General features: G+C 74.1%; 35 protein-coding genes and 1 pseudogene (1 of these 36 running past the window's edge). 20 read left to right on the top strand and 16 right to left on the bottom strand.

All coding sequences use genetic code 11. The features are described from left to right. The 3 genes from ACH4OW_RS05685 to ptsP form a co-directional block, all read left to right on the top strand. Nucleotides 1-190 (top strand): hypothetical protein (locus ACH4OW_RS05685; protein WP_360138357.1); only part of this gene is annotated, 190 nt, incomplete at its 5' end. A 240-nt stretch (nt 191-430) separates the two neighbouring features. Continuing rightward, nucleotides 431-880, top strand: coding sequence for a PTS glucose transporter subunit IIA (locus ACH4OW_RS05680; RefSeq protein ID WP_398025209.1), 450 nt, complete (start codon nt 431-433; stop codon nt 878-880). 77 nt (nt 881-957) lie between these two features. After that, complete coding sequence (gene ptsP / locus ACH4OW_RS05675; protein ID WP_360138351.1) at nt 958-2,628, top strand: phosphoenolpyruvate--protein phosphotransferase; 1,671 nt, start codon at nt 958-960, stop codon at nt 2,626-2,628. Nucleotides 2,629-2,763: 135 nt separating this feature from the next. Here the strand turns inward: ptsP and ACH4OW_RS05670 are convergent, their stop codons facing one another. Both ACH4OW_RS05670 and ACH4OW_RS05665 read right to left on the bottom strand, forming a co-directional pair. After that, nucleotides 2,764-3,693 carry a hypothetical protein gene (locus ACH4OW_RS05670; protein ID WP_398025206.1) on the bottom strand — a complete coding sequence of 310 codons (930 nt, stop codon included), beginning with the start codon at nt 3,691-3,693 and terminating at the stop codon, nt 2,764-2,766. A 102-nt stretch (nt 3,694-3,795) separates the two neighbouring features. After that, nucleotides 3,796-5,820: an acetoacetate--CoA ligase gene (locus ACH4OW_RS05665; RefSeq protein WP_398025204.1), complete on the bottom strand. Its 2,025-nt coding sequence runs from the start codon at nt 5,818-5,820 to the stop codon at nt 3,796-3,798. A gap of 342 nt (nt 5,821-6,162) precedes the next feature. On the opposite strand from ACH4OW_RS05665, the gene ACH4OW_RS05660 reads away from it, so the two are divergent. The 7 genes from ACH4OW_RS05660 (at nt 6,163) to glpK (ending at nt 15,771) form a co-directional block, all read left to right on the top strand. Beyond that, complete coding sequence (locus ACH4OW_RS05660; protein ID WP_398025202.1) at nt 6,163-8,607, top strand: TIM-barrel domain-containing protein; 2,445 nt, start codon at nt 6,163-6,165, stop codon at nt 8,605-8,607. Nucleotides 8,608-8,666: 59 nt separating this feature from the next. Continuing rightward, nucleotides 8,667-9,479, top strand: coding sequence for a M15 family metallopeptidase (locus tag ACH4OW_RS05655; protein WP_398025199.1), 813 nt, complete (start codon nt 8,667-8,669; stop codon nt 9,477-9,479). Nucleotides 9,480-9,669: 190 nt separating this feature from the next. After that, nucleotides 9,670-10,170, top strand: coding sequence for a Zn-ribbon domain-containing OB-fold protein (locus ACH4OW_RS05650; RefSeq protein ID WP_398025196.1), 501 nt, complete (start codon nt 9,670-9,672; stop codon nt 10,168-10,170). After that, a complete protein-coding gene (locus ACH4OW_RS05645) occupies nt 10,160-11,347 on the top strand; it encodes a lipid-transfer protein (RefSeq protein ID WP_398025194.1) in 1,188 nt (395 codons plus the stop codon). Before ACH4OW_RS05650 ends, ACH4OW_RS05645 begins: the two co-directional genes overlap by 11 nt. A gap of 122 nt (nt 11,348-11,469) precedes the next feature. Continuing rightward, nucleotides 11,470-13,143 carry an EAL domain-containing protein gene (locus tag ACH4OW_RS05640; protein WP_398025192.1) on the top strand — a complete coding sequence of 558 codons (1,674 nt, stop codon included), beginning with the start codon at nt 11,470-11,472 and terminating at the stop codon, nt 13,141-13,143. 273 nt (nt 13,144-13,416) lie between these two features. Next, nucleotides 13,417-14,184: an MIP/aquaporin family protein gene (locus ACH4OW_RS05635; RefSeq protein ID WP_360138328.1), complete on the top strand. Its 768-nt coding sequence runs from the start codon at nt 13,417-13,419 to the stop codon at nt 14,182-14,184. A gap of 57 nt (nt 14,185-14,241) precedes the next feature. Continuing rightward, nucleotides 14,242-15,771, top strand: a complete 1,530-nt coding sequence (glpK, locus tag ACH4OW_RS05630; RefSeq protein ID WP_398025190.1) for a glycerol kinase GlpK — start codon at nt 14,242-14,244, stop codon at nt 15,769-15,771. A gap of 93 nt (nt 15,772-15,864) precedes the next feature. Here glpK and ACH4OW_RS05625 read toward each other — a convergent pair whose 3' ends face one another. The 6 genes from ACH4OW_RS05625 to ACH4OW_RS05600 all read right to left on the bottom strand — a co-directional run bounded on the left by ACH4OW_RS05625 (nt 15,865) and on the right by ACH4OW_RS05600 (nt 22,435). Next, complete coding sequence (locus tag ACH4OW_RS05625; RefSeq protein WP_360138322.1) at nt 15,865-16,473, bottom strand: ATP/GTP-binding protein; 609 nt, start codon at nt 16,471-16,473, stop codon at nt 15,865-15,867. Between the two features lie 81 nt (nt 16,474-16,554). Continuing rightward, a complete protein-coding gene (locus ACH4OW_RS05620; protein WP_360138319.1) occupies nt 16,555-16,965 on the bottom strand; it encodes a DUF742 domain-containing protein in 411 nt (136 codons plus the stop codon). A gap of 26 nt (nt 16,966-16,991) precedes the next feature. Continuing rightward, nucleotides 16,992-17,441, bottom strand: coding sequence for a roadblock/LC7 domain-containing protein (locus ACH4OW_RS05615; protein ID WP_398025188.1), 450 nt, complete (start codon nt 17,439-17,441; stop codon nt 16,992-16,994). After that, entirely contained in the window at nt 17,438-20,161 is a 2,724-nt protein-coding gene (locus ACH4OW_RS05610) for a nitrate- and nitrite sensing domain-containing protein (protein ID WP_398025186.1), read from the bottom strand. The genes ACH4OW_RS05615 and ACH4OW_RS05610 overlap by 4 nt, the downstream gene beginning before the upstream one ends. Nucleotides 20,162-20,801: 640 nt before the next feature. Further along, a complete protein-coding gene (locus tag ACH4OW_RS05605) occupies nt 20,802-22,094 on the bottom strand; it encodes an NAD(P)/FAD-dependent oxidoreductase (RefSeq protein ID WP_398025183.1) in 1,293 nt (430 codons plus the stop codon). Continuing rightward, entirely contained in the window at nt 22,091-22,435 is a 345-nt protein-coding gene (locus tag ACH4OW_RS05600) for a bifunctional 3-phenylpropionate/cinnamic acid dioxygenase ferredoxin subunit (protein WP_398025180.1), read from the bottom strand. The genes ACH4OW_RS05605 and ACH4OW_RS05600 overlap by 4 nt, the downstream gene beginning before the upstream one ends. A 173-nt stretch (nt 22,436-22,608) precedes the next feature. Between ACH4OW_RS05600 and ACH4OW_RS05595 the strand changes: the two genes are divergently transcribed. From ACH4OW_RS05595 to ACH4OW_RS05575, 5 genes and pseudogenes are all read left to right on the top strand, one after another. Further along, on the top strand, nt 22,609-23,415 hold the full coding sequence (locus ACH4OW_RS05595; RefSeq protein WP_398025178.1) for an IclR family transcriptional regulator: 807 nt from the start codon (nt 22,609-22,611) through the stop codon (nt 23,413-23,415). Between the two features lie 272 nt (nt 23,416-23,687). Then, a complete protein-coding gene (locus ACH4OW_RS05590; protein WP_360138301.1) occupies nt 23,688-24,773 on the top strand; it encodes an S-(hydroxymethyl)mycothiol dehydrogenase in 1,086 nt (361 codons plus the stop codon). Then, nucleotides 24,770-27,238 (top strand): FAD-dependent oxidoreductase, encoded by a 2,469-nt coding sequence (locus ACH4OW_RS05585; protein ID WP_398025176.1) that lies wholly within the window; start codon nt 24,770-24,772, stop codon nt 27,236-27,238. The genes ACH4OW_RS05590 and ACH4OW_RS05585 overlap by 4 nt, the downstream gene beginning before the upstream one ends. Before the next feature lie 22 nt (nt 27,239-27,260). Further along, nucleotides 27,261-28,457, top strand: a complete 1,197-nt coding sequence (gene solA / locus ACH4OW_RS05580; protein WP_360138295.1) for an N-methyl-L-tryptophan oxidase — start codon at nt 27,261-27,263, stop codon at nt 28,455-28,457. Beyond that, nucleotides 28,454-29,590, top strand: a pseudogene (locus ACH4OW_RS05575) (aromatic ring-hydroxylating dioxygenase subunit alpha); the annotation flags it as partial. The gene solA and the pseudogene ACH4OW_RS05575, both read left to right, overlap by 4 nt. Here ACH4OW_RS05575 and ACH4OW_RS05570 read toward each other — a convergent pair. The 7 genes from ACH4OW_RS05570 to ACH4OW_RS05540 all read right to left on the bottom strand — a co-directional run bounded on the left by ACH4OW_RS05570 (nt 29,571) and on the right by ACH4OW_RS05540 (nt 40,285). Beyond that, nucleotides 29,571-34,334, bottom strand: coding sequence for a hypothetical protein (locus ACH4OW_RS05570; RefSeq protein ID WP_398025173.1), 4,764 nt, complete (start codon nt 34,332-34,334; stop codon nt 29,571-29,573). The pseudogene ACH4OW_RS05575 and the gene ACH4OW_RS05570 overlap by 20 nt on opposite strands. 91 nt (nt 34,335-34,425) lie before the next feature. Beyond that, nucleotides 34,426-35,307 carry a hypothetical protein gene (locus ACH4OW_RS05565; protein WP_360138363.1) on the bottom strand — a complete coding sequence of 294 codons (882 nt, stop codon included), beginning with the start codon at nt 35,305-35,307 and terminating at the stop codon, nt 34,426-34,428. A 130-nt stretch (nt 35,308-35,437) separates the two neighbouring features. Next, the gene (locus ACH4OW_RS05560) at nt 35,438-36,979 is read right to left on the bottom strand and encodes a hypothetical protein (protein WP_360138289.1); all 1,542 of its coding nucleotides are present in this window, start codon (nt 36,977-36,979) and stop codon (nt 35,438-35,440) included. 55 nt (nt 36,980-37,034) lie between these two features. Then, a complete protein-coding gene (pcp, locus tag ACH4OW_RS05555) occupies nt 37,035-37,688 on the bottom strand; it encodes a pyroglutamyl-peptidase I (RefSeq protein ID WP_398025170.1) in 654 nt (217 codons plus the stop codon). 75 nt (nt 37,689-37,763) lie between these two features. Beyond that, entirely contained in the window at nt 37,764-38,732 is a 969-nt protein-coding gene (locus tag ACH4OW_RS05550; protein WP_360138283.1) for a DUF979 domain-containing protein, read from the bottom strand. Further along, complete coding sequence (locus ACH4OW_RS05545) at nt 38,729-39,436, bottom strand: DUF969 domain-containing protein (RefSeq protein ID WP_360138280.1); 708 nt, start codon at nt 39,434-39,436, stop codon at nt 38,729-38,731. The genes ACH4OW_RS05550 and ACH4OW_RS05545 overlap by 4 nt, the downstream gene beginning before the upstream one ends. Nucleotides 39,437-39,559: 123 nt before the next feature. Next, a complete protein-coding gene (locus ACH4OW_RS05540) occupies nt 39,560-40,285 on the bottom strand; it encodes a GntR family transcriptional regulator (protein ID WP_360138277.1) in 726 nt (241 codons plus the stop codon). 251 nt (nt 40,286-40,536) lie between these two features. On the opposite strand from ACH4OW_RS05540, the gene ACH4OW_RS05535 reads away from it, so the two are divergent. From ACH4OW_RS05535 to ACH4OW_RS05525, 3 genes are read left to right on the top strand one after another with little or no spacing between them, the layout of a single operon-like run. Then, a complete protein-coding gene (locus ACH4OW_RS05535) occupies nt 40,537-41,313 on the top strand; it encodes a LamB/YcsF family protein (protein WP_398025166.1) in 777 nt (258 codons plus the stop codon). Between the two features lie 50 nt (nt 41,314-41,363). After that, nucleotides 41,364-41,999, top strand: a complete 636-nt coding sequence (gene pxpB / locus ACH4OW_RS05530; protein ID WP_398025244.1) for a 5-oxoprolinase subunit PxpB — start codon at nt 41,364-41,366, stop codon at nt 41,997-41,999. Continuing rightward, nucleotides 41,996-42,877 (top strand): biotin-dependent carboxyltransferase family protein, encoded by an 882-nt coding sequence (locus tag ACH4OW_RS05525; RefSeq protein WP_398025164.1) that lies wholly within the window; start codon nt 41,996-41,998, stop codon nt 42,875-42,877. Before pxpB ends, ACH4OW_RS05525 begins: the two co-directional genes overlap by 4 nt. On the opposite strand, the gene ACH4OW_RS05520 is transcribed toward ACH4OW_RS05525, so the two are convergent. Then, nucleotides 42,860-46,498, bottom strand: a complete 3,639-nt coding sequence (locus ACH4OW_RS05520; protein WP_398025161.1) for a hydantoinase B/oxoprolinase family protein — start codon at nt 46,496-46,498, stop codon at nt 42,860-42,862. The two genes, ACH4OW_RS05525 and ACH4OW_RS05520, sit on opposite strands and share 18 nt — an antisense overlap. A 282-nt stretch (nt 46,499-46,780) precedes the next feature. On the opposite strand from ACH4OW_RS05520, the gene ACH4OW_RS05515 reads away from it, so the two are divergent. Then, entirely contained in the window at nt 46,781-47,644 is an 864-nt protein-coding gene (locus ACH4OW_RS05515; RefSeq protein WP_398025159.1) for an oxaloacetate decarboxylase, read from the top strand. 15 nt (nt 47,645-47,659) lie between these two features. Then, nucleotides 47,660-48,074: the 5' portion of a hypothetical protein gene (locus ACH4OW_RS05510; protein WP_360138262.1), read on the top strand. It continues 26 nt past the right edge of the window; the window shows 415 of its 441 coding nt (coding positions 1-415); it begins with the start codon at nt 47,660-47,662; its stop codon lies off the right edge, out of view.

Here is a 48,074-nt window from a genome sequence, read left to right as displayed (position 1 = left end):
TCTGGCGTTGACTTTTGGCACGCTGTTGAGTTCTCAAGGAACGGACGCTTCCTTTGTGCCTGTTTCACCAGGCTCTCCGGGCGCTTCCCTTCGGTGTTCCACCACTCTATCAGGCCGTTTCGGGCTTCCGGACCACCGTGTTTTCCGCAGGCATGCAGAAACAGCGGTCGAAAATCTCGATCAGTTCTGAAGGAGTGCCACCCGCCGTCCGATCTCCGCGATGTGATCGCGCTCTGTCGAACCGGGGCAGGTGTCAGACAGTACAGGGCTGCGGTGGGCGGGGCAAATCGAATGCCCCGGGACGGGTGCTCCGGAGGCGGTGTCGCGCGTGCGGAACCCTCACTTCTTATGACTTACGCTCTGATCGGTGCGCCGTCCAGGACAGGTAGTGACGGCGGCCTGATACATCTCCACCCCTGGGAGGACTCCCATGACCACCGTGACGTCCCCGCTTGCCGGACGCGCCATCGGACTCGCGGCAGTGCCCGACCCGGTGTTCTCCGGCGCGATGGTGGGTCCCGGTACCGCCATCGACCCGATCCGCGAGCCTTCCGAGGCCGTCTCGCCCGTTGACGGTGTCGTCGTCTCGCTGCACCCGCACGCGTTCGTCGTCGTCGACGGCGAGGGCCACGGCGTGCTGACGCACCTGGGTATCGACACCGTCCAGCTCAACGGCGCGGGCTTCGAACTGCTCGTCAACAAGGGCGACACCGTCACCCGCGGCCAGGCCGTCGTGCGCTGGAACCCCGCCGCCGTCGAGGAGGCCGGCAAGTCGCCGGTCTGCCCGATCGTCGCGCTGGAGGCGACCGCCGACTCTCTCGGCGACGTCGTCGAGGACGGCGAAGTGAAGGCCGGCGAGCAGCTCTTCAGCTGGCAGTAGCCCGCCGCCGTCCCTGACGGCACGTACGACATCCACCGCGGCGGCAGTGACCGCCGCACCAACCGGAGACGGGTGAAATGGAGACAACGCTGCGAGGCGTCGGCGTGAGCCACGGTGTGGCGATCGGCGAGGTGCGGCACATGGGCACGGCGGTCCTGGAACCGCCGGCCAAGCAGATTCCGGCGGAGGAAGCGGAGCGCGAACAGGGGCGTGCCCGCAAGGCCGTGGAAGCTGTGGCCGCCGACCTGATCGCGCGGGGCAACCTGGCGGGCGGCGAGGCCCAGGCGGTGCTGGAGGCCCAGGCCATGATGGCCCAGGACCCCGAGCTGATGGCCGACGTCGAGCGGCGCATCGCCGTGGGCAGCACCGCCGAGCGCGGTGTGTACGACGCCTTCGCCTCCTACCGGGCGCTGCTGGCGGGTGCCGGCGAGTACCTGGCCGGGCGGGTCGCGGACCTCGACGACGTGCGGAACCGTATCGTCGCGCGGCTGCTGGGCGTGCCGATGCCGGGCGTGCCGGACAGCGACGAGCCGTACGTGCTCATCGCGCGGGACCTGGCGCCGGCCGACACGGCGCTGCTGGACCCGGCGCTGGTGCTCGGGTTCGTGACCGAGGAAGGCGGGCCGACCAGCCACAGCGCGATTCTCGCGCGGGCGCTGGGGGTGCCGGCCGTGGTGGCGCTGCCGGGCGCGGGCGAGCTGGTCGAGGGCACCGTCGTCGCCGTCGACGGCAGCACGGGCGAGATCTTCGTGAACCCGAGTGCGGACAAGCGCGCGGAGCTGGAGCAGGCCGCGCGGGCCCGTAAGGCGGCGCTCGCCGCTTCGACCGGTCCCGGTGCCACGTCGGACGGTCACAAGGTGCCGCTGCTGGCGAACGTGGGCGGTCCTTCGGACGTGCCGGCGGCCGTGGAGGCGGGCGCCGAGGGCGTCGGCCTGTTCCGTACCGAGTTCCTCTTCCTCGACGACAGCGAGAAGGCGCCGTCGGAGGAGAAGCAGACCGAGGCGTACCGCAAGGTGCTGGAGGCCTTCCCCGAGGGCCGGGTCGTGGTCCGGGTGCTGGACGCCGGCGCGGACAAGCCGCTGGACTTCCTGACGCCGGGCGACGAGCCGAACCCGGCGCTGGGCGTGCGGGGCCTGCGGACGCTGCTGGACCACCCCGAGGTGCTCCGTACCCAGCTGACCGCGCTGGCCAAGGCCGCCGAGGGGCTGCCGGTCTACCTTGAGGTCATGGCGCCGATGGTGGCCGACCGTACGGACGCCAAGGCGTTCGCCGACGCGTGCCGGGCGGCCGGTCTGCAGGCCAAGTTCGGTGCGATGGTGGAGATTCCGTCCGCGGCGCTGCGCGCCCGGTCGATCCTCCAGGAGGTCGAGTTCCTTTCGCTGGGGACCAACGACCTGGCGCAGTACACCTTCGCCGCCGACCGGCAGGTCGGTGCCGTCTCGCGTCTCCAGGACCCGTGGCAGCCGGCGCTGCTCGACCTCGTGGCGCTGTCGGCCGAGTCCGCGAAGGCCGAGGGCAAGAGCTGTGGCGTCTGTGGCGAGGCGGCCTCCGATCCGCTGCTGGCCTGTGTGCTGACGGGGCTCGGCGTGACGAGCCTTTCCATGGGTGCGGCGTCGATTCCGTACGTGCGCGCGACGCTGGCGAAGCACACGCTGGCGCAGTGCGAGCGTGCCGCCTCCGCTGCGCGGGCCGCGGACACCGCCGAGGACGCGCGCGCCGCCGCGCAGGCGGTGCTCTCCGGGGAGTGATCCCCGGCGGGGTCCGGCCGGTGAGCCACCTGCCGGGCACTGCCGGAATGTGAGTACGGACGGCCGTCCCGCCCTTTGCGGCGGGGCGGCCGTCCGGCGTTCGGGGCCCTTACGGATTGCCGTGGGGGCCCTTCGTCAGTCGTGGGGGTGGTCGTGGTCCTCGGTGGGCGGGTCGGGGACGGGCAGGCCCGAGTGGTAGTCGACGCCGGGCTCGGGTGGGACGGGCTCGCCGGTGGCGGAGTCCGTGCAGTACGCCGTGAAGACCTCGGCGGCGCTCAGCGGGTGCAGCCAGGTGTTGCGCAGGGTCCAGCCGCGTACCGTGTCGCGGCCTGCGGGCTCGGCCGTCCGCGACACGATGCCGCCGGGGCTGCGCAGGGCGAAGCCGGCGGCCAGGACCGTGCAGAAGACGAGGGTCGCGGCCTCGGACAGCTCCAGCCGCCCGCGGTCGCGGGACTCGGCGTGCAGCACGGCCAGGAGCGGGGCGCCGCTCGCGGGGACGCTGCACACCAGGTGGTGGGTGCCGTCACCGAGAGCGTCCAGCAGGCCGGTGACCGCGCGGGAGGCGCGGGCGAACGCGGCTCTGGCGAGGTCCTGGCCGCAGTCCGGGCAGGAGCCGGTGCGCGCGAGCAGGGCCGTGGCGCGGTCCCAGGTCGTCTGGCGTTCCGCCTCGTCGACGAGGGCGGGCAGCAGCCGGGCCAGTGGCTCGCCCGTATACGGCAGGGTGGCGCCGGTGCAGGCCAGTTCGGCGGTGTAGCGGGAGCGGCTGTCGGGCCGGTCCGGGTCCAGGCCGGCGTCCAGGCAGAACGTCTCGTACGCGACGGGGTCGAAGAGGGTGACGGTGGCGTGGATGCCCTGGGCGGTCAGCGAGCGCAGCAGGGCTTCCATCTGCCGGAGGTAGGTGGTGTGGTCGTCGAACGGGAAGGTGCGGTAGCGGCACATGGCTGCGAAGTCCTGCGCGTCCGCCAGGACGGCGGCGGTGCTGGGGATTTCGCGGCGCAGCTTGCGGCGCGCGGCGGCGAGTCCGGTCGGGTCGGTGGGCGTGGTGCGTCGGAACGGTGGTGCCATGACTCCCCCTCGGTCGGTGCGTGCTGCCCGCTGCGCGAGCCTCACTTGTCACGGAGAGTAACCGAGGGGTCTGACAACGGCCGTGCGCGCCGGTCTTCGCCGCTACTGCGTGCGGTCGGCGGCGGCGCGGTCGGCGGCGATGCGCTCGTAGAACCGCAGGATTTCGAGGTTGTCGACCGAGCCCGGGTTGACGGCCTTTTCCAGCGGAGTGCCCTGGAGGAGCCGCTTGACGGGGACCTCGATGCGCTTGCCGGTGAGGGTGTGCGGCACTCCGGGTGCTTCGATGATCTCGTCGGGTACGTGGCGCGGGGAGCACTGTTCCCGGATGGTGCGCTTGATGCGGTCGCGCAGCGCGTCGTCGAGCGCGGCGCCGGGCGCGAGGTGGACGAAGAGCGGCATCCAGTAGCCGCCGTCGGGCAGTTCGAGGCCGATGACGAGGGATTCGCGGATCTCGGGGAGGCGTTCGACGGCTTCGTAGATGTCGGCGGAGCCCATCCGTACGCCCTGGCGGTTGAGGGTGGAGTCGGAGCGGCCGTGGATGACGACGGTGCCGCGCGAGGTGCGGGTGATCCAGTCGCCGTGCCGCCAGACGCCGGGGTAGGTGTCGAAGTAGCTGTCGTGGTAGCGGGTGCCGTCGGGGTCGTTCCAGAAGCGGATCGGCATGGAGGGCATGGGGTTGGTGACGACGAGTTCGCCGACCTCGTCGGTCAGCGGCTTGCCGTGCGGGTCCCATGCCTGGAGGTCCGTGCCGAGGCAGGGGGCCTGGAGTTCGCCGATGTGGACGGGCAGGGTGGGTGAGGCGCCGGCGAAGCAGCTGCACACGTCCGTGCCGCCGCTGACGGAGGCGATCCACAGGTCGTCGGCGACCTCGTCGTGCAGCCAGCGGAAGCCGTCGGGCGGCAGCGGGGAGCCGGTGGTGGCGACGCACTTGACGGCGGAGAGGTCGAGGTCGCGTCCCGGGTGGACGCCGGCCTTGCGGCAGGCCATGACGTACGCGGCGGAGGTGCCGAAGAGGGTGGTGCCGGTGCGTTCGGCGATCCGCCACTGGGCGTCGGTGCCCGGGTGTCCCGGGCTGCCGTCGTAGAGGACGATCGTGGAGCCCGCGAGGAGGCCGGCGACGAGGAAGTTCCACATCATCCAGCCGGTGGAGGTGTACCAGAAGAAGCGGTCGTCGGGGCCGAGGTCGCAGTGCAGGCCGGTCTGCTTGAGGTGTTCGAGGAGGATGCCGCCCTGTGACTGGACGATGGCCTTGGGCAGGCCGGTCGTGCCGGAGGAGTACAGGACCCACAGGGGGTGGTCGAAGGGGACCTGTTCGAAGACCGGTTCGGTGGCGGCGGAGGTCAGGTCCGCCCATTCCACGGCGCCTTCGGGGGCGGGGGTGCCCAGGAGGGGGATGTGCACGACGGCCCTGAGGGTGGGCAGTTCGCGGCGGAGTTCGGCGACGGTGTCGCGGCGGTCGTGCTCCTTGCCGCCGTAGCGGTAGCCGTCGACCGTGAACAGCACGACCGGTTCGACCTGCTGGAAGCGGTCCAGGACGCTGCGGGCGCCGAAGTCGGGGGCGCAGGAGGTCCACACGGCGCCGACGGCGGCGGTGGCCAGGAGGGCGACGACGGCCTGCGGGACGTTGGGGACGTAGCCGCTGACGCGGTCGCCGGGGCGTACGCCGAGGCGGCGCAGCTCCGCGGCGAGCGAGCCGACCTGGGCGCGCAGCTCGGCCCAGGTGACGGGGGCGGGGTCGTGGGTCTCGTCGACGTGCAGCAGCGCGGGCGTGCCGGCGCGGGCCGGGTCCTCGGCGGCGCGCAGGGCGTGTTCCGCGTAGTTGAGGGTGGCGCCGGGGAACCAGCGGGCGCCAGGCATGGCGGGGTCGGCGAGGACGGTTTCGTACGGGGTGGAGAAGCGGACGTCGAACCACTCGGCGACGGCTTGCCAGAAGCGGGTCAGTTCGGTCACGGACCAGTGGTGCAGTGCGGCGTAGTCGGCCGCCGGGTCGCCGGATACGCGGGCGGGGGCGCCGTGGTGGATGGCGGCCCAGTCGTGGAAGCGGGTGATCCGGGCGCCGTCGATGCGGTCCTGGCCGGGCTGCCACAGGGGTTCGGGCTGCGGGACGGACGGCGGTGCGGTGGTCATGATCGGCTCCCGGCTGTACGCGGCGTTGCGTGGACGCGGTGTGGGCGTGCGGTACGCGGTGCCCCCGTACGGCCGGGGGATCACCCCGGCGCAGCGCGGGGGCGCGTGCGTGTGACACGGCTGGGCGAGACGATGCCACGTGATCGACTCGTGCGCCAGGGTGGGCCGCACATTCAGGCACGTACGCGGGCGGGTGGGGCGCGGCCGCGCGGTGGGGAATGAGGCAGGAGGGCGGCCGTCCGCCCGCCGGCGGTGTGCCGCGGGTGGGGTCGCGGTTCTTCCCGGGTGAACGGGAGTTGAACGGTCCCCCCGCCGGGTGCCGTCGATGGCAGGCTGAGCAGCATGGACGGGCGTGATCAAGTGCGGTCGGTGTGGTGGGGCAGGGCGGTCGGCGCGGTACGGGCCCTCAGGGCGGCCGGTTCGGTGCGCGGGCTGCTGTCGTGGCGGTCGGCGTGGCGGCGGCGCCGCGCCGACCGGCTGGGGACGGCGCGGCGCGGGCCCGAGCGGGCCCGGGTGCCGGGCGCCGCGGCGCGCGCGGAGCCGCAGCCGGGCGGCGGGGTGGTGTTCTTCGCGCGTTCGTCGCTGCGGGTGCGGGTCGCGGCGGGCGGCGCGGTGTTCTGCGGCTGGGACGGCGCGGAGCCGGAGCCCTCGTACGCGCTGGCCGGTACGTGTCCCGAGCCGGACGTGCGGGCGGTGCTGGAGCCCGACACGGAGGGCGGCTGGCGGGTCGTCTCGGAGCGGGTGACGGTGACGGTGTCGCGGCACGGGGCGGTGGCGGTGCGGACGCCGGGCGGGGTGGTGCTGCGGCGGGAGCTGCCGCCGCGGTGGTGGGACCGGGTGCCGGGCGACGGGGGCGGCGTGCCTGCCGAACGGTCCGGGGAGTCGCGGTGGGTGCAGCGTTCCGAGGTGGCGGCGGACGCCCGGTTCTTCGGGCTGGGCGGCCGGTCCTGCGGGCCGCGGCTCCGCGCGCGCAGGTACCGGCTGTGGAACACCGATCCGGGCGGCGCGTTCGTGCCGGGTGACGACCCGCTCTCCGTCACGATGCCGGTCCAGTTCGTGGTGGCGGACGCCGGGACGCATCTGGTCTTCCACGACAACTCGTGGGACGGCACGGTGACGCTGCGGGAGGGCTCGGAGGGCGCGGGTTCGGGGCACGACCGGCCGGGCTGCTCCGAGCTGCGGATGGACGGCGGTCCGCTGCGGTACTGGGTGCTGGTGGGTACGCCCGCCCGTGTGCTCCTCGGCTGGACGGCGCTGACCGGGGCGCCGACGCCGCCGCCCCGCTGGGCACTGGGTCCGCAGCACGCCCGGTGGGGGTTCGGCAGCCAGGAGGAGGTGCGGCGGGTCGTGTCCGGGTACCGGGAGCGCGGGCTGCCGCTGTCGGCCGTGCACCTGGACATCGACCACTACGACGGCCACCGGGTCTTCACGGTCGACCGCACGGCCTTCCCCGACCTGCCGGGGCTGGCGCGCGAACTGCGGTCCGAGGGGGTGCGGCTGGTGTCCATCGTCGATCCGGGGGTGAAGGCGGAGCCGGGCAACGCGGTGTACGAGGGCGGGGCGGCGGCGGACGCGTACGTGCGGGACGCGCGGGGCCGGGAGGTGCGCGGGGTGGTGTGGCCGGGCGAGGCGGTGTTTCCCGACTTCACCGACGCGCGGGTGCGCAAGTGGTGGGGCGGCCTGTACGCGGAGCGGCTGGCGCAGGGGTTCTCCGGGGTGTGGCACGACATGAACGAGCCGGTGTCCTTCGCGGCGTTCGGCGATCCGTCGCTGCCGCGTTCGGCGCGGCACGCGCTGGAGGGGCGGGGCGGCGACCACCGGGAGGCGCACAACGTGTACGGGCTGGCGATGGCGCGCGCCGGCTACGAAGGGCTGCTGGAGCTGCGCCCCGAGGAGCGTCCTTTCCTGTTCTCGCGGTCGGGGTGGGTGGGGATGCAGCGCTACGGGGGCACGTGGTCGGGGGATGTGGCGACCGGCTGGCCGGGGCTGCGGGCCTCGTTGTCGCTGGTGCTGGGGATGGGGCTGTGCGGGGTGCCGTACAGCGGGCCCGATGTGGGCGGGTTCTCCGGGGTGCCGTCGCCCGAGCTGTATCTGCGGTGGTTCCAGATGGCCGCGTACCTCCCGTTGTTCCGTACGCATTCGGCGGTCTTCGCGGGGCGGCGGGAGCCGTGGGAGTTCGGGCCCGAGGTGGTGGAGCACGCGCGCGCCGCGCTGCTGGAGCGGGAGCGGCTGGTGCCGTATTTCGTCTCGCTGGGGCAGCTGGCGCGGTTGTCGGGTGCGCCGTATGTCCGTCCGGTGTGGTGGAGCACGCCGCGGGACCGGAAGCTGCGGGACTGCGAGGACGCGTTTCTGCTGGGGGACGCGTTGCTGGTGGCGCCCGTGCTGGGGCCGGGGGTGACGCGGCGGGCGGTGCGGCTGCCGCGCGGGCGCTGGTACGACACGGCGTCCGGGCAGGCGTACGACGGTCCCGGGCAGGTGCTGGTGGACGCGCCGCTGTCGCGGATCCCGGTGCTGGCGCGGGCCGGCGCGGTGTTGCCGGTGGCCGGCGGTGACGGTGTGACGGAGCTGGAGGTGTGGGCGCCGGTGGCCGGCCGGGCGGGCGGTGGCGTGCTGGTGCCGGACGTCGGCGACGGCTGGCGGCAGCCGGAGGTCGAGCGCTTCGAGACGCGTCTGGAGGACGGGCGGGTGGTGGTCGAGCGGCAGGGCGGCGGAGCGGCCGGGTACCGGGTGCGGGTGCGTGGCCTGGCGGACGGGAACGGGGTGGGCCGGGAGGCGCCGGTCGCGTAGCGGGAGCGCGTGCGGCCGGGCTCTTACGCGGTACGCGGTGCCGGTGGTAGACGGGTGCCATGCCGAGACTCGCTGCCGCGTTGCGCGGCTTCGCCGTGGCCGCCGCCACCGCCGTCCTGACCGTGGCCGCCGTACCGGACGCGCGGAGTGCCGCCGATCCGACGGCGCCGAAGGAGTTCGTCGCGCTGCGCGACGTGGACCCGACGATCCGCCAGGAGATGCGGTACTTCACGCCGCACGACTTCATGGGCGTACCGGTCACCGGCTACCGGGAGCCGGTGTGCATCCTGACCCGCGACGCGGCGCGGGCGCTGCACCGGGCCCAGCTGTCGTTCCTGCGGCGCGGCTACACGCTCAAGGTGTACGACTGCTACCGGCCGCAGCGGGCTGTCGACCACTTCGTGGCGTGGGCGAAGGACCTCGGCGACCAGCGGATGAAGGGCGAGTTCTATCCGCGGGTGGACAAGTCGGCGCTGTTCGAGGACGGGTACATCGCGGAGAAGTCGGGCCACAGCCGGGGCAGCACCCTCGACCTGACGCTGGTACGGCTGCCGGGCCTGCCCACCCGGCCGTACGTTCCCGGGGAGCCGCTGACGGAGTGCTATGCGCCGAAGGCGGAGCGCTTTCCCGACAACTCGGTCGACATGGGGACCGGGTTCGACTGTTTCGACACTCTCGCGCACACGCTCGATCCGCGGGTGCAGGGCAAGCAGCGGGCGAACCGCCTGCTGTTGAAGAGCGGGCTGGAGCGCGTGGGGTTCCGTAACTACGAGAAGGAGTGGTGGCACTACACCTTCACTCCGGAGACGTTCCCCGACACGTATTTCGACTTTCCGGTGTCACGGCGATCACTGAACGACGACGCGCGCTGAGCGGTGGCGGGCCGGGGCGCGGAACCACCCCCGTGGATCCCGCGCCCCGGCCCGCCTTGGTGGACGCGGTGCGGCGGTATCAGGTTCAGCCGGGCCCGTTCCGATCGGCGGGACGGCGTGCCAGACTCCTGACGGGCCGTCAGTTACGCGGCGGGCGGCCGGGTCCGTCGAGCTGGTTGCGGGAGGCGTCGTGACACGTACGCGCAAGCCGGTGGTGCCGGGGTGGTTCACCGGTGGAGAGGACGAGGGGGACGCGGCGGGCTTCCGCCTTCTGGGCACCCGGTGCGGTGCCTGCGGTGCGGTCTTCTTCCCCCGTGCCGACTTCTTCTGCCGCAATCCCCGCTGTGACGGCACCGAGTTGGCGGAGGTGCCGCTGTCGCGGCGCGGCACGGTGTGGTCGTACACGGACGGGCGCTACCGGCCGCCGCCGCCCTACGTCTCCGACCCCGGCGTGCCGTGGGAGCCGCACACCCTGGTCGCGGTGGAGCTGGCGGCGGAGCGGATGGTGGTGCTCGGGCAGGCCGCGCCGGGGGTCACCATCGCGGACCTGCGGGTCGGCATGGAGGCCGAGGTGGTCCCCGGGGTGCTGAACGAGGATGCGGACACTGTGTGGACGACGTGGTGGTGGCGGCCCGTCGGACCGGAGGAGGCCCCGCGAGGGGGCGCGGCGGGAGGCGGCCGTGACCGGTGACATCGCCGTCCTCGGGGCGGGCATGCACGCCTGGGGCAAAGCGGGCCGCGGCTTCGTCGAGTACGGGACGGTGGCGGCGCGCGCCGCGCTGGCCGACGCGGGACTGGCGTGGGCCGACGTGCAGTCGGTGGTCGGTGCGGGCACCGTGCGCGGCGGGTATCCCGGTTACGTGGCGGGGGCGGCGTTCGCGCGGGCGCTGGGCTGGCAGGGCGCGCGGGTGACGAGCGTCTACGCGGCGTGCGCGTCCGGTGCCCAGGCCATCGCCACCGCGCGGGCGCAGATCCTGGCGGGCCTGGCGGACGTGGTGCTGGTGGTCGGCGCTGAGGCGGCGCCGAAAGGCTTCTTCGCGCCGGCGGGCGGCGACCGGCCCGACGACCCCGACTGGCTGCGCTTCCGGCTGCTGGGGGCCGCCAACCCCGCCTACTTCGGGCTGTACGCGCGGCGCCGGATGGCCCTGTACGGGGACACGACCGACGACTTCGCGCAGGTGAAGGTCAAGAACGCGGCGGCGGGGGCGGTCAATCCGTACGCCCGCTACCGCACGGCGGTGACGGCGGCGGAGGTCGCCGCGTCACCCGTGGTCGCCGATCCGCTGCGGTTGCTGGACATCTGCGCCACGTCGGACGGCGCCGCGGCGCTGGTCCTGTGCGGTCCGGACTACGCGCGGCGCAAAGGGGTGCGGGACCCCGTCCGTATCCGGGCCGTCTCCACCGCGACGCCGGAGTACCCGCGGGCCGACCTGGACCTGCCGGACATCGCGACCGATTCGGCCGCCGTGCCGGAGCCGCCGGCCGCCTTCCGGCCCTCCATCGCCCGCGCCGCCTACGAGGAGGCGGGGCTCGGACCGGACGACCTGTCGCTCGCGGAGGTCTACGACCTGTCCACCGCGCTGGAACTCCAGTGGTACGAGGACCTCGGCCTGTGCCCCGCCGGTGAGGGCGCGAAGCTGCTGCGCGAGGGCGTGACGGCGCTCGGCGGGCGGCTGCCGGTGAACCCCAGCGGCGGCCTGGCCTCGTTCGGTGAGGCGGTGCCGGCGCAGGCGATCGCGCAGGTCTGCGAGCTGACGTGGCAGTTGCGCGGGCAGGCGGGTGCGCGGCAGGTGCCGGGTGCGCGGGTGGGGATCTCGGCGAACCAGGGGCTGTTCGGGCACGGGTCCGCGGTGGTCGCGGTGCGGTGAGGCGGCGGGCCGCCGCGCGGCCCCCTGCGCGTGCGGCCGCATCCGTTCGAGTGCGCCGGAAGGATGCGTGAACAGTACGTGAATCACCCGTCGGCACTGCCCTGAGCGGGCATTCTGCTGCCGTGCCTGCCTGGACGGACCAGCTCCGATTCGCCTTCCAGCCCGTCGTGAACCTGGCGACCGGCTCGGTCGCCGCCCTGGAGATACTCGCCCGCCCCGAACGCGGCGACGTGCTGACGGCGGCGCGCCGCTCCGCCGACCTGGACGACGAGCTGGCCGGTCTCGCCGTACGGTCGGCCGCGCGGCAGGAGACGCTGCTCCCGCTGCACGTCAACGTGTTCGCCACGACGCTCGTCGAGCTGCCGGGCCTGACCGCGCTGCGCAAGGCCGTGCACGACGCGGGCCGGCGGCCGTGGGAGATCACGGTCGATCTCGGCAGGCCGTTCACGCACGTGCCGCGGCGGGCGCTGCTGGAGGCCGTGGCGGGGCTGCGGCAGGACGGGTACCGCATCTGCGCGGACGGGGTCGGCGACGGGGACCTGCCGCTGCGGCTGCTCGGCGACCTCGCCCCCGACCTGGTGAAGCTGGACGCGTCCTTGTGCGAGGGGCTGGACGACGACCGGGGGCGGCGGGCCGCCGTGGCCGCGATGCGGCAGCTGTGCGAGGTGCTGGGCAGCCTGCTGGCGGTGGAGGGGGTGGAGACCGAACGGCAGTACGCGGCGGTGCGCGAGGCGGGCGCCCAGCTCGCGCAGGGGTTCCTGTTGGCGCCGCCCGCGCGGCGCCCGGCGGCCGGTGTCTACGTCCCCGAGCCGCCGGAGTACGGGCCTGTGGCGAGCGCGTACGTGGGCGGCGGGCGGCCTCTGCCCCCGGCGGGGCCGCCCGTGACGCAGTTCCTCCAGCCCGCCGCGCTGCTGCCGATGTCCGCCTCGGCAGGCGCGGTGCGCAGCCACCTGACCGGTTTCCCCGGGGTCTCCGGCGTCCTGCTGGTGGACCCCGACGGCGTGCCGGTACGGGCCATCGACCGCGACCGGTTCCTGCTGTCGCTCTCCGGCCGGTACGGGCACGCGCTGTACGCCGACCGCCCGGCGCTGCGGCTGGCCGACCGGCCGCGGACGGTGGGCGCCGACGCCACCGCCTGGGAGGTGCTGGACGTGGTCACGGGCGGCCACCGCGACCGTACCGGCGACGACGTGGCGGTGGTGGACGAGCAGGGCCGCTGCGTGGGCGTGGTGCACCTGGCCGACATCCTGCGGGCGCTGGCCGAGAGCCGGGTGGAGGAGGCGGCGCGGCTCAACCCGCTGACCCGGCTGCCCGGCTCCGACGCGGTGAACGCGGAGGTGGACCGGCGGATCGCCGACGGCCGGGCGTTCGCGCTGAGCTGGCTGGACGTGGACGGCTTCAAGCAGGTCAACGACGGAGCCGGGTTCGCGGCGGGCGACACGCTGATCCGCGCCGTGGGGCACGCGCTGGCGCGGACGGCGGCGGAGCTGCCCGCGGCGCGGGTGGGGCACATCGGCGGAGACGACTTCCTGGTGCTGGCCGGCCCCGGCGAGGTGGAGCCGTTCGCGGCCGCGGTGCTGGACGCGCCCTGGTCGGCGGGCGGGCTGCCGGTCACACTGTCGCTGGCGACGGTGGAGTGCGCGCCGGGCAGCGTGCGCGGGCACGAGGAGGCAGCGGCGGCGCTGGCGCCGTTGAAGAAAGCGGCCAAAGCCCTTGCAGGGGCGAGTAGTTGGGTGTCGGGGCGGCCCGGGACACGGGGGCACGAGGTGCGCCGGGGGCGGCGGCGCGGGGACTGAGCCCCGCCCCTTCCCGGCACCTTGACGCCCCGTTACCTGCGGTGAACACTTCCGGGTGTCCGTCGGCATCGCCGCAGCCAGGCATCCAGGCCGCGTGGCGGCGTTTCGCGCTGCCCGACTCCCCATGGGCGGTTCCGACGTACCGGCACGCTCGACGCGCACGCCGCGCGGGGCGCGGTGGCCGAGCGCCCGCCGCCCTCCCGTGGCACGGAAGTACGCACCCTGCACGGAGGACCGGGGGCCACTCCCCCGGGCCAGGGACAAGGAGCCGCCATGTATTCCAACGGGGACATTTTCGTCGGCGAGGTCATCGGCACCGCCGTCCTGATCCTCTTCGGCGCGGGCGTGTGCGCCGCCGTCACCCTGCACCACTCCAAGGCGAGGGCCGCCGGCTGGGTGGTCGTCGCGTTCGGGTGGGGTTTCGGCGTGCTCGCCGGGGCCTACACCGCGGCGCCGCTGTCCGGCGGGCACCTCAACCCGGCGGTGACGCTGGGCTCGGCGGTCGCGGGCGGCACGGAGTGGTCGAAGGTGCCGCTGTACATGGCGGCGCAGCTGGTGGGCGCGGTGCTCGGTGCCGTACTGGCGTGGGCGCTGTACTACGCGCAGTTCGCCGCCAACGCGGAGGCGGACAAGGCGCAGCCGACCCTGGGCGTCTTCGCCACCGCCCCGGAAGTGCGCAACCCGGCCGCCAACCTCGTCACCGAGATCATCGCGACCGCCGGCCTGGTGCTGCCGCTGCTGTTCTTCGGCAAGAACGAGGGCATAGGTATCGGGCAGGTGCCCGGCGCGGACGCCGGTGTCTACGGCTCCGGCATCAACGTCCTGCTCGTCGCGCTGCTGGTGGCCGGCATCGGCCTCTCGCTCGGCGGGCCCACCGGGTACGCCATCAACCCGGCCCGCGACCTGGGGCCGCGCATCGCCCACGCACTGCTCCCCATCCCCAACAAGGGCACCTCCGACTGGTCCTACGCCTGGATTCCGGTGGCCGGCCCGCTCGTCGGGGCGGTGCTCTCCGGGCTCGTGTTCACCGCGGTCTACTGACCGGCGGCGGCACCCGGGCAGGCAGTGGGGACCGGCAACGAGGAGTCAGGAGACGTCATGACGGACGGCACGACGGACAGGTACGTCGCCGCGATCGACCAGGGCACGACCTCCAGCCGCTGCATCATCTTCAACCAGGACGGCGCGATCGTCGCCGTCGACCAGCGCGAGCACCGGCAGATCTTTCCCAAGCCCGGCTGGGTGGAGCACGACGCCTCCGAGATCTGGGCCAAGGTGCAGGCGGTGGTGGCGGGCTCGCTGGCCAAGGCGGGGCTGCGCGCCGACCAGCTCAGCGCGCTGGGCATCACCAACCAGCGCGAGACGACCGTGCTGTGGGACCGGTCCACCGGCAAGCCGGTGCACAACGCGGTCGTCTGGCAGGACACCCGTACCTCCCGGCTCTGCGCCGAGCTGGGCGGCGCGGACGGCCAGGACCGCTTCCGTGACGCCACGGGCCTGCCGCTGGCCAGCTACTTCTCCGGGCCGAAGGCGGCCTGGCTGCTGGACAACGTGCCGGGCCTGCGGGCGCGGGCCGAGGGCGGCGAGATCGCTTTCGGGACCGTCGACTCGTGGCTCATCTGGAACCTGACGGGCGGTACGGACGGCGGCGTGCACGTCACGGACGTCACCAACGCCGGGCGCACGATGCTGATGAACCTGCACACCCTCCAGTGGGACCCCGCGATCCTGTCCGCGATGCGGGTGCCCGAGGCGATGCTGCCGGAGATCCGCTCCTCGGCGGAGGTGTACGGGACGGCGGTCGGGCAGCTGCGCGGGGTGCCGGTGGCCTCGGCGCTGGGCGACCAGCAGGCGGCGGTGTTCGGGCAGACCTGTTACGGCGTCGGCGAGGCGAAGAACACCTACGGCACCGGCTCGTTCCTGCTGCTGAACACCGGCGGCCGGCCGGTGCCCTCCAAGAGCGGGCTGCTGACGACGCTGGGCTACCAGCTGGGCGGCGAGGCCCCGGTCTACTGCCTGGAGGGGTCGATCGCCATCACCGGTGCGCTGGTGCAGTGGTTCCGGGACCAGCTGGGCATCATCGACTCGGCGGACGAGATCGAGGACCTGGCGGCGAGCGTCGCCGACAACGGCGGCGCGTACATCGTCCCGGCGTTCTCGGGGCTGTTCGCGCCGTACTGGCGCTCCGACGCGCGCGGCGTGATCACCGGGCTGACCGGCTACGTCACCAAGGCCCACCTGGCGCGCGCGGTGCTGGAGGCCACCAGCTGGCAGACGCGCGAGGTGGTGGACGCCATGTACCAGGACTCCGGCGTGCAGATCACCGCGCTGAAGGTCGACGGCGGCATGACCGTCAACAACCTGCTGATGCAGCACCAGGCGGACGTGCTGGGCGTGCCGGTGATCCGGCCGGTGGTCGCGGAGACGACGTGCCTGGGCGCGGCGTACGCGGCGGGGCTGGCGACCGGCGTGTGGCAGGACCTGGACGAGCTGACGGCGCACTGGAAGCGGGACACGGAGTGGACGCCGCGGATGGACGGGCCGACGCGGGAGCGCGAGTACGGCAACTGGCGCCGGGCCGTGGAGCGGAGCTTCGGGTGGCACGAGGGGGGTGACGGGGGCGCCTGACCGCCTCCTGGGCGCCCGCCCGTACGCGACGGGCGGGCGGCAGGCGTACGGCCCGTACCCCGGACGGCGAAGTACGGGCCGTACCTCCGCGCCTCAGGGAAGCGCGGGCTCGCGCCGCCGGGCGCTCACGTGCATCGCGTGTTCCACGACCGCGATGAGCACGTCCCTGGCGGAGTCCTTCTCGCGCGCGTCGCACAGCATCACGGGCACCTCGGGGTCCAGGTCCAGCGCGTCGCGAACCGTTTCTGCCGGGTAGCGTTCGGCGCCGTCGAAGCAGTTGACGGCCACCATGAAGGGGATGCCGCGCCGTTCGAAGTAGTCGATGGCGGCGAAGGACTCCTCCAGGCGCCGGGTGTCGGCCAGCACGACCGAGCCGAGCGCGCCGCGGGCCAGTTCGTCCCACAGGAACCAGAAGCGGTCCTGGCCCGGCGTGCCGAAGAGGTAGAGCACCAGGTCCTCGCGGAGCGTGATGCGCCCGAAGTCCATGGCGACGGTGGTGGTCCGCTTGCCCTCCACCCCGACGAGGTCGTCGACCGGGCGGCCCGCCTCGGTCAGCCGTTCCTCGGTGCGCAGCGGCTTGATCTCGCTGACCGCGCCCACCAGGGTCGTCTTGCCCACGCCGAAGCCGCCCGCCACCAGGATCTTGAGGGTGACGGGGTCGGCGGCCTGTTTGCGGCGTCGTTCAGAGCGCCCGAAGACCATGGCTGTCCTCTCCCGGTGCGCCGCTGGTGGTGCTCGTTCGCATCCTTGGTCCTTGCAGTTCGTGGGGCGGGCGGGCCGCTGTCACAGCGCCCTGAGCCCGTCGATCACCTCGCGGAGGATCTGCTCGTCGGGCAGCTCCGCCGGGGGCACGGGCCGGCTCACGTGGACCAGCTCCGCGTCCAGCAGGTCGCCGATGAGGACCCGTACCACGCCGAGCGGCAGGTCGAGTTCGGCCGCCAGCTCCGCGACGGACAGCGGCGCGTCGCGGCACAGGCCGACGATGTCCACGTGCTCCGGCGACAGGGTCTGGTCGTCGAGCGGTTCGCCCTGCCGGTCCTCGGCGATCACCAGGGCGATCAGGTCGAGGTGGGGTTCGGCCTCGGTGCTGGTGCGCCCGCGGGTCATCGCGTACGGGCGCACCACGGGGCCCGCGTCGTCGTCGTACCAGCTGGCGTCCCGGTACCCGGCGTTGTCCGGGCCGTCTGTGGTCATGGCGTCACCGTGCCGTCATCCTCCGGTCAGCCGTCGGCGGGCTGCCCGGCCCGGGGCGCGGTGCCCAGGTGGGCGCCCACCCGCTTGACGAGCAGCGTCATCTCGTACGCGACCAGCCCGACGTCGGAGTCGGCGTCGGCGAGGACGGCGAGGCAGCTGCCGTCGCCCGCCGCGCTGACGAAGAGGAACGCTTCGTCGAGCTCGACCAGCGTCTGCCGTACCCGGCCGGCCTCGAAGTGCCGGCCGACTCCCTTGGCCAGGCTGTGGAAGCCGGAGGCGACCGCCGCGAGGTGCTCGCTGTCCTCGCGGGTCAGGTCGGCCGACGCGCTGGTGGCCAGGCCGTCGCTGGAGAGGATGAGCGCCTTGCGGATGCTGCCCACCCGCTCGACCAGTTCGTCGAGGAGCCAGCTCAGCTCGCCCGAACCCTGCGGGTCCTTCGACTCGGCACTGGCCGCTGCTGCCTTCGGTGCGGTCATCGACCGTCCCCTCCCGGTGTGTTTCCTGGTGCTGTGCTGTCGCTGCCGTCCCGCCGGCCGTCGTCCTCGCCGTTGTCCCGGCGGCCACGCTGCCAGCCGCGCTGGAGCGAGGTCATGCGGGCGCGGACGTCCTCCGCGTCGCGGTCGTCCGCCGCGCCGCCGGGTCCGGTGCCGGACGCGTCCTGCGCCGCGGGCTCGGCCCTGAGCTGGGGGGCGAGACTGGCCTGCCGTACGCGGCGGGGCAGTCCTCCTGCTGTCGTGGCGGGCCGCTCGGACGGGGCCAGGCCCGTACCCGTTGTCGTACCGGTGTCCATGTCCGCATCCGTGTCGCCGTTCGTGTCCGCGTCGGAGCGTACGTCGCCGCGTGCCGCGCCGTCGACCGGCCTGCCGTGGTCGGAGACCAGCACGGGCGCGCGGTGCCGGCGCGGCAGCGGCGCGGGTCCGTCGCCGGCCGGGGCCTGGTCGCGGGTCTGCTGGTGCTGCTCCGGCGAGGCCGCGGGCGGCACCGGCGTGACGCCGTGCGCGCCGTCGCGGCGGGGGCGCAGGCGGGCGCGCTCGGCGTCCCGGTCACGGGTTCCGCGGCCGGTGTCGCGGGGGCCGCGGGGCGCGCGGGAGCCGAAGAGGCTGTCCTCGTCGTCCGTTTCCGTCTTCCGGGCCGGCCCGGCAGGTCCCTCGACGGCCGCCGGCATCCGGCCGGCCGGTTCGGGCAGTGGTACGGGCACCTGGGCCAGCGCGGCCAGCTTGCCGCCGGGTGCCTCCAGCTCCCCGGTCCGGCGCCCGTCGATCCGCCGGCTGCCGGTCTCCTGGCCGTCCTCGCGGCCGGTGTCCTCGGTGAGGAGCGCGGCGGGGATGAAGACGACGGCGGTGGTGCCGCCGTACGGGGAGGGCTGGAGCGAGACGCGCACGCCCTGGCGCTGGGCGAGGCGGCTGACCACGAACAGGCCGAGCCGGTCGGTGTCGGACAGTTCGAACTCGGGGGTCTCGGCGAGCCGCAGGTTGGCGTCGAGCAGGACGTCGGGCTTCATGCCCAGGCCGCGGTCGTGGATCTCCAGGGTGAAGCCGTTGGAGACCCGCTCGCCGACCACCTGCACCGCGGTGTGCGGGGGCGAGAAGACGGTGGCGTTCTCCAGGAGTTCGGCGATCAGGTGGGTGAGGTCGGAGACCGCGGGGCCCTGCACGGCCAGCAGGCGCGGCAGCCGGCGCACCTCGATGCGCTCGTAGTCCTCGACCTCGGCGACCGCGGCCCGCACCACGTCCATCAGCTGGATGGGCTTGCGCCACTGCCGGGAAGGGGCCGCGCCGGAGAGGATGACCAGGCCCTCGGCGTGCCGGCGCATGCGGGTGGTGAGGTGGTCCAGGCGGAAGAGGTCGGCGAGTTCGTCGGCGTTCTCGGTACGGCGTTCCATGGTGTCCAGCAGGGTCAGCTGGCGGTGCAGCAGTACCTGGCTGCGGCGGGCGAGGTTGACGAAGACCTCGGAGACGCCGCGGCGCATGTCGGCCTGTTTGACGGCGGCCTCGACGGCGGCCCGCTGGAGGGTGTTCAGCGCCTGGCCGACCTGTTCGGTCTCGCTCTGGCCGAACTCCCTGCGCGGCGCCTCGGCCTCGATGTCGACCTGTTCGCCCGCGGCGAGGCGCCGCATCACGCTGGGCAGCCGGACGCCGGAGACCTCGTGGGCCTCCTTGCGCAGCCGGATGAGGTCCTTGACGTGCCGGCTGCCGATGCGGACCGAGACGACGACGGAGACCAGCAGGGCCACGAAGCCGAGGACGCCCGCGACGGCGGCCTTGACCAGGACGGCCACGGCGACGGGCTCGACCCGCTCCTTGTAGCGGTCGCCGGCCTCCCGGCCCATCCGCTGGAGGTCGCCGAGGACCTTGCCGGCGGCGGTGTTCCAGCGTTCGGCGTTGACGGCGCGGGGCGCTCCGGACGGGCCGCCGTCGATGATGCGGTCCTCGTAGGAGGTCAGTTCGCGGGCGGGTGCGGACTGCCAGTAGTCGGTGAAGACGGCCCGGTCGTCGCCGGGCAGCACGGGCAGGCTGGTCGCGTACAGGACGCGGCGCTCGGCGACGCGGTCGGCGAAGCCGCGCAGGTCGCGCTTGCCCATGGTGCCGGACGCGATCGCCGCGGACATCAGCGCGTCCTCGCGGGAGACGGCCTCCCGGGCGCGGGTGACGTTGACCAGGGCGCGGCCCTGCTTGTCCATCTCCACGTTCTCCAGCGCGTGCAGCGCCGCGAGGAACTCGTAGTTGGGGTCGACGAGGGCGTTGTACGCCTCGAACGCCGCGTCGCGGGAGATGGTGTTGTCCTCGATCTGGGTGCGCAGCGAGGTCAGCCGGCCGAGGGCCTTGACGACGTCGTCCATCCGCTCGCCTGCGACGCCGTTGAGGTCGTCGCGGACGGCGGGTTCGGCGGCGTTGTCGCGCAGCTTGGTGACGACCTTGTCGGTCTCGCGGGTGCGCTTGCGCAGTTCGCCCAGCGCGTTGGCGCCGCGCCGGTCGGCCAGGTACAGCAGGCTCTGGCGGCGCTCTTGCTGGAGGGCCTGTACGGCGTCCTCGGCCGGGTAGCCGAGTTTGGCGACGACGCTGCCGACGTCCAGCAGCTGGTTGGCCTCGCGCCCGGTGAGGTACGTCGCGAAGGCCCACATGGCGGTGAGGGACACCAGCGGCACCAGCAGCAGCGCTGCGATCTTCCGAGTGATCGTCTTCCCTCGAAAGCGCATGGCCTCCCCTACGTCAACCCCGGCGCACGGGGGGTGGTGTTCCGTCAACAAACGGCGCGAGCCTACTACTCTCGACAGCTCTGGCCGAAGCCCCGTTCGGACGATGGATCCGCAGGTCAAGGGCGGATCGTCCCCAGTTGTCGGCTGATTCCAGGACAACCTGCCCACCCATGTGGTCTCGAACACCACCCTCGTGCACAGGCGTACGCCGGAGCGGTTGGCCGAAAATCACATCGACCGGGAACCGGGCGGCGTCCCCGTTCGTGACCATGGTGGGTGGTGGTGCGTCGTCACCACAGACATGTCATGGGTGAAAGCCGGGCAGTCACCTGGAGAACGGGGCAGGCGGGTACGTGCGGGTACGGGGAGAGTGACGCCAACATGGACCTCGAAGACGGTGACGCCCACCTGGTCGGCGGCAGGCGTCCCTTGTGGCAGGAGGAGCCGGCCACCCGGTACCGGATGCCGGACCCGGTGCGTACGGCCGCGGTGCGCGCGGTCATCATCGCGGCGGTGACGCTCATTCAGGCCATGGTGGCGTTCCTGTGCACGATGGCGGGCGCCTGGCTGGCCTTCCCCGCCGTGCTCAGCACGGTCGCGAGCACGGTGGTCGCCACGTGGGCGGTGCTGGACGTCTGGGTCACGCGCCAGGTGTGGGTGCAGCGCAACGGGGTGCGTTCGCAGCCCAGCAGTACGGCCAGGACGCTGCGCCGGGAGCGCCGGCAGGCGCGGCGGGAGGGCCGGGCGGCCCGCAAGGCTCCCGAGCCTCCGTCGAGAGTCGGCGGCGCAGCCGCATGAAGGGCCGGGGCCGGTTGACGGCGAGCGCCGCGGTGGTGCGTCCGTCGCGTTCGTAGACGGCCAGGAAGCTCCGGTCGCCGGGGTCGCCCTCGACGATCCGCACGGTGTCGTGCGGTCCGCGCCGCCCGGCCAGCTGGAGCCGCGCGCCGTACTGGTCCGACCAGAAGTACGGCAGGGCGGTGTGCCGCGCGACGGTGGTGCCGGCGAGCAAATTGCGCACGGCCGTCGCGGGCTGTTCGGTGGCGCTGGTCCAGTGCTCGGAGCGGACGCCCGCGCAGCGCGCCACGTCGCCCACGGCCACCACCCGCGGGGCCGCCGTCACACCACCCGCGTCGCACACCACGCCGTCGTCCAGGCGCAGTCCCGACCCGGTCAGCCAGCCGGTGGCGGGGCGTGCCCCGATCCCGGCGACCACCGCGTCGGCGTCCAGCAGCCGCCCGTCGGCGAGTTCGACGGCCCGGACGCGGCCCGTCCCGTCGCCCAGCAGCCCTTTGACGCCGGTGCCGCACAGGAGCCGTACCCCGTGGTCGGCGTGCAGGGCGGCGCACACGCGGGCCATGTCGGTGCCGAGTTGCGGCACCAGCGGCAGGGGTGCGGCCTCGACGACCGTCACGTGCAGTCCGAGCGCGGCGCACGAGGAGGCGACCTCGGCGCCGATGAATCCGCCGCCGACGACGACCACGCGGGGCGTCCCGTCGTGCAGTGCGGCGCGCAGGGCGACGGCGTCGTCGGCGGTCCGCAGGGCGTGCACGCCGGCGAGCGGCGGTCCCGGCAGGGTGCGCGGGGCGGCTCCGGTGGCGATGACGACGCCGTCGGTGCGCAGGGTGCGGACCGTGCGGCCGGTGTCGAGGGTCACCGTGCGTCCCACGGTGTCCAGTGCGGTGGCCCGGGTGCCGAGGTGCCATTCGGCGGCGAGCGCGTCCTCCTCGTCCCGGTCGCACAGCCGGAGGTCCTCCGGCTCCGCGGCAGCGGGCGGCCACTGCGTGAGGAAGCTCTTGGAGAGCGGCGGCCGGTCGTACGGGCGGTGGCGTTCCGCGCCGACGATCACCAGCCGGCCGTCGAAGCCTTCGGAGCGCAGGGCCCGCGCCGCGTACAGCCCGGCCAGCGAGGCGCCGACGACGGTGACGGTCCTCATGCGTAGGCGTCTTCCCGTACGGTGGCCTCCCGCGCGGCGGGCCTGACGTGGATCATGCCGTCGGCCTCGGTGACCTCGTGGGTGCGGACGGGACGGCGGGCGGGGAGGCAGCTGGGCACGCCGGTGCGCAGGTCGAACAGGGCGGCGTGCAGGGGGCATTCGACCTGGCAGCCCTCGACCCAGCCTTCCGAGAGCGAGGCGTCCTGGTGGCTGCAGGTGTCGTCGAGGGCGTAGAGGGCGCCTTCGCTGCGGAAGACGGCGATGGCGGGTGTGGTGGCGTCGATCTCGATCCGTACGGCCCCGCCCTCGGGCAGGTCCTCGGTGCGGCAGACGGGAATCATCTGGCTCCCCCAGCGCTGATCGGTATCATGGCGTTTTGAATAACGCATCGCAGAGCGCGATGCGCAACAGAATCCAGACCGGGAAGCGCGCCGTCAAGGGCCCACCGGCGCTTGTCGGCCCCCGCTCCTTGCGAGGCGCCCCGCGGGGCCAACGGGTGGTGAAGCAAAGACCCATGTCGAAGACGACCGAGGCGGCCGGCGACCGGTCCGAGGAGAGGCGGTCAGCGGCCGGATCCGTCCAGTCCGTGGACCGCGCGGTGAGCGTCCTGGAGATCCTGGCCCGGCTCGGCGAGGCCGGAGTCACCGAGATCGCCGAGGAGTTGGGGGTGCACAAGTCCACCGCCTTCCGCATCCTGGGCGTCTTGGAGAACCGGGGGCTCGTGGAGCAGGAGCACGAGCGCGGCAAGTACTACCTGGGCGCCGGGGTGCTGCGGCTGGCCGGGGCCGCCGCCATCCGGCTGGACATCTCGCAGGAGGGCCAGCCGGTGTGCCGGGCGCTCGCCGACGACACCGGGGAGACCGCCAACATCGCCGTCCTGGACGGGGACGCGGCGGTCAACATCATGCAGGCGCGGGGCGCGGCCGCGGTCACCGCGTACAACTGGCTGGGCCGGCGCACGCCCCTGCACGCCACCGCGAGCGGCAAGGTGCTGCTCGCGCACCTGCCCAGGGAGCGCCGCGAGCGCCTGGTGGAACGCAAGCACGCCAGGTTCACCGCCAACACGCTGACCACGCCGGGCGAACTGCGCCGGCAGCTGACCGCCGCCGCGGGTGAGGGGTTCGCCTGCTCCCGCGAGGAGTTGGAGGTCGGGCTGAACGCGGTGGCGGCGCCGGTGCGGGCGCACGACGGTGCGGTGATCGGCGCGATCGGCGTCTCGGGCCCGGCGTACCGGATGGCGCGGGCGCTGCTGCCGGAGCTGGCCGGGCAGGTGGTGAAGGCGGCGGCGGACCTCTCGCGCCGGATGGGTTTCGCGGGCTGACGGACGGTGACCCGGCACCCTCTTGACGGATCGCTGACGGACTTCCAGCATGACTCTCATGGCGCAACACAGCGCGCCATGGGCAACACCCAGGGCTCACAGGGCGTTCGTCCGCCTCCCGCGGTTCCCTGCTCCTCCCCCGGTTCCCCGACTGGTCCACGCGGTCGCCCGCGTCCTCGCGGGCCCGGGTGCCCCGCCATCCCCCATAACGGCATCCGTGCCAGCTCCACGCACCCGCCCCTGCCCCCGCAGGCGCTGTTTAGGAGTGAGTCATGCCGCACGAAGCCCGCGCCGTCGTCGCCGCCAAGAAAGGCGCGCCCGTCGAGGTGCTGCCGATCCTCGTCCCCGACCCCGGGCCGGGCGAAGTCCTCGTCACCGTGCAGGCGTGCGGGGTGTGCCACACCGATCTGCACTACCGCGAGGGCGCGGTCGGCGACGGCTTCCCCTACCTGCTCGGCCACGAGGCGGCGGGCGTCGTCGAGGCCGCCGGCCCCGGCGTCACCGGCCTCGCGCCGGGCGACTACGTGGTGCTGGCCTGGCGGGCGCCGTGCGGCCGGTGCCGTTCCTGCCGCCGCGGCCGCCCCTGGTACTGCTTCGACTCCCGCACCGCGGGCCGGCCGATGACGCTGCTGGACGGCACGGCCCTGACCCCGGCACTCGGCATCGGCGCCTTCGCCGAAAAAACCCTGGTCGCGGCCGGGCAGGCGGTGAAGGCCGACCCGGCGGTCCGGCCCGAGGCGGCGGGGCTGATCGGCTGCGGGGTGATGGCCGGGTACGGGGCCGCCGTGCACACGGGGGGCGTGGGCAGCGGCGACACCGTGGCGGTCATCGGCTGCGGCGGCGTCGGCAACGCCGCCATCGCCGGGGCGTCGAGGGCCGGGGCGCGCCGCGTCATCGCCGTCGACATCGACGGCGGCAAGCTCGACGCCGCCGAGCGCTTCGGCGCCACCGACACCGTCGACTCCCGGGGCACCGACCCGGTCGAGGCGGTGCGCGCCCTGACCGGCGGGCACGGCGCGGACGTCGTGATCGACGCGGTGGGCCGCCCGGAGACGTACCGGCAGGGCTTCTACATGCGGGACCTGGCGGGCACCCTGGTCCAGGTCGGCGTGCCCGGGCCGGACACGCGGATCGAGCTGCCGCTGCTCGACGTGTTCGCGCGCGGCGGGTCCCTGAAATCCTCCTGGTACGGGGACTGCCTGCCCAGCCGGGACTTCCCGGTCCTGATCGACCTGCACCTGAGCGGCAAGCTGGACCTGGGGGCCTTCGTCTCGGAGACCGTGGGCCTCGCGGACGTGGAGGCGGCCTTCGCGCGGATGCGGCGCGGCGAGGTACTGCGTTCGGTGGTGGTCCTGTGAACGCGCGGGCCGGTACGGGCGGCCCGGTGCCGCCCCGCATCGTGATCGTCGGCGCGGGCATCGTCGGCTGCTCGCTCGCCGACGAGCTCACCGCGCGCGGCGCGCGTGACGTCACCGTCCTGGAGCAGGGCCCGCTGCACGCCCCCGGCGGCTCCACCTCGCACGCGCCCGGACTGGTCTTCCGCACCCACACCTCCAAGACCATGAGCGACTTCGCCGCGTACACGGTCGAGAAGTTCAGCGCGCTCGCCGAGGACGGGCGGCCGTGCTTCGACGCCGTCGGCGGGCTGGAGATCGCCACCACCGAGGAGCAGTGGGCCGAACTGCACCGCAAGGCCGGGTTGGCCGCCTCCTGGGGCATCGAGGGCGAGTTGGCCGACGCCCGGCGGTGCGCCGGGCTGTGGCCGATGCTGGACGCCACCAGGGTGCTGGGCGGTTTCCACACGCCCGGCGACGGGCTGGCGAGGGCGCTGCCCGCCGCCCGCGCCCAGACCCGGCGCGCGCGGCGCCGGGGCGCCCGCTTCCTGGAGCGGCACACGGTCACCGGGATCGAGCAGGACGCGGGCCGGGTGACGGCCGTCGTCACCGACCGTGGCACCTTCCCGGCGGACGTGGTGGTCTCGGCGGCGGGCTTCTGGGGCCCGGTGATCGGCGCGATGGCGGGCGTGTGCGTACCGCTGCTGCCGCTGGCCCACCAGTACGTGAAGACGTCCGTGCTCGCCGGGCCGGACGGCCGGCGGCCCGTCCTGCGCTTCCAGGAGCGCGACCTGTACTTCCGTGAACACGTCGGGGACGGCGCCGGGCCCGGCACGGGGCGGATCGGCATCGGGTCGTACGCGCACCGCCCGCTGCCCGTCGACCCGTACGCCGTCCCCGCCTTCGACGACGCGCCCGTGATGCCCTCCTCCCTGCCCTTCACGCCCGACGACTTCGCCCCGAGCTGGGAGGACAGCCGCCGGTTGCTTCCCGCCCTGTCCGGCGCCACGGCCGAGGACGGCTTCAACGGCGTCTTCTCCTTCACCCCCGACGGCATGCCGCTGCTCGGCGAGGCCCCCGAACTGCGCGGGTTCTGGCTGGCCGAGGCGGTGTGGGTGACCCACGCGGCGGGCGTCGCCAAGGCGCTGGCCGAATGGCTCGTCGAAGGCCGCGCCGCCACCGACGTGCACGAGTGCGAGATCAGCCGCTTCGAGGGCGCCCAGCGCTCCCCCGCCTACGTGACCGAGCGCGCCCGCCGGCAGTTCGCCGAGGTGTACGACGTCATCCACCCGCTCCAGCCGCCGCGCCGCCCGCGCCCGCTGCGGGTCAGCCCCTGGTACGAGCGGCAGCGCGAGCTGGGCGCGTACTTCCTCGAAGCCGCCGGCTGGGAACGCCCGCAGTGGTACGAGGCCAACGCCCCGCTGGCGGACGGCATCCCGCTGCCGGAGCGGGACGCCTGGTCGGCCCGGCACTGGTCGCCGGTCGCCGCCGCGGAGGCCCGCGCCACCCGGGAGCGCGTCGCGCTCCACGACATGTCGCCGCTCAGGCGCCTGGAGGTCAGCGGCCCCGGCGCGCCCGCCTTCCTCCAGTACATGACCACCAACCAGCTCGCGAAGAAGCCCGGCTCCGTGACGTACACGCTGCTGCTGGACCACGCGGGCGGCATTCGCAGCGATCTGACCGTGGCCCGGCTGGCGGCCGACCGCTTCCAGGTCGGCGTCAACAGCGGCCAGGACCTGGACTGGCTGACCCGGCACGCGCCCGCGGACGTGCGGGTCCGCGACCTCACGCCCGGCACCTGCTGCGTCGGCGTCTGGGGCCCGCGCGCCCGCGACCTCGTCCAGCCGCTGACCCGCACCGACTTCGGGCACCGCGCCTTCGGCTACTTCACAGCGAAGCAGGCGTACCTCGGCGAGGTGCCGGTGACCGCGCTGCGGCTGTCGTACGTCGGCGAGCTGGGCTGGGAGCTGTACACGAGCGCGGATCTGGGCCTGCGCCTGTGGGACACGCTGTGGGCGGCCGGGCAGCGCCACGGCGTGGTCGCGGCCGGGCGCGCCGCCTTCGACAGTCTCCGCCTGGAGAAGGGCTACCGCGCCTGGGGCCAGGACATGACCACCGAGCACGACCCGTACGAAGCGGGCCTGGGCCGGTCCGTCCGGATGGACAAGGGCGACTTCGTGGGGCGCGCGGCCCTGGCGGGACGGTCGCCGGACGGCGTGCGGCGCAGGCTGGCGTGCCTGACGCTCGACGACCCGGCGGCGGTCGTCATGGGCAAGGAGCCGGTGTACGTGGACGGGGCCCCCTCGGGCTACGTGACCAGCGCGGCGTACGGCTACACCGTCGGGCGGACGGTCGCGTACGCGTGGCTGCCGGCGCGGGCCGCCGTGCCCGGGACGGCCGTGCACATCGAGTACTTCGGGCAGAAGGCCGCGGCGACGGTCGCCGCCGAGCCGCTGTTCGACCCCGCCATGGAACACCTGCGCAGCTAGCGCGCTTCTGATGGAGGTCCGCTTGTCCCCCACCCATGACGTGATCGTGATCGGCCTCGGCGGCATGGGCAGCGCCGCGGCCCACCACCTGGCCGCGCGCGGGGCGCGCGTGCTGGGGCTGGAGAAGTTCGGCCCGGTGCACCGCCACGGCTCCAGCCACGGCGGTTCGCGCGTCACCCGCCAGTCGTACTTCGAGGACCCGGCGTATGTGCCCCTGCTGCTGCGCGCCTACGAGCTGTACGAGGAGCTGGAACGTTCCACCGGGCGGCGGATCGCCACGCTGTGCGGCGGGGTGATGCTGGGGCGGCCGGAGAGCCGTACCGTCGCCGGGTCGCTGCGCTCCGCCCGTACCTGGGACCTGCCGCACGAGATGCTCGACGCCCGGGAGATCCGGCGCCGCTTCCCGACGCTCACCCCCGCGGCCGACGAGGTCGCGCTCTACGAGGCACGCGCCGGATTCGTACGCCCGGAGAACACCGTCGCCGCACAGCTCCAGCTCGCCGCGCAGGGCGGCGCCGACCTCCGCTTCCAGGAGCCGGTCACCCGGTGGGAAGCGCTGCCGGGCGGGCGCGGCGTGCGGGTGCACACGCACGAAGGCGTCTACACCGCCGGGCAGCTGGTCGTCTGCCCGGGCGCCTGGGCTCCGCGGCTGCTGTCGGACCTCGGGGTGCCGTTCGGCGTCGAGCGCCAGGTCATGCACTGGTTCGAGCCCGAGGGAGGCACCGGTCCTTACGTCCCGGAGCGGCACCCCGTCTACATCTGGGAGGACGCGGACGGCGTACAGATCTACGGCTTCCCCGCCATCGACGGGCCGGGGCGCGGCGCGAAGGTGGCGTTCTTCCGCCGGGGCACCGGGTGCACGCCGGAGACCGTCGACCGGACCGTGCACGAGCACGAGGTACGGGACATGGCCGGGCAGGCGGCCCGGCTGCTGCCGTCCCTGCCCGGCCGCCACCTGGAGTCCGCCACCTGCATGTACACCAACACCCCCGACGAGCACTTCGTCATCGCGCGGCACCCGGCGCACCCCGACGCGGTCACGGTGGCCTGCGGCTTCTCCGGCCACGGCTTCAAGTTCGTGCCGGTGGTCGGCGAGATCCTCGCCGACCTGGCGCTGACCGGGCGGACCGCGCACCCCGTAGGGCTGTTCGCACCCGAGCGTCCGCGCACGGCCGCCGCCACCTCACCTTCCCCGTCCGCCTCAGGAGGCGTCCGATGACCCTCGCTGCCGAGAGCGCCGGAACCACCACGGGCGCCAGCCTCACCAGCACCCTCCCCGGCGCCCTCTACACCGACCCCGCCGTCTTCCGCCAGGAACAGGAGTACGTCTTCGAGTCGCTGTGGTTCTGCGCGGTGCGCGCCGCCGACCTGCGGCGGCCGGGCGCCTTCCGCACGGTCCGGGTCGGCCGGGAGAGCGTGCTCGTCGTCCGCAACCGGCGCGGCGGCTTCGGCGCCTACCTCAACGTCTGCCGCCACCGGGGCGCCCGGCTGTGCACCGAGGAGTCCGGCGAGGTCCGCCGCAACCTCCAGTGCCCCTACCACGCCTGGACGTACGACCTGGACGGGCGGCTGGTGGCCGCGCCCAACCTGCGGCGGATGCCGGACGTGGACCGGGCCGAGCGCGGGCTGCTGCCGGTCCGGCTGCGCGAGTGGCTGGGCTACGTGTGGGTGTGCCTGGCCGACGAACCGCCCTCCTTCGAGGAGACGGTGATCGGCGCGGTCGGCGCACGGCTGGGCGGCGCTGACGCGATCGAACGGTACGCGGTGGACGGGCTGGCCCTCGGGCGGCGCATCGGCTACGACGTGCGCGCCAACTGGAAGCTGATCGTCGAGAACTTCATGGAGTGCTACCACTGCGCCACCATCCACCCCGAACTCACCGACGTGCTGCCGGAGTTCGCGGACGGCTTCGCGGCGCAGTACTACGTGGGGCACGGCGCGGCGTTCGCGGACGAGGCCGAGGGGTTCACGGTCGACGGCAGCGGCGGCTTCGCCCGTATCGCGGGCATCGACGAGGGCCAGGACCGCCGCTACTACGCCGTCACCGTCCGCCCGCAGGTCTTCCTCAACCTCGTGCCGGACCACGTCATCGTGCACCGGATGTTCCCGGCGGCCGCGGACCGCACGGTCGTGGAGTGCGACTGGCTGTACGCGCCGGAGGTGGTCGCCTCGGGGGCCGACCTGACCCGGTCGGTGGAGCTCTTCCACCGGGTCAACGCGCAGGACTTCGCGGCCTGCGAGCGGACCCAGCCCGCGATGGACTCGCGGGCCTACCGGGCCGGCGGGGTGCTCGTCCCCAGCGAGCACCACATCGGCGACTTCCACCGGTGGGTCACCCGGCTGCTGCCGGGGGCTCCGGGTGCTCCTGAGATGCCTGGGGCACCTGAGGCTTCTCAGGCTCCGGCTCCAAGTCCGGCCCCGGCTCCGGCCGGGCCTGCGGCTGCTCGTCCTCGGGACGCCGGTACATCCGCGTCGCCGTGATCTGCCCGTGCACCGCCTCGGGACCGGAGTCCTGCTGCGGCAGGCCGGGCCGCAGGTGCTCCTCGACGCTGATGTACTTCAGTCCGGCCCGCAGGTCCGCGTCGTTGCGCAGGCGGATGACCAGCGGGAACTCGGCGAGCGCCGTGGTGTCGAAGAGGCCGGTGGTGTAGAGGAGCTGGACGCCGAGCGCGTCGGCGACGGCACGCTGGAGCTCCAGCAGGTACGTCGCGTTGGCGCGGCCGATGGGGTTGTCCAGGAACAGCGTGCCGGCGTGCCGCTGCTTGTCGCGGCCGCGGTCGTTGCTGCGCAGCGCGGCCATCGTGCAGTACAGGGCGATGGCCGCGGTCAGCAGCTGGCCGCCGGAGAACACGTCGCCCATCTGCCCGACCGGGACGCGCTCGGCGCGCAGCACCGCGTCCGGCTTGAGGATCTCCACGGCCACGCCGCGCGGCTGGAGCGCCGCGCCGACCCCGCGCAGCAGCAGGGACATGCCGTCCCGCCGCAGGTCGCTGTTCTTCTTGACCGCCGAACGCGTCGCCTCGTCGATGACCTCGCCCAGCCGCTCGGTCAGCGTGGCCTGGTCCGGGTCGTCGAAGCGGATGCGCAGGAACTCCTGGCCCGACCACTCCCCCAGGCCCTCGGGGAGCCGGGACAGCCGCTGGGCCGAGCGCAGCGTGGTCAGCGACGACTCGACCAGGCCGCGCAGCCGGTCCACGATGCTGTCGCGGTTGCGCTCCAGCTGCGCCAGTTCGTCGGTGAGCACCCGCAGCCGGGGCGCGAAGGCGTCGGCCCACTTGGCGGCGTGCTCGGGCAGCGCGGCGGCGGGCAGTTCGCGGATCTGCTGGCGGGCGGGCGTGCGGACCTGCTCGTACTTGGTGGAGTTGGCGTGCCGTACCAGCACGTCGCTCGCCTCGCGCACCGCCGCCTCGGCCGCCGACAGGTCGCTCGCGCAGCCGCGCAGCGAACGGCGGGACTCGGCCGCCGCCTGCCGTGCGTCCTCCACCCGGCCCGCGTACGGCTCGGGGCGCTCGCCCTCGTCCTCCTGGGCGTCGCGCAGCAGGTCGCGCAGCATGGCGGCGGTCTCGTCGAAGCCCGCGGCGGCGTCCTCTGCGGCGCGGTGGGCGCGCAGCAGCTCGGTGTGGGTGGCGCGGGCGGATTCCAGCGCGTCGTCGGCGGTGGTCAGTTCGGCGTTGGCGGTGCGCAGCAGTTCCTTCGCGCGCTCCGCGTCGCCGGGGATCATGTCCTCGGGCAGCGCGGTGTGCGCCTCTCCGTCGGCCGGTGCCAGCCGCTCGGCCTCGCCGCGCAGCCGGCCCAGCTGTTCGCTGGCGGCCGACGCGCGTGCCTCCAGGCGGGAGACCAGGGCCTCGGCGCGGGCGGCGGCGGCCTGCCGGGACGGGCCGTCGGCGGCGTCCGGACTCTCCAGGAGCTGTTCGGCGCGCGTGCGCACCTTGTTGGTGAGACGGTTCAGCTCGGCCAGGGCAGCGCTCTCGTCACCTTCCGCGCGGGCCTGTTCGGCGCGCAGGTCGGCGCCGACGCCCACCTTCTCGTAGAGCTGGGAGGCGGCGCGGTACGCCTCGCGCAGGGCGGGCAGCGAGGCGGTGGCGGGCTCGGCGCCGTCCGCGCCGACGTCGTCCGGCACACCGGCGATCTCGGCGCGTTCGGCGCGCAGCGCGTGCGCGGTGCGGCGGGCGTCGTCGGCGGCGCGCTGGGCGGTGCGGCGGTCCTCGTCGGCGGCCCGCGCCCGGTCCACGCACTCCTCGGCGCGCGCCTCCAACTCGGCCGATTCGTCGGCCAGTTCACGCAGCCTGGCCTGCCAGGAGGCGCGTTCGCGCAGCCGGTGGGCGAGCCCGGCGAGGGCGTCGGCGACCCGGCGGGCGCGCTGCGCGGCCTCCTGCCGCTGGTCGCGCACCCGCGCGGTCTCGGCGGCCTCCTCGTCGGCCTCGGCCCGTACCGTGCGGACCTCGGCCAGCTCCCCTGCGGCGGTGTCCGCGGCCGTACGCGCCTGTTCGGCGGCGGCGGCCAGTTCGGCGAGGCGGCCCTGCGGGCAGCCGGTGCGCCAGGAGGACAGGCGGGCGGCCAGCGCCCGGTCGCCGGCGAGCCGGGCCGCCAGCTCGCGGATCTCCTCGTCGCGCTCTATGGCGCGGGCCCGCAGCGCCTGGCGCTCCTCGTCCGCGGCGGACTCGTCGTGCATGGCCGGGTTCGGCGGGACCAGGAAGACGCCGCTGTCCTGGGCGTCGGGCGCGGGGGTGGGCGCGAGCAGGGCGGCGGCGGTGCCGACGGCGACGGTGGAGCGCGGCAGCAGCGCGGCCTGCGCGAGCACCTCGCGGGCGCGGGCGTGGGTCTCCGGGTCGGTGATGATGACGCCGTCGACCAGCTCGGGGCGGGAGGCCAGCACCCGGGTGTGGTCGGCCGGGTCGACGGACTGGGCGAGGTAGCGCCAGCCGGGCAGCGCGGGCACGCCGTGCTCGCCCAGGTACTCGACGGCGGCGAGCACGTCGGGTCCCGGCGGCAGCAGGCCGCCGTCGCCCAGCGCGCCGAGGATGCGGGCGTCGTCGGCGGCGGCGGTACGCAGGTCGAAGAGCTGGCGCTCGGCGGAGGCCACGCCCTCGTCGAGCAGGTCGCGCAGGTCGTCGGCGTTCCGGTCCAGCTCCTCGGCGGTCAGGGGGCCTTCGGAGGCGGGGCGGCGGGCGCGGCCCGGCCCGTCGCCCTCCGGGGAGTCGGCGTCCGTACGCGGTCCGGGCACGCCCGCCTTGGGCGCGGCCTGCGGCAGCCCGAGCAGTTCCGCGAGCCGCTGTTCGGCGCCGATCGACTCGGCGGCCTGCCGCTCGGCGTCGTACGCGCGCTCCGCGGCCTGGGCGGCGTCCTCGGCGCGGGCCGCGGCCAGTTCGGCGGCGGCGAGCCGGGTGGCGGCCTCGCGGGCCCGGTCGGCGGAGCGGGTGGCGGCCTCGCGGGCCGCGTCCCAGCCCTCGACCGTGGACTTCTCCGCGTCCGCCGCGGCGAGCGCGGCGCGCGCCGGGTCGGCGTCCGGGGCCGAGTCGTCGAGCCAGCCGGCCCGTACCGCCTCGGCGGTCTCCTGCTCGACCTCGGCCAGCCGCTGCTTGAGGTGTTCGGCCTCGCTGCGGGCGCGCTGCGCGTGGGTCGCGGCGGCGGTGGCGTCGCGGTGCGCCGTGTCGCTGGTGTCCTGGAGGGCGGCGGAGCGCTCCTCCTGCTCGTTGGCGATGCCCTCGCTGACGTCGGCCGCGGCCTGGAGGGCGCGCACCAGCTCGGTGGCGGCCTTCGTACGGGCGGCGAGCGCGGGCGCGGCGTCCCGCTCGGCCTCGCGGATGGCGGCCGCGACGCGGGTGGCCCGGTCGGCGGCGGCGCGGTGGCGCAGCACCGTTTCGGCGGCCTGCCAGGCGGAGTGCAGCGTACGGGCGTCGTTCAGCTCGCGGCGCTGGGCGGCGGCGCCCTTCTCGGCGGCGGCGAGCGCCAGCGACGCGTGCCGGTAGGCGATCTCGGCGGAGATCAGCGCGCGGCGCTCGCGCACCCGTTCGGCGTCGGTGACCGCGTGCGCGGCGGTGGCGACCTGCTCGGCGAACTCGGCGGCGCGGCCCCGCTCCTCGGTGCCGCGGGCGTGCAGCCGCCGGGCGAGCGTACGGGTCCGGCGTTCGGCGCCGGCGTGCACGTCACGGGCGGTCTCGCGCTGCTCGGCCGCCTCCGCGATGCGCGACAGGAGGTCCAGCGAACCGGCGGTGAAGTCGCGCTCGGCGGTCAGCTCGGCGCGGCGGCCCAGCTTGTGCGCGAAGCCGTGCACGAGGTCGGCGAGCCCGTCGGTGTCGCGGGTGTCGGTGACCGCGCGCAGCAGCAGGTCGGTGAAGTCGGAGTCGTTCTTGACCGCGAAGAGGCCGGCGGCCTCGCCCTCGTCGGCGTTCATCTCCCGCTGGTAGCGGAACAGTTCGGGGTCCAGGCCCAGTTCGCCGAGGTGCTCGTTCCACCGCTCGTGGATCTCGACCCAGGAGACGTCCAGGTTCGGGTAGTTCTTGCCGGCCTCGACGAGGACGTCGCGGAAGCCCTTCATCGTCCGGCGGCGGCCCTGCGCCCCCGAGGCGCCCTCGCCGCCCTCGCCGCGCGGCCGTACGACCGTGGCCTCGGCCACCGGCAGCGAGTCCAGGCTCATGCCGGGCCCCGGGCGGAAGCTGTACCACGCCTCGGCGAACTTGCGCGGGTCGTTGGAGACCTGCCGGCCGCGCCACTCGCTGACCTTGCCGACCACGATGGACTCGCCGGTGAGGGTGTGCTGCCACTCCAGGGCGACGTGGCCGCAGTCGTCGGCGAGCAGGAACTTGCGCAGCACGCCGGAGCTGGCGCCGCCGAGGGTGTTGCGGTGGCCCGGCAGCATCACCGAGAAGATGAGCTTGAGCAGGACGGACTTGCCGCCGCCGTTCTCCAGGAAGAGGACGCCGGCGGGGGCGGGCCGGCGCGGCGGGCCGACCGGCTCCTCCTCGAAGAAGTCCGCCTGTGCCGGCGCCGGGTCGGGCACGGGCGCGCCGACTCCCCGCAGGTCCAGCACGGTGTCGGCGTAGCGCGCACCGGCGGGCCCGATGGAGTAGAGGCGGACCCGGGACAGCTCGTACATGGCGGCGGACTCTCGTTGTGTGAGCGGACGGTGGTCGGTGGACCGGCGGACGGTGGGGCGGGGGCCGGGCGCGGCGGCCGGGCCCGGTGGGTCAGGGCGAGTGGAAGGGCAGGCCCGCGTCGGAGACCAGCTCCAGGTCGTCGGTGTCCTCGGCGGGCAGCAGGGTGGCGCTGCCGTCGCCGACGGGGACGACGCCCAGCTCCAGCAGCTCGGCCATGGCGGCGCTGCCCGCCATGTCGCGCACCTGGAGCTGGTAGCGGGCTGTGGTGCGGTACGCGCCGCCCGCGTCGTCGCCGGTGCGCTGGAGGAAGCCGGAGTCGACGAGGAAGGCGACGGCCTTGGCGATGATGCCGGTGGTCGAACCGGCCAGCCGCCGCGCGTCCTTGGTGGCGCCGGTCGCGCTGCGCCGCGCGTAGGTCCGCCAGGCGGCTTCGAGGCCGGGCGCGTCGGTGGCCGGGTCGGTGTTCTCGCCCTGCTCCTCGGCGCGCTCCTCCAGGCGGCGGCACGCCTGCCGGACGAAGGCGTCCACGCCGTTGACGGTGATGCGGCCGATGTAGCCGTCGTCGGCGAGGTCCTCGGGGCGGGGGAAGGCCATGGCGGCGACGGCGAGGTGGGCCAGGCCGTGCAGGAAGCGGTCGGCGGAGTCGGCGGAGGCGCGGCGGGCGTAGTCGCCCATCCGTACCGCGAAGACCGAGTCCTCGTCGGCGGTGACGGCCATGCCGGCGCGCGGCGAGACCTCCAGGACGACCAGGCCGAGCCCCGTGGCGACGGCGTCGGCCAGCCGCGCGAAGGCGGGCTCGTCACGGTAGCGGCGCAGCAGTTCGCCGTACTCGGCGTCCCGGGCGGGCAGCAGCTTGGGCTGGAGCCCGAAGGAGACGAGGCGCGCGGCGTCCGCCGCGTCGGCGGGTGTCACGGGCGCGGGGCCCGCCGGAGCGGGCGCGGACCAGGCCGGCTGCTCCGCCGCGGCGCTCAGGTCTGCCTGCGCCGGGTCTTCGGCGCCGCCCTCGGCGCCGGTTCCGTACTCACTCACGCCCGTACCTCCATGCGAACTTCCCTGTGCCGCCCTGCTGACGGCGTCCTGCGCGCGCCGGGCCCGGCCGGCATCACGCCACCTCCGAGCGGTCCGCCGCCATGCCCGCCGCGTCCAGCAGGGCCTTGCCGACGATGAGGTCGGCGCCGCCGAACTCCTCGTCCTCCAGCACCGTGCCGTCGTCGACGGCGAAGAGCAGCTGCTGCTCGCCCTGGCGGTAGGCGGTGCCGACCGGCGGGCTGGCGGCGTGCACCGCCAGCAGGGCGACCAGGTACGGCAGTTCGGGGTCGGCGCGGCGCGCCTCGGCGAGCAGGCCGGACAGCCGGCGGGGCGCGTCGGCGGGCAGGTCGAGCAGGGCCTGCGCGGCTTCGAGCTGCTCCTCGGAGAAGCGGCTGTCGTCCGGGGTGGCGATCAGGTCGGGCTCGGGCATCTCGGCGCCGAGGTGCTCGCGCTCCACGGGCGGCGTGAGCAGCAGGCCGACGAGGTCGCCGATCCGTACGGAGGACTGCGTACGGAATCCGGTGCCGCGCGCGAAGAAGGCGTCGGTGACCCGGGTGGCCTGCTCCACGGGCAGCGGCAGGACCGGGGCGACCAGCTGGCCGTACAGGTCGAGGCCGGAGCGGCCGGCGGGCGGCGCGAACGCCTGGCGGTCCTGCTCCGCGCGGAAGAGGGGGCCCGCCTCCAGCAGCCGGGACTGGAGCTGGGTGTGCCGGCGGATGCAGTCCTTGACGATGTCGACCAGCTCGGCGGCGCGGCGCTTGTGCTCCTGGTCCTCGGTCTCGTCGCGGGCCTTGCGGATGTTGGTGAGGATCGCGTTCTCGTGGCGGTAGCGCTCGGCGACGTGGTCGAGGGCCTCGGCGATCATGTCGGGGACGGCGCGCAGCCAGTCCACCGCGCGGACGTTGCGGCGGGTGGCGTCCAGGGTGCGGCGCAGCGTCTCGGCGTACTGCACGGTGCGGTAGCGGGCCTGCTCGGCGGCGAGCTGGGCGTCCGCCAGCCGGCCGCGGCTGATGAGCACCTCCAGCTTGACCTCGGCGGCGATCTGGGCGCTCGTCACGTCCGTGTCGAGGGCGCCGACCAGGACGTTGACGGCCTCGTCGGTCGTGCGGAGGTAGACACCGCCGCCGGGGCCGGGGACCTCCTCGATGAGCTTGAAGTCGTAGTCGCGGCGGACGTACTCGCCCTCGGGGCCGAACGTGCCGTACACGGCGCGGAAGCCGCGGTCGACGCTGCCGACGTTGATCAGGTTCTCCAGCACCCAGCGGGCGACGCGCTCGTGCTCGCCGGCGGGGCGCCGGGGCGTCTGGGCGGCGATGCGCGGCAGCAGCCTGGCCACTATCTGCTCGTGGTCGGCGCCGGTGTCGAAGTCCATGTTGAGGGTGACGAGGTCGATGGCGGCGAGCGCCACCTCCGCCATCGCGTACACCCCGTACTCGCCGGCGAGGTTGGCCTTGCGCACGTCGAGGTCGTGCAGCGGCGCGGTGCACGCGAGGGCGCGCAGCCGGCGGGCCAGGCCCTCGTCGGCGGCCGGGCCCGGCGCGGGCCTGGCCGGCCCCTCGGGGCGGGCCGGCCCGTTGAGCTGGGACGCAGCGGTCCCCGGGGCAGGAAAAGTCACGTCGCACAGCGTAGGCGCTCGCACTGACAACGGACGAAACGGCACGGGGCCGAGGTCAGTGCGTGGCGCCTCCCACGGCCTTGATGTCCACATTTGTACGTGCGGCGGTGGCGGCGATCACACGCAGGCCCTCGGCGACGGCGCTCACCGCGAGTGAGGGCAGCGACCGGCCGGCGACCTGATGCGGGGCGTACGGCACGTGCACGAAGCCGCCGCGCAGCGCGGGCCGCTCGGTGGCGATCAGGTGCATCAGGTCGTAGAAGACGTGGTTGCACACGAAGGTGCCCGCGGTGTTGGAGACGGAGGCGGGCACCCCCGCCTCGCGCACGGCGGCCACGCACGCCTTGACGGGCAGCGCGGCGAAGTACGCGGCGGGGCCGCCGGGCACGATGGTCTCGTCGATGGGCTGGGCGCCCGCGACGTCGGGGATGCGGGCGTCGTCGACGTTGACGGCGATCCGTTCCACGGTCAGGTCGGGGCGGCCGCCCGCCTGTCCGACGCACAGGACGACGTCGGGGTCGTGTGCCGCGACGGCCTCGCGCAGCGCGGTGCGCGAGCGCCCGTAGACGCAGGGCAGTTCGACGGCGGTGGTCTCCAGCCCGGCGGGCGGCGCGGCGGCGGCCTCCCGCACCGCGTCCCAGGAGGGGTTGGAGCTCTCACCGTCGAAGGGTTCGAATCCGGTGAGCAGGATGCGGGTGGTGCGCGTCATGGCGTTCCCTGTCGTTCGTGAGCCGCGCGGCGCCCCGGTCCGTGTGCGGTTCGTGTCGTGCGGTGGTGGGTGCGGTCAGAAGGCGAACAGGGCCATGACCACGATGTTGCAGCCGAGCAGCACGCCGGCGGTGGGCAGTTGGGCCTTGATCGGGCCGTACTGGTCCTTCAGTTCCAGCAGGGCCGCCGGGACGATGTTGAAGTTGGCGGCCATCGGGGTCACCAGCGTGCCGCAGAACCCGGCGAGCATGCCGATGGCCAGGACGGCGGGCGCGCTGCCGTGGAAGTGCTCGATGAGCACCGGCCAGCCGACGGCGGCGGTCATCACGGGGAAGGCCGCGAACGCGTTGCCCATGATCACGGTGAACAGGGCCATGCCGACGCAGTACACGACGACCGCGACGTACAGGGAGTCCTCCGGCAGGACCGAGGTGGCCAGCTTGCCGACCTGGGTGCCGACGCCGGAGAGCTGGAAGATGGTGCCGAGGGTGGCGAGCAGCTGCGGCAGCAGCATCGCCCAGCCCATCGCCTCCAGCATGGAGCGCCCGGCCTGCACGGGGACCGATATCCGCTTCTCGCGCAGCATGACCATGCCGACGACGAGGGCGACGACGGCGCCGATGCCGAGCCCCAGGATGGTTTCGCTGCCCTCCTGGAGGACCGGCTCGCCACCGATGGAGAGCTTCTTGACGCCGACGGCGCACACCAGGGCGACGACCGGGATGGCCAGCGCGGGCACGAACAGCTTGTTGCCCAGTTTCAGGGCGCTGGCCTCGCGCTGTTCGGGGGTGGTGGTGCGCGGCGTACCGCGCCCGGTGAACCCAAATCCGGCCAGCACGATCATGATCAGCACGGCCGCGCCCAGCGGCTCGGCCGGTGCCTTCTTCTCGACCACCCAGCTGCTGTAGACGAAGCCGGCGCCGAGCAGGCCCCAGAAGGCGGTGGTGCCGAAGCGCTTGGGGTTGCTGCGGTCGGTGAGCATCTGGGAGGCCATCACCAGGAAGCTCAGGCCGACGAGCCAGAAGAACCACTCTGCCTTGATCACTTGGCTGCTCCCTCGGCGACGGGCTCGATGTTGGCGGCGACCAGCTCGCGTTCCAGGTACCGGTCCAGGCGCAGCAGGCGCCAGCCGTGCACGGCCAGGGCGCACAGCGCGGTCGGTATGGCCCACAGCGCCAGGTGCAGCGGCTCCAGGTGGGTGTTGTACGTGGTGTTGACGAAGCTGGTGATCAGCAGGATCGAGCCGACCGCGAGGAAGACGTCCTCGCCGAAGAACAGCCCCACGTTGTCGGCGCTGGCGGAGAACGAGCGGACCTTCTCCCGCGACTTCTCGGTCAGCCGCCCGTGCTTGCGCTCGGCGGCGCCCTCGGCCATCGGCACGGCCAGCGGGCGCACGGTCTGCGCGTGCCCGAAGACGTGCGTCAGGCCGACGGCCGCGCCGATCTGCCGCATGCCCAGGTACAGGGCGAGGAAGCGGCCGGTGGTCAGCTTGGCGAAGCGGGCGATCAGGCGCCGGGCCTGCTCCTGGAGGCCGTAGCGCTCCAGGAGGCCGATCACCGGGAGGGTGATCGCGAAGATCGTCACCGCCCGGCTGCTCGCGAAACCGGAGCCGAAGGCCGCGAGGACCTCCTGCGGCGAGAGGCCGCCCAGCAGGCCGGTGACGATGCCCGCGACGCCCACGACCAGCAGGGCATTGCGTTTGGTGGCGAAGCCGACCACGACCACGAGCACGCCGAGAAGCACGATCATGGGTCCGCCTTCCGCATACGGGACCCCACGTGGACCGTGAGGAGGATGCGAGGAGGTTAGGCGATTGTTCAACGATCCGACAAGGGGTCGGCGGAAGCGAACATCGGCCCGTCGATGCGCGCCCTATTGCGCCGAAATGCGCTGGGCGTACGCCCCCGAAAGCTGCGCCCGCGAGTCCTCCAGATAGACCTCCAGCAGCCGCTCCGCCTCGGCCGCTTCCCCGGCCTGCAGCGCTTCGAGTATCTGCCGGTTGCGGGTCAGGTACGGCGCGTGGAAGCGCCGCGGATCGTCCATCACGTGGAAGACCAGGCGCAGTTCCGCGAGCACCCCGCGCATCAGCTCGTCGGTGCGCGGGCTGCCCGCCATGCCCGCCACCGCCTGGTGGAAGCGGAGGTTGGCGGTGCCCATGTCGCGCCAGGCGCGCTCGGCGAAGGCCGTCTCGCCGGCCACCACGGCGGCCTCCATCGCCCCCACCGGGTGCGGCGGCTCGCCCAGGCTCCGGACGGCGGCGCACTCCACGAGCGTACGGACCCGGTAGATGTCGTCCAGGTCCGCCACCGTCACGATGCGCACGAAAACCCCGCGGTTGAGCTGGTGCACCAGCAGGCGTTCGTGCGTGAGCAGGCGGAACGCCTCGCGGAGGGTGTTGCGCGAGACCCCCAGGGCCCCGCCGATGCTCTCCTCGGACAGCCGCGCGCCGGGCGGGAAGTAGCCCTCGGTGATGCGGTCCCGCAGAATGTCGGCGACCCGTTCCGCGGTGCTGGAGCGCCCCAGCAGCACCCGGTCGCCCGCCAGCTCCGAGACCTCGGCCAGCCTGTGCCGATCGCCCCGTGTCACTCCGCCCGCCATCGCCGTCCCCGCTTCCGCCCCGTGCGTGCACCCCGTGTGCTGTGGACGGCAGTCAATCCCAGATGGCAGAACGAGACAACACACCTCTTGTCGGATCGTTGAACGATCGCTTACGTTGGCCTGACCACCGGCCGGCCCGAGTGCCTCAGGGGGAGAGCCACTACGGATACGGGCCGGCCGGTCCCGCAGCCAGTGACCCGCCGCCCGTGCGCCCGCCGCGCGGCCACTCCCGGAACGGACGTACGACTTACATGAGCGACCCGGTGACCGCCCCCCTCGTCGACCTCAACGCCGACCTCGGGGAAGGCTTCGGACGCTGGCAGCTCACCGACGACGAGGCCCTCCTGTCCGTCGTCACCAGCGCCAACGTGGCCTGCGGCTTCCACGCCGGTGACCCGAGCACCATGCGCCGGGTCTGCGAGCTGGCCGCCGAACGCGGGGTCGTCGTCGGCGCCCAGGTCTCCTACCGCGACCTCGCGGGCTTCGGGCGCCGGGCCATGGACGTCCCGCCGCGCGAGCTGGCCGACGAGATCGCGTACCAGATCGGCGCGCTGGAGGTCTTCGCCCGCGCCGCCGGGACCCGGGTCGGCTACGTCAAGCCGCACGGCGCGCTCTACAACCGCTGCGTCCACGACGAGGCACAGTCCGCCGCCGTCCTGGAGGGCGTACGGACCGCCGGCACTCCCCTGCCCATCCTCGGCCTGCCCGGCTCCCAACTGCACGAGGCGGCCCGCCGCGTCGGCCTGCCCGTCATCGGCGAGGCGTTCGCCGACCGCGCCTACACCCCCGAAGGCACGCTGGTCTCCCGCCGCGAGCCGGGCGCCGTCGTCCACGACCCGGACGAGGTCGTCAAGCGCGCCCTGGGCATGGCGACGGAAGGCACGGTCACCGCCGTCGACGGCAGCACCGTACGGGTCGAAGCGCGCTCGCTGTGCCTGCACGGCGACACCCCCGGTGCCGCGGACCTCGCCCGGCGGGTGCGCGACGAACTGACCGCGGCCGGCGTACGCATCGGCAGCTTCGCGTGAGCACGGCGACCCGCGGCGGCCGCACCCCGGCCGGCCGGTCCCGGCTGCCGCTGCGCCCCCTTCCGGTCGGCGACCACGGGCTGCTCGTCGAACTGGACGACGCCGCGGCGGTCGAGGCGTTCCACGCCGAACTGCTGCGCCGCGCCGCCGCCGGCACCCTCCCCGCGGTCCGGGAGATCGTGCCGGCCGCCCGTACGGTCCTGCTCGACGGCCTGGCCGACCCGGGGCGGCTGGCCGCCGAACTGCCCGGCTGGGACGTCCCGCCGGTCACCGCCGACGACCGGCCCGCCGTCGAGGTCCCGGTGCGCTACGACGGCCCCGACCTCGCGGACGTGGCGGCCCTGTGGGACACCACGCCCGAAGACGTCGTCCGCATTCACTCCGGTACCGAATTCCGCGTCGCCTTCTGCGGGTTCGCGCCCGGCTTCGGCTACCTGACGGGGCTGCCGGAGCGCTACCACGTGCCGCGCCGGGCCACGCCGCGCACCAAGGTCCCGGTCGGCTCGGTCGCCCTGGCGGGCCCTTACACCGGCGTCTACCCGCGTTCGTCGCCGGGCGGCTGGCAGCTCATCGGCACCAGCGACGTCACCCTGTGGGACCCGGATCGCGAGCCGGCGGCACTGTTCTCCCCCGGCACACGCGTCCGCTTCGTCCCAGTTTCGACAGACTCCCAGGAAGCCCGATGACCGACCGCGCCCTCTGCACCGTACGAGCCGGGGCCCTGACCACCGTCCAGGACCTGGGCCGCGCCGGACACGCCCACCTGGGTGTGCCGCGCGCGGGCGCCCTGGACGAACCGGCCCACCGCCTCGCCAACCGGCTCGTGGGCAACCCCGAGGGCGCCGCGGCCCTGGAGACGACCCTGACCGGCTGTGCCGTACGGGTCCGGACCGCCACCGTGGCCGCGGTGACCGGCGCGCCCTGCCCCGTCACGGTCGACGGCCGCCCCGCTCCCTGGGGCGCGCCGGTGCGCCTGCCGGCCGGCTCCGTACTGGACGCCGGACCCGCCACCGCCGGGCTCCGCTCCTACCTCGCCTTCGCCGGCGGCATCGACGCGGAGCCGGTGCTCGGCAGCCGCGCCGCCGACCTGCTGTCCGGGCTCGGGCCCGCGCCGCTGTCCGACGGCTGCGTGCTGCCGCTCGGCGACCCGTACGGCCCGCCCGCCGCCGTGGACGCCGTGCCGCGCACGGGCCTGCCGGCCGCCGGGCTGGTGCTGCCGTGCGTCCTCGGGCCGCGCGACGACTGGTTCACCGAGGCGGGCCTGCGCACGCTGGCCACCGGCCGCTTCCGGGTGTCCTCGGCGAGCAACCGCATCGGCCTGCGCACGGAGGGCCCGCCGCTGGAGCGGCGCAAGGACGGGGAACTGCCCAGCGAGGGCATGCCGCTGGGCGCGCTCCAGGTACCGCCGGACGGTCTGCCGGTGCTGTTCCTCAACGACCATCCGACGACGGGCGGCTACCCGGTCGTCGGCGTCGTCCCGGAACGGTTCCTCGCCGCGGCCGCCCAGGCGGCGCCGGGGACGCCGGTGCGCTTCGTCCCCCGGCGGTCACGCGCCGCCGGCTGAGCCGGGCGTCCCGTACCCCCCGCCGCCCGGCGTCCGGATCACCAGCACGTCCCCCGCGCCGATCTCGGCCGCGTCGCACCCTTCGAGCGCCTCTTCCGTACCGTCGGCGCGCCGGATCAGGTTGGCGCCGGTCGCGCCGGGCCCGCCGCCCGCCATGCCGTACGGCGGCACCCGGCGGTGCCCGGTGAGCAGGGCCACGGTCACCGGTTCCAGGAAGCGCAGCCGGCGTTCGGCGCCCCGGCCGCCCCGCCAGCGGCCGTCGCCGCCGCTGCCCTCCCGTACGGCGAAGCTCTCCACGCGTACGGGATAGCGCCACTCCAGCACCTCGGGGTCGGTCAGCCGGGAGTTGGTCATGTGGGTCTGCACGGCGTCCGCGCCGTCGAAGCCGTCGCCCGCGCCCGAGCCGCTGGCGACCGTCTCGTAGTACTGCACCCGGTCGTTGCCGAAGGTGAGGTTGTTCATCGTGCCCGAGCCCTCGGCCTGCACGCCGAGCGCGGCGTAGAGCGCGCCGGTGACGGCCTGCGAGGTCTCCACGTTGCCCGCGACCGTGGCCGCGGGGAATACGGGGGCGAGCATCGAGCCCGGCGGGACGCGTACCTCGACCGGTTTCAGGCAGCCGCTGTTGAGCGGGATGTCCTCGGCGACGAGCGTGCGGAAGACGTAGAGCACCGCCGCCATCACCACCGAGGTCGGCGCGTTGGCGTTGCCCGGCAGCTGTGGCGAGGTCCCGGTGAAGTCCAGCACCGCGCCGCGTGCGGCGCGGTCCACGGTCAGCGCGACCTGGATGACCGCGCCGCTGTCGGTCTCGTAGCGGTACGAGCCGTCCTCCAGGCGCGCGATGATCCGGCGTACCGATTCCTCCGCGTTGTCCTGGACGTGCCCCATGTAGGCCCGCACCACGTCCAGGCCGAACTGTCCGATCATCTTGCGCAGTTCGCGGATGCCCTTCTCGTTGGCGGCGATCTGGGCCCGCAGATCCGCGATGTTGGCGTCCGGCGCCCGTGAGGGGTAGGGCCCGGCGGCGAGCAGGCCGCGCGTCTCCTCCTCGCGCAACCTGCCGTCCCGTACCAGCAGCCAGTTGTCGAAGAGGATGCCCTCCTCCTGGATGGTGCGGCTGAACGCGGGCATCGAGCCCGGGGTGATGCCGCCGATCTCGGCGTGGTGGCCGCGCGAGGCGACCAGGAACAGCAGTTCCGCGCCGGCGTCGTCGAAGACGGGGGTGACGACGGTGACGTCGGGCAGGTGCGTGCCGCCGTGGTACGGGTCGTTGATCGCGTACACGTCGCCGGGGCGCAGGCCGCCCGTGCCGCGCTGCCGTTTGAGCACTTCCTTGATGGACTCCCCCATCGACCCGAGGTGTACGGGAATGTGCGGGGCGTTGGCGATGAGGTTGCCCTCGTGATCGAAGAGGGCACAGGAAAAGTCCAGCCGCTCCTTGATGTTGACCGAGTGGGCGGTGTTCTCCAAGCGGACGCCCATCTGCTCGGCGATGGCCATGAAAAGGCTGTTGAAGACCTCCAGCATGACCGGGTCGGCGTCCGTGCCGACCGCGGCCCCGCCCGCCCTGGGCCGCGCCCGGGTCAGCAGCAGATGGCCGCGCTCCCCGGCACGCGCCTGCCAGCCCGGGTCCAGTACCGTCGTCGCGTCGTCCTCGGCAACGATCGCGGGCCCGGTGAGGACGTCGCCGGGGCGCAGGTCGCCCCGCGCGAACAGGTCGGTGTCCTGCCAGCGCCCCTGCGCGAACATCCTTACCGCCGCGACCGGCTTGAGCTCGCCCGCCCGCTCCCCCGTCGGCACCTCGTGCCCGGCCGTGCCGCCGGCGGCGCCGACCGCCTCGACCGAGACCGCCTCGGCGATCAGCGGCTTGTCCATCGTGAAGGCGTAGCGCGCGCGGTGCGCCGCGACGAATTCCGCGGCCATCGCGCGCGGCGTGTCCAGCGCCACCCCGATCGCGGAGTCCGTCCCGGCGTAGCGCAGCATCACGCGCGCCCGGGTGGTGACGCTCTCCCGCGGCACGCCCTCGTCGAGGAGTTCGCGGCGGGTACGGCCGGCCAGCCGGTCGCAGACGCCGTGCACCCCGTCGAGGTCCGCCGCGTCCGACTCCGGGTCGATCTCCACCTCGACGGCCTGTTCGCGCATGGCCGTCGCGTCGGCGACCCCGATGCCGTACGCGGACAGCACACCGGCCAGCGGCGGTACGACGACCGTGCCGATGCCCAGCGCGTCGGCGACCGCGCAGGCGTGCTGGCCGCCCGCGCCGCCGAAGCTGGTGAGCGCGTAGCGCGTGACGTCGTAACCGCGCTGGACGGAGATCTTCTTGACGGCGTTGGCCATGTTCAGCACGGCGATGTCCAGGAACCCGGCCGCGACGTCCTCGGGGCCGCGCCGGTCGCCGGTGGCCTCGGCCGCCTCCTCGGCCAGGCGGCCGAAACGCTCCCGTACCGTCGCGTCGTCCAGCGGCTGGTCGCCGTCGGGCCCGAACACCGCGGGGAAGTGCGCCGGCTGGACGCGGCCCAGCATCACGTTGGCGTCCGTGACGGTCAGCGGGCCGCCGCGCCGGTAGCAGGCCGGGCCGGGGACGGCGCCGGCCGAGTCGGGGCCGACGCGGTAGCGCCGCCCGTCGAAGTGCAGGACCGATCCGCCGCCCGCCGCGACGGTGTGGATGTTCATCATGGGCGCCCGCATCCGCACGCCGGCGACCTCGTTGCCGAAGATCCGCTCGAAGGAGTCCGCGTAGTGCGACACGTCCGTGGAGGTGCCGCCCATGTCGAAGCCGATCACCCGGTCGTAGCCGTCGCCCGCCTCGGCCGAGGAGCGGGCCATCCCCACGACGCCGCCCGCCGGTCCCGAGAGCACCGCGTCCTTGCCCCGGAAGTGCGCGGCCTCCCGCAGCCCGCCGTTGGACTGCATGAACATCAGCCGCACGCCCGGCAGTTGGGCCGCCACCTCGTCGACGTACCGGCCGAGGATCGGCGAGAGGTACGCGTCCACGACGGTGGTGTCGCCCCGCGGCACCAGCTTCATCAGCGGGCTGACCTCGTGCGAGCAGCTGACCTGCGCGAAGCCCGCCTCCTTGGCCAGGGCCGCCACCGCCTTCTCGTGGTCCGCGTGGCGGTAGCCGTGCAGCAGGACGACCGCGGCGCTGCGCAGCCCGTCCCCGTACGCCCGCGCCAGCTCGGCGCGCACCGCGTCCGCCTCCAGGGGCCGCACGACCGCGCCCCGCGCGTCCACCCGCTCCGGCACCTCGATCACGCGCTCGTACAGGGCCTCGGGCAGCACGATCCGCCGGTCGAAGATCCGCGGCCGGTTCTGGTACGCGATGCGCAGCGCGTCCCGGAAGCCCTCGGTGACGACCAGCACGGTCGGCTCGCCCGTGCGCTCCAGCAGGGCGTTGGTCGCCACGGTCGTGCCCATCTTGACGACGGCGATCCGCCCGGCGGGCACCGGTTCGCCGGGCGCGAGCCCGAGCATCGCCCGGATCCCGGCGACGGCGGCGTCCTCGCGGCTCCCGGGGCGGTGCGACAGCAGTTTGCCGGTGACCAGCCGCCCGTCGGGCCGCCGGCCGACCACGTCCGTGAACGTGCCGCCCCGGTCGATCCAGAACTCCCAGCGTCCCGTCATGCCGCCATTGTGGCAGCGGGCCCTGCCGCTCGTCGGCGGTCGCATGTCAGCTCATCGACTTTACGCCCCCTTGGCACGCCCTTTGCCTACCGAAGAAACGTCACTTCCCCGGTACGCCCATCATTTCTTCTTTCTTTCTGAATTACGCCTCCGACCTGCGGCGCTTCATCAAACGAGTGTTGATGCCCGGAATCCTTTTACTAGCTCTTGGTTTCCTGGGACCGTCGGATCCACGACATCCCAAGGGGCCCGCGACCGGCGGGCCCGGGAGGCGGGAGAAGCATGCAGTACGGCAGCGCCCTGCGCGAGACGGTCCGGTCGCCTCGTACGACTCCGCTCATCGGCATCTACGACATGTATTCGGCTTCCATCGCGGCACAGCACTACGACGGAATGTTCGTCTCCGGCTACGGGTTCGCCGCGTCCCATTACGGCCTTCCCGACATCGGGTTCATCGCCTGGCCCGACATGGTGCAATTCGTGGAACGGCTGCGCCTGGCCTTCCCCGCACAGCACCTGCTCGTCGACATCGACGACGGCTACGTGGACCCGGAAGTCGCCTGCCACGTCGTCCAGCGCCTGGAGCGCGCCGGGGCCTCCGGCGTGATCCTGGAGGACCAGAAACGACCACGCCGGTGCGGGCACGCGGACGGCAAGCTGATCCTTCCCCTGGAGGAGTACCTCGACAAGCTGGACCTGGTCCTCGGCAGCAGGCAGGACCTGGTCGTGGTGGCGCGTACGGACGCCACGGAAGAGGCCGAGATCGTACGGCGGGCGGCGGCCCTCGCCGAGACCGACGCGGACGTCGTCCTCGTCGACGGGGTGCGCAGCGTGGAGTGGATCGAGCGGATCCGCTCCGTGGTCGGCGGCAAGCCCCTGCTGTTCAACCAGATCGCGGGCGGCAAGTCCCCCCGCCTGTCCCTGTCCGAACTCACCGAACTGGGCGTGGACGTGGCGATCTACAGCACCCCCTGCCTGTTCGCCGCGCACGGCGCGATCGAAGGCGCGCTGGTCGACCTCAAAACGGCCGACGGCCGGCTGCCCGACACCGGCCAGACCGGAAGCATCGAACTGAAAGCGGCCACCGAACTGCTGGAGAGGAACATCAGCAGGCACCGCACACCACGCGAACCGGCAACGGTGTGAGGTGAGGCCGTCTTGATGGCACCGAACCCCTTCCGGGGCGGCGCCGGGCGGTACCGGGACCGCAAGCGGTCCCGGTCCGCGCGCGCCTCCGCCGTCTCCGTGGCCCTCGCGGCCTTCGCGGGCGTCCTGTGGGGCGGCGGCGCCGCGCAGGCCGCACCACCCGCACCACAGCCCCCGGCTCCGCCGTGCGAGACCCCCGACGACGAGTCGGAGCCGCCACTGCCGCCCCGCGCCGGCACGTCCATCGGCCTGCTCGTCGTCGACAACTCCGGGGCGGACTCCTGGCTGGAGGTCGACCGCACGCTCAACACCCTGCTCGGCGGCAAGGGAACGGCGGGCAGCGACCACGACGGGGGCGGCGGCGCCATCGACGTCCACACGCGGGACGCCAACGGTCCCGGGGCCGACCCGTCCCGGGTCGGGCACCCGC

The organism is Streptomyces sp. NPDC017056, assembly GCF_044332485.1.
Classification (GTDB): domain Bacteria; phylum Actinomycetota; class Actinomycetes; order Streptomycetales; family Streptomycetaceae; genus Streptomyces.
The sequence above is the reverse complement of the archived record's forward strand: the minus strand, read 5'-3'. Positions and strand labels throughout refer to the sequence as shown.

Coding starts and splice junctions, on each gene's coding strand:
- ACH4OW_RS05680 (WP_398025209.1), top strand. CDS start 431: ATGACCACCGTGACGTCCCCGCTTGCCGGACGCGCCATCGGACTCGCG.
- ptsP (WP_360138351.1), top strand. CDS start 958: ATGGAGACAACGCTGCGAGGCGTCGGCGTGAGCCACGGTGTGGCGATC.
- ACH4OW_RS05670 (WP_398025206.1), bottom strand. CDS start 3,693: ATGGCACCACCGTTCCGACGCACCACGCCCACCGACCCGACCGGACTC.
- ACH4OW_RS05665 (WP_398025204.1), bottom strand. CDS start 5,820: ATGACCACCGCACCGCCGTCCGTCCCGCAGCCCGAACCCCTGTGGCAG.
- ACH4OW_RS05660 (WP_398025202.1), top strand. CDS start 6,163: ATGGACGGGCGTGATCAAGTGCGGTCGGTGTGGTGGGGCAGGGCGGTC.
- ACH4OW_RS05655 (WP_398025199.1), top strand. CDS start 8,667: ATGCCGAGACTCGCTGCCGCGTTGCGCGGCTTCGCCGTGGCCGCCGCC.
- ACH4OW_RS05635 (WP_360138328.1), top strand. CDS start 13,417: ATGTATTCCAACGGGGACATTTTCGTCGGCGAGGTCATCGGCACCGCC.
- glpK (WP_398025190.1), top strand. CDS start 14,242: ATGACGGACGGCACGACGGACAGGTACGTCGCCGCGATCGACCAGGGC.
- ACH4OW_RS05625 (WP_360138322.1), bottom strand. CDS start 16,473: ATGGTCTTCGGGCGCTCTGAACGACGCCGCAAACAGGCCGCCGACCCC.
- ACH4OW_RS05620 (WP_360138319.1), bottom strand. CDS start 16,965: ATGACCACAGACGGCCCGGACAACGCCGGGTACCGGGACGCCAGCTGG.
- ACH4OW_RS05615 (WP_398025188.1), bottom strand. CDS start 17,441: ATGACCGCACCGAAGGCAGCAGCGGCCAGTGCCGAGTCGAAGGACCCG.
- ACH4OW_RS05610 (WP_398025186.1), bottom strand. CDS start 20,161: ATGCGCTTTCGAGGGAAGACGATCACTCGGAAGATCGCAGCGCTGCTG.
- ACH4OW_RS05605 (WP_398025183.1), bottom strand. CDS start 22,094: ATGAGGACCGTCACCGTCGTCGGCGCCTCGCTGGCCGGGCTGTACGCG.
- ACH4OW_RS05600 (WP_398025180.1), bottom strand. CDS start 22,435: ATGATTCCCGTCTGCCGCACCGAGGACCTGCCCGAGGGCGGGGCCGTA.
- ACH4OW_RS05595 (WP_398025178.1), top strand. CDS start 22,609: ATGTCGAAGACGACCGAGGCGGCCGGCGACCGGTCCGAGGAGAGGCGG.
- ACH4OW_RS05590 (WP_360138301.1), top strand. CDS start 23,688: ATGCCGCACGAAGCCCGCGCCGTCGTCGCCGCCAAGAAAGGCGCGCCC.
- ACH4OW_RS05570 (WP_398025173.1), bottom strand. CDS start 34,334: ATGTACGAGCTGTCCCGGGTCCGCCTCTACTCCATCGGGCCCGCCGGT.
- pcp (WP_398025170.1), bottom strand. CDS start 37,688: ATGACGCGCACCACCCGCATCCTGCTCACCGGATTCGAACCCTTCGAC.
- ACH4OW_RS05545 (WP_360138280.1), bottom strand. CDS start 39,436: ATGATCGTGCTTCTCGGCGTGCTCGTGGTCGTGGTCGGCTTCGCCACC.
- ACH4OW_RS05540 (WP_360138277.1), bottom strand. CDS start 40,285: ATGGCGGGCGGAGTGACACGGGGCGATCGGCACAGGCTGGCCGAGGTC.
- ACH4OW_RS05535 (WP_398025166.1), top strand. CDS start 40,537: ATGAGCGACCCGGTGACCGCCCCCCTCGTCGACCTCAACGCCGACCTC.
- ACH4OW_RS05525 (WP_398025164.1), top strand. CDS start 41,996: ATGACCGACCGCGCCCTCTGCACCGTACGAGCCGGGGCCCTGACCACC.
- ACH4OW_RS05520 (WP_398025161.1), bottom strand. CDS start 46,498: ATGACGGGACGCTGGGAGTTCTGGATCGACCGGGGCGGCACGTTCACG.
- ACH4OW_RS05515 (WP_398025159.1), top strand. CDS start 46,781: ATGCAGTACGGCAGCGCCCTGCGCGAGACGGTCCGGTCGCCTCGTACG.